51 protein-coding genes, 2 pseudogenes and 5 riboswitches (2 of these 58 cut by a window edge) are annotated in these 57381 nt (G+C 66.3%); of the genes and pseudogenes, 34 read left to right on the forward strand and 19 right to left on the reverse strand.

The genetic code is table 11. The features are described 5' to 3' along the window. The 4 genes in view from G6N25_RS09405 to G6N25_RS09420 are tightly spaced (at most 30 nt apart) and all read right to left on the reverse strand, a layout consistent with a single transcriptional unit that may run on beyond the window. A protein-coding gene (locus G6N25_RS09405; protein ID WP_083072994.1) for a thiolase family protein crosses the window boundary here: on the reverse strand, positions 1–165 show its beginning. Its footprint begins 990 nt before the window's first position; only the first 165 of its 1155 coding nucleotides appear in the window; the start codon lies at positions 163–165; its stop codon lies off the left edge, out of view. A gap of 30 nt (positions 166–195) precedes the next feature. Then, positions 196–534, reverse strand: coding sequence for a hypothetical protein (locus G6N25_RS09410; protein ID WP_083072995.1), 339 nt, complete (start codon positions 532–534; stop codon positions 196–198). Between the two features lies 1 nt (position 535). Next, entirely contained in the window at positions 536–2872 is a 2337-nt protein-coding gene (locus G6N25_RS09415; protein WP_083072996.1) for a CaiB/BaiF CoA-transferase family protein, read from the reverse strand. 2 nt (positions 2873–2874) lie between these two features. Beyond that, a complete protein-coding gene (locus G6N25_RS09420; RefSeq protein ID WP_083072997.1) occupies positions 2875–4227 on the reverse strand; it encodes an amidohydrolase family protein in 1353 nt (450 codons plus the stop codon). A 364-nt stretch (positions 4228–4591) separates the two neighbouring features. Here G6N25_RS09420 and G6N25_RS09425 point away from each other — a divergent pair, with 364 nt between their 5' ends. The 4 genes from G6N25_RS09425 to G6N25_RS09440 all read left to right on the forward strand — a co-directional run bounded on the left by G6N25_RS09425 (position 4592) and on the right by G6N25_RS09440 (position 9444). Beyond that, a complete protein-coding gene (locus G6N25_RS09425; RefSeq protein WP_083072998.1) occupies positions 4592–5569 on the forward strand; it encodes a LacI family DNA-binding transcriptional regulator in 978 nt (325 codons plus the stop codon). Between the two features lie 79 nt (positions 5570–5648). Continuing rightward, positions 5649–7103: an aldehyde dehydrogenase family protein gene (locus G6N25_RS09430; RefSeq protein WP_083072999.1), complete on the forward strand. Its 1455-nt coding sequence runs from the start codon at positions 5649–5651 to the stop codon at positions 7101–7103. A 68-nt stretch (positions 7104–7171) separates the two neighbouring features. Beyond that, entirely contained in the window at positions 7172–8275 is a 1104-nt protein-coding gene (locus tag G6N25_RS09435) for a DUF1214 domain-containing protein (protein ID WP_083073000.1), read from the forward strand. Then, positions 8272–9444 carry a sulfotransferase family protein gene (locus G6N25_RS09440; protein WP_083073001.1) on the forward strand — a complete coding sequence of 391 codons (1173 nt, stop codon included), beginning with the start codon at positions 8272–8274 and terminating at the stop codon, positions 9442–9444. The genes G6N25_RS09435 and G6N25_RS09440 overlap by 4 nt, the downstream gene beginning before the upstream one ends. A gap of 80 nt (positions 9445–9524) precedes the next feature. Here G6N25_RS09440 and G6N25_RS09445 read toward each other — a convergent pair whose 3' ends face one another. The 3 genes from G6N25_RS09445 to G6N25_RS09455 are packed head-to-tail and all read right to left on the reverse strand — an operon-like array spanning position 9525 to position 13424. After that, positions 9525–9941, reverse strand: coding sequence for a Zn-ribbon domain-containing OB-fold protein (locus tag G6N25_RS09445; protein ID WP_083073002.1), 417 nt, complete (start codon positions 9939–9941; stop codon positions 9525–9527). A 15-nt stretch (positions 9942–9956) separates the two neighbouring features. Beyond that, a complete protein-coding gene (locus tag G6N25_RS09450) occupies positions 9957–11165 on the reverse strand; it encodes a thiolase family protein (RefSeq protein WP_083073003.1) in 1209 nt (402 codons plus the stop codon). 33 nt (positions 11166–11198) lie between these two features. Beyond that, the gene (locus G6N25_RS09455) at positions 11199–13424 is read right to left on the reverse strand and encodes an acyl-CoA dehydrogenase (protein ID WP_083073004.1); all 2226 of its coding nucleotides are present in this window, start codon (positions 13422–13424) and stop codon (positions 11199–11201) included. Between the two features lie 172 nt (positions 13425–13596). Between G6N25_RS09455 and G6N25_RS09460 the strand changes: the two genes are divergently transcribed. Continuing rightward, a complete protein-coding gene (locus G6N25_RS09460) occupies positions 13597–14172 on the forward strand; it encodes a TetR/AcrR family transcriptional regulator (protein ID WP_083073005.1) in 576 nt (191 codons plus the stop codon). A gap of 63 nt (positions 14173–14235) precedes the next feature. Here the strand turns inward: G6N25_RS09460 and ettA are convergent, their stop codons facing one another. Beyond that, on the reverse strand, positions 14236–15909 hold the full coding sequence (gene ettA / locus G6N25_RS09465) for an energy-dependent translational throttle protein EttA (RefSeq protein ID WP_083073006.1): 1674 nt from the start codon (positions 15907–15909) through the stop codon (positions 14236–14238). 278 nt (positions 15910–16187) lie between these two features. On the opposite strand from ettA, the gene G6N25_RS09470 reads away from it, so the two are divergent. The 18 genes from G6N25_RS09470 (at position 16188) to G6N25_RS09555 (ending at position 34823) form a co-directional block, all read left to right on the forward strand. After that, complete coding sequence (locus G6N25_RS09470; RefSeq protein WP_083073007.1) at positions 16188–16544, forward strand: hypothetical protein; 357 nt, start codon at positions 16188–16190, stop codon at positions 16542–16544. A gap of 56 nt (positions 16545–16600) precedes the next feature. After that, on the forward strand, positions 16601–16852 hold the full coding sequence (locus G6N25_RS09475; protein ID WP_142272513.1) for a hypothetical protein: 252 nt from the start codon (positions 16601–16603) through the stop codon (positions 16850–16852). A 27-nt stretch (positions 16853–16879) separates the two neighbouring features. Beyond that, on the forward strand, positions 16880–17692 hold the full coding sequence (gene wzt / locus G6N25_RS09480; protein WP_083073009.1) for a galactan export ABC transporter ATP-binding subunit Wzt/RfbE: 813 nt from the start codon (positions 16880–16882) through the stop codon (positions 17690–17692). A gap of 64 nt (positions 17693–17756) precedes the next feature. Further along, positions 17757–18266, forward strand: a complete 510-nt coding sequence (locus G6N25_RS09485; RefSeq protein WP_083073010.1) for a MarR family winged helix-turn-helix transcriptional regulator — start codon at positions 17757–17759, stop codon at positions 18264–18266. 166 nt (positions 18267–18432) lie between these two features. Beyond that, on the forward strand, positions 18433–18807 hold the full coding sequence (locus G6N25_RS09490; protein WP_158084850.1) for a DUF732 domain-containing protein: 375 nt from the start codon (positions 18433–18435) through the stop codon (positions 18805–18807). A gap of 79 nt (positions 18808–18886) precedes the next feature. After that, positions 18887–19069, forward strand: coding sequence for a hypothetical protein (locus tag G6N25_RS09495; protein WP_142272514.1), 183 nt, complete (start codon positions 18887–18889; stop codon positions 19067–19069). Positions 19070–19275: 206 nt separating this feature from the next. Beyond that, a riboswitch (Fluoride riboswitch) is annotated at positions 19276–19336 on the forward strand. 264 nt (positions 19337–19600) lie between these two features. Further along, positions 19601–20611: a PPE family protein gene (locus G6N25_RS24160; protein ID WP_083073099.1), complete on the forward strand. Its 1011-nt coding sequence runs from the start codon at positions 19601–19603 to the stop codon at positions 20609–20611. Between the two features lie 122 nt (positions 20612–20733). Beyond that, positions 20734–21876 carry a PPE family protein gene (locus G6N25_RS09505; RefSeq protein WP_083073012.1) on the forward strand — a complete coding sequence of 381 codons (1143 nt, stop codon included), beginning with the start codon at positions 20734–20736 and terminating at the stop codon, positions 21874–21876. Positions 21877–22226: 350 nt separating this feature from the next. Beyond that, a complete protein-coding gene (locus G6N25_RS09510) occupies positions 22227–23180 on the forward strand; it encodes a respiratory chain complex I subunit 1 family protein (RefSeq protein WP_083073013.1) in 954 nt (317 codons plus the stop codon). Beyond that, positions 23177–23857 carry a hypothetical protein gene (locus G6N25_RS09515; protein ID WP_083073014.1) on the forward strand — a complete coding sequence of 227 codons (681 nt, stop codon included), beginning with the start codon at positions 23177–23179 and terminating at the stop codon, positions 23855–23857. The genes G6N25_RS09510 and G6N25_RS09515 overlap by 4 nt, the downstream gene beginning before the upstream one ends. Next, positions 23854–25338, forward strand: a complete 1485-nt coding sequence (locus G6N25_RS09520) for a proton-conducting transporter transmembrane domain-containing protein (protein ID WP_083073015.1) — start codon at positions 23854–23856, stop codon at positions 25336–25338. The genes G6N25_RS09515 and G6N25_RS09520 overlap by 4 nt, the downstream gene beginning before the upstream one ends. Then, the gene (locus G6N25_RS09525) at positions 25335–26867 is read left to right on the forward strand and encodes a hydrogenase large subunit (protein WP_083073016.1); all 1533 of its coding nucleotides are present in this window, start codon (positions 25335–25337) and stop codon (positions 26865–26867) included. The genes G6N25_RS09520 and G6N25_RS09525 overlap by 4 nt, the downstream gene beginning before the upstream one ends. A gap of 101 nt (positions 26868–26968) precedes the next feature. Further along, entirely contained in the window at positions 26969–27223 is a 255-nt protein-coding gene (locus G6N25_RS09530; protein ID WP_142272515.1) for a hypothetical protein, read from the forward strand. A gap of 151 nt (positions 27224–27374) precedes the next feature. After that, a complete protein-coding gene (locus G6N25_RS09535; protein WP_083073018.1) occupies positions 27375–28595 on the forward strand; it encodes a sodium-dependent bicarbonate transport family permease in 1221 nt (406 codons plus the stop codon). A gap of 30 nt (positions 28596–28625) precedes the next feature. Next, on the forward strand, positions 28626–29159 hold the full coding sequence (locus G6N25_RS09540; protein ID WP_083073019.1) for an NADH-quinone oxidoreductase subunit B family protein: 534 nt from the start codon (positions 28626–28628) through the stop codon (positions 29157–29159). Further along, the gene (locus tag G6N25_RS09545; protein ID WP_083073020.1) at positions 29156–31177 is read left to right on the forward strand and encodes a proton-conducting transporter transmembrane domain-containing protein; all 2022 of its coding nucleotides are present in this window, start codon (positions 29156–29158) and stop codon (positions 31175–31177) included. The genes G6N25_RS09540 and G6N25_RS09545 overlap by 4 nt, the downstream gene beginning before the upstream one ends. A 496-nt stretch (positions 31178–31673) precedes the next feature. After that, a complete protein-coding gene (locus G6N25_RS09550; protein ID WP_083073021.1) occupies positions 31674–33404 on the forward strand; it encodes a SulP family inorganic anion transporter in 1731 nt (576 codons plus the stop codon). A 180-nt stretch (positions 33405–33584) separates the two neighbouring features. Continuing rightward, positions 33585–34823, forward strand: a complete 1239-nt coding sequence (locus G6N25_RS09555) for an MFS transporter (RefSeq protein WP_083073022.1) — start codon at positions 33585–33587, stop codon at positions 34821–34823. A gap of 23 nt (positions 34824–34846) precedes the next feature. On the opposite strand, the gene G6N25_RS09560 is transcribed toward G6N25_RS09555, so the two are convergent. From G6N25_RS09560 to G6N25_RS09580, 5 genes are all read right to left on the reverse strand, one after another. Beyond that, positions 34847–36259 (reverse strand): MutS-related protein, encoded by a 1413-nt coding sequence (locus G6N25_RS09560; protein ID WP_232065736.1) that lies wholly within the window; start codon positions 36257–36259, stop codon positions 34847–34849. A 110-nt stretch (positions 36260–36369) separates the two neighbouring features. Next, on the reverse strand, positions 36370–37902 hold the full coding sequence (locus G6N25_RS09565; RefSeq protein ID WP_083073024.1) for a MutS-related protein: 1533 nt from the start codon (positions 37900–37902) through the stop codon (positions 36370–36372). 33 nt (positions 37903–37935) lie between these two features. Then, positions 37936–37996: riboswitch (Fluoride riboswitch) on the reverse strand. 46 nt (positions 37997–38042) lie between these two features. Then, positions 38043–38366 carry a DUF732 domain-containing protein gene (locus G6N25_RS09570; protein ID WP_083073025.1) on the reverse strand — a complete coding sequence of 108 codons (324 nt, stop codon included), beginning with the start codon at positions 38364–38366 and terminating at the stop codon, positions 38043–38045. 29 nt (positions 38367–38395) lie between these two features. Next, on the reverse strand, positions 38396–39793 hold the full coding sequence (locus G6N25_RS09575) for a PPE family protein (protein WP_083073026.1): 1398 nt from the start codon (positions 39791–39793) through the stop codon (positions 38396–38398). 79 nt (positions 39794–39872) lie between these two features. Next, positions 39873–41102: a PPE family protein gene (locus G6N25_RS09580; RefSeq protein ID WP_083073027.1), complete on the reverse strand. Its 1230-nt coding sequence runs from the start codon at positions 41100–41102 to the stop codon at positions 39873–39875. 213 nt (positions 41103–41315) lie between these two features. Continuing rightward, positions 41316–41377: riboswitch (Fluoride riboswitch) on the reverse strand. Positions 41378–41547: 170 nt separating this feature from the next. Between G6N25_RS09580 and G6N25_RS09585 the strand changes: the two genes are divergently transcribed. Further along, positions 41548–41886 carry a hypothetical protein gene (locus tag G6N25_RS09585; RefSeq protein ID WP_083073028.1) on the forward strand — a complete coding sequence of 113 codons (339 nt, stop codon included), beginning with the start codon at positions 41548–41550 and terminating at the stop codon, positions 41884–41886. Here G6N25_RS09585 and G6N25_RS09590 read toward each other — a convergent pair. Both G6N25_RS09590 and G6N25_RS09595 read right to left on the reverse strand, forming a co-directional pair. Then, a complete protein-coding gene (locus tag G6N25_RS09590; RefSeq protein WP_083073029.1) occupies positions 41865–42437 on the reverse strand; it encodes a histidine phosphatase family protein in 573 nt (190 codons plus the stop codon). The genes G6N25_RS09585 and G6N25_RS09590 overlap by 22 nt on opposite strands. Next, positions 42434–42871 (reverse strand): universal stress protein, encoded by a 438-nt coding sequence (locus tag G6N25_RS09595; RefSeq protein ID WP_083073030.1) that lies wholly within the window; start codon positions 42869–42871, stop codon positions 42434–42436. Before G6N25_RS09595 ends, G6N25_RS09590 begins: the two co-directional genes overlap by 4 nt. Positions 42872–42898: 27 nt before the next feature. Then, positions 42899–42973: riboswitch (Fluoride riboswitch) on the reverse strand. Between the two features lie 216 nt (positions 42974–43189). On the opposite strand from G6N25_RS09595, the gene G6N25_RS09600 reads away from it, so the two are divergent. The 8 genes from G6N25_RS09600 to G6N25_RS09635 all read left to right on the forward strand — a co-directional run bounded on the left by G6N25_RS09600 (position 43190) and on the right by G6N25_RS09635 (position 52165). Further along, complete coding sequence (locus tag G6N25_RS09600; protein ID WP_083073100.1) at positions 43190–44062, forward strand: metallophosphoesterase family protein; 873 nt, start codon at positions 43190–43192, stop codon at positions 44060–44062. After that, positions 44062–44136, forward strand: a riboswitch (Fluoride riboswitch). Its footprint overlaps the gene before it by 1 nt. A 26-nt stretch (positions 44137–44162) precedes the next feature. Beyond that, complete coding sequence (locus G6N25_RS09605) at positions 44163–44654, forward strand: NUDIX hydrolase (protein ID WP_232065738.1); 492 nt, start codon at positions 44163–44165, stop codon at positions 44652–44654. After that, positions 44654–45613: a respiratory chain complex I subunit 1 family protein gene (locus G6N25_RS09610; protein ID WP_083073032.1), complete on the forward strand. Its 960-nt coding sequence runs from the start codon at positions 44654–44656 to the stop codon at positions 45611–45613. The genes G6N25_RS09605 and G6N25_RS09610 overlap by 1 nt, the downstream gene beginning before the upstream one ends. Then, positions 45613–46296, forward strand: coding sequence for a hydrogenase (locus G6N25_RS09615; protein WP_083073033.1), 684 nt, complete (start codon positions 45613–45615; stop codon positions 46294–46296). The genes G6N25_RS09610 and G6N25_RS09615 overlap by 1 nt, the downstream gene beginning before the upstream one ends. A 3-nt stretch (positions 46297–46299) precedes the next feature. Beyond that, the gene (locus tag G6N25_RS09620; RefSeq protein ID WP_083073034.1) at positions 46300–47811 is read left to right on the forward strand and encodes a proton-conducting transporter transmembrane domain-containing protein; all 1512 of its coding nucleotides are present in this window, start codon (positions 46300–46302) and stop codon (positions 47809–47811) included. After that, entirely contained in the window at positions 47808–49337 is a 1530-nt protein-coding gene (locus G6N25_RS09625) for a hydrogenase large subunit (RefSeq protein ID WP_232065739.1), read from the forward strand. The genes G6N25_RS09620 and G6N25_RS09625 overlap by 4 nt, the downstream gene beginning before the upstream one ends. Then, positions 49338–50138: an NADH-quinone oxidoreductase subunit B family protein gene (locus G6N25_RS09630; protein WP_083073036.1), complete on the forward strand. Its 801-nt coding sequence runs from the start codon at positions 49338–49340 to the stop codon at positions 50136–50138. Further along, complete coding sequence (locus G6N25_RS09635; RefSeq protein WP_083073037.1) at positions 50132–52165, forward strand: proton-conducting transporter transmembrane domain-containing protein; 2034 nt, start codon at positions 50132–50134, stop codon at positions 52163–52165. The genes G6N25_RS09630 and G6N25_RS09635 overlap by 7 nt, the downstream gene beginning before the upstream one ends. Before the next feature lie 10 nt (positions 52166–52175). Here G6N25_RS09635 and eno read toward each other — a convergent pair whose 3' ends face one another. After that, positions 52176–53462, reverse strand: coding sequence for a phosphopyruvate hydratase (gene eno / locus G6N25_RS09640; RefSeq protein ID WP_083073038.1), 1287 nt, complete (start codon positions 53460–53462; stop codon positions 52176–52178). A 215-nt stretch (positions 53463–53677) separates the two neighbouring features. Here eno and G6N25_RS09645 point away from each other — a divergent pair, with 215 nt between their 5' ends. Then, entirely contained in the window at positions 53678–54757 is a 1080-nt protein-coding gene (locus tag G6N25_RS09645; protein WP_083073039.1) for a DUF190 domain-containing protein, read from the forward strand. 54 nt (positions 54758–54811) lie between these two features. Here the strand turns inward: G6N25_RS09645 and G6N25_RS09650 are convergent, their stop codons facing one another. The 3 genes and pseudogenes from G6N25_RS09650 to G6N25_RS09660 form a co-directional block, all read right to left on the reverse strand. Beyond that, positions 54812–55705, reverse strand: coding sequence for a fructose bisphosphate aldolase (locus G6N25_RS09650; protein WP_083073040.1), 894 nt, complete (start codon positions 55703–55705; stop codon positions 54812–54814). A gap of 44 nt (positions 55706–55749) precedes the next feature. After that, positions 55750–56018: pseudogene (locus G6N25_RS09655) on the reverse strand (cytochrome b/b6 domain-containing protein); the annotation flags it as partial. Positions 56019–56020: 2 nt separating this feature from the next. After that, a pseudogene (locus G6N25_RS09660) lies at positions 56021–56698 on the reverse strand (catalase); the annotation flags it as partial. A 224-nt stretch (positions 56699–56922) separates the two neighbouring features. On the opposite strand from G6N25_RS09660, the gene G6N25_RS09665 reads away from it, so the two are divergent. Continuing rightward, positions 56923–57381: the start of an N-acyl-D-amino-acid deacylase family protein gene (locus G6N25_RS09665; RefSeq protein ID WP_083073041.1), read on the forward strand. The gene runs 1302 nt beyond the window's last position; only the first 459 of its 1761 coding nucleotides appear in the window; it begins with the start codon at positions 56923–56925; its stop codon lies off the right edge, out of view.

The raw sequence follows: 57381 nt of genomic DNA on the forward strand, positions 1-57381 counted from the left end.
CAGCGCCCCCGCGCTCACGCCGTCCACGTCGTCGAGGCTCAGGCCGGCGTCGGCAAGCGCGCCCTGGATGGCCTGCAGCGCCAGGCCCCGCGAGGTTTCCCCGTCCAGTCGGCGTCCCTGCCGGGTGTTGTGTACCCCGACGATCGCCGCGGTGGGCTTCGTCACCCTTGCTCCGTTCTCATCGCTTGCGGAACTTCAGTTTTCGTCCGACACGACACCGAGGTAGGTGCCGACGACGTCGTAATCCCGCCCGTCCCGCTTGATGGTTCCGATCGTCGTGGCCCGCGCCGCCGTGCACACAGCGGACGCCGCGCCCGCGTCAACCACGTCGATTCGCACGTCGATCGGCCTTGCCGTCTGCGGGTCGGTGATCTCGACGACCATCGCCACCGCGCGTTCGCTCCGGTCCCACTCGACGCTGGTGATCCGGTGCCGGGCGGTCAGTTCCATCACCGCGGAGTCCTCGCGCACCAGGAAGCGGACCGGGGCACACAGCTCGCCGGCGCGCGGCGGCACGCACAGCGTGACCGCCATGTCACAGTCCCGCCGGCCGGGCGCTGGTGACCCCCAGGGCGCGCAATTCCGCCAGGTCCTGCTGGCCGCGCCCCAGGATGCCCGTGAGGACTTCGCCGGTGTGCTGGCCGTACAACGGCGGCGCCCGGCGAACCCAGCGCCTCGGCTTCCCGACGAACACGAAGGGCATCCCGGTGCACAGGAAGGAACCCGCGGCGGGATGGTCGACCGTTTCCCAGAAGCCGCGCGCGAGCAGCTGTGGATCGCTCAACAGCTCTGCCGCCGCGGTGACGCGGGCCGCGGATACCCCGGCGGCGCGCAGCGTGCCGACCGTTTCGTGCGCGGCGCGGCGCGCGGTCCAATCCGAGATCAGCTTGTCGATTTCGTCGGCCCGCTCCCGCCACCCGGACTCATCGGATCCGAGTTCGGGCCGGCCGATGAGCACCGCCAACGATGCGCGCGCGGCGCCGTCGAGCGCGGCGAGCGCGACCCATTCATCGTCGCCCCGGCAGCGGTACACGCCCTGCGGGGTCGCGCCGGGGCCGCGATTTCCCTGCCGGCGCATCTGGATCCCGTTGCGCGAGTACTCAACCAGCATTTCGGCGGCCACGTTCAGCGCCGACTCCACCATCGTGGACTCGACGTGCATGCCGGTCCCGTCCCGATCGCGGATCACCAGCGCCGCGATGGCCGCGAACGCGGCGTGCAGCCCCGCTATCGGATCGCACACACCGCGCGGAATCACCGGTGGGCCGTCGGCATGTCCCGTCATCCATGCCATCCCCGTCGCCTGCTCCATCGTCTGCGCGAAGCCGACCCGGTCGCGCCACGGGCCGTCCAGGCCAAACGCCGGCATCCGGACCATGACGGCGCGCGGGTTGGCCGCGCTCACGGCGTCCCATTGCAGCCCGAAGTTCGCCATCACCCTGGGCGAGAAGTTCTCGATCACCAGATCGCTTGCGGCAATGAGTTCCAGCGCGGTGGCCCGCCCGGCTTCCGCGCTGAGTTCGATGCTGATGCCGCGTTTGTTGTTGTTGCTGCACAAGAAGACTGGGCCCCACTCCCACCACTGGTCCCAGTCGGGTGGGCGGCCCGCGGAGAACCTCATGCCGTCGGGGCGGCGAACGCCCTCGAGTTTGATCACGTCGGCGCCGAGGGCGCCGAGGAATTGGGTGGCCACCGGGCCCGCCCAAAACGCGGTGAAGTCGGTTATCCGGATGTCGGACAGCGGAAGTGCATCGGCGTCGGCAACCCGCGGCCGGCCGGGTCGCGGCGGCCAGTGCACGCGGCCGTTGTCGGCGCCCAGCAGCGGAGGCCGGCCGGGTGGGCGCGTGGTGATGGCGTCGCTGCGATACGGCACCCGCGGCTGCAGCGCGCCGAGCCCCGATTCGACGAACACGCCCCGTTGCACGAAGTGGTCGACCTTCGGCAGCATGGCGGGAGCGCCGATGGGGGCCACCGGGATGCGAAACGCCACCGCGAGGTCGACGATCTCTTGCGTGGTCCGGGTTTCCGTCCACCGTGTGACCATGCCGAGGAACTCGTCGCGGCGCTCGGCTCGACCGGCGAACGACGCCAGGTCGGCGTCGTCGACCAGATCGGCACGATCGATCATGACGAGGAAGTCCTGGAACTGCTGCGCGGTGATGGTGCAGAAGCCCACCATGCCGTCGGCCGTAAGAACGATCGACGGCAGCTCCAGGCTGCGTTGGTGCAGAAGGGAATCCGCACCCAAGACGCTGGCCGACATGGCGGACAGGCCGCCCATCGCGATCGCCATCGCCTCGTAGGTCGAGACGTCGACGATTTCGCCGCGCCCGCCCCGGGCGGCGTGCCGGGCCGCGGCGGCCCCGACCGCGGCGGCGAACGAACCCGCCAGCCAGTCGCCGAGCCGGCCCCCCGCCTGCACCGGTTCGTCGCCCGGCCAGCCGCGGCCGGCGATCGAGCCGCACAACGCCTGCAGGATGAACTCGTTGGCGATCACCTGGTCGTCGACGTAGGGTCCCGTCGTCCCGAACGGCGTCACGGCCACGATCACCGCCGTCGGGCCCGTGTGGGCCGTGATGTCGTCGAGCGTCCAGCCGTCGGTGAGGTCGGTGAACACGACGTCGGCGTTGGCCAGCAGCGCCGCGGCCTCGTGTGGGACGGCGACGACGGACCTCTTGCCGGCCGCCAGGTAGCCGAACAGCGCCCCCGGCGGCCCGCCGGCCGACCAGCGCCGCATCGAATCGCCTTGTAGAGACTCTATTTTCACGACGTCGGCGCCCGCGTCGGCGAACATCTTGCCGCAGTATGACGCCGCGATCCCGTTCGAGAGCTCCAGCACGCGCCAGTCCGCGAACGGCGCCCGGGCTGCCACGCTCAATTGCCCAGCGTGGTGGCGCGCAACCGGGCGGATCGCCCGGAAATATCGGGAACCTCCGCGGTCACCTGTGCCTGCAGGGCGAACTGTGTCATCCGCGTCCACGCGTCGCGGTCACGCTGGCTGGCTTGGCGACCGACGTGGGTGACCACGTCCACGTCCGTGGCCTGCGCGCGCAGGTGGCCGGCCCGGGCGTGCTCCTTGGGGATGTACCGGAACGGGTCGAATGAGTATGCGGCCATGGCGTTTTCGTGGGTGATCTTGTCGATGACCGCATCGTCGAGGTGGCCCATGGTCGCCATGATGTCTTCCGGCGCGAACGGCCAGTTGCTGTCGGAGTGCGGAAAGTCGGACTCCCAGCACAGCATGTCCTCGTTGAACCAATCCATGTTGCGCACGCCGACCTTGTCGCTGATGAAGCAGGTGTAGAAGTGCCGCCTGAACACGTCGCCGGGGCCGCCGTAGCCCGGCGGGAACGTCGCGAGCGTCCAGCCCGAGTGCCGGTTGTAGACGTGCTCGGCGCGCCACAGGAAATACGGCATCCAGCCGACGTCGCCCTCGGTGAGGGAGAACTTCAGTTGCGGGAAGTCGGCCCAGAACTCGGCCCAGATCAGCTCGGTGAAGGTGAACATGCTCATCATCGACGACGCCGTCATCTGCACGCTGGGCGGGGCGTCGCTCGACACCTGCGGCGAGCGCGACGCCGAGCCGACGTGGGTGCACAGCACCGTGTTGTTCTCGCAGGCGGCCTCGAACAGCGGATACCAGTACCTGGTGTGGATGCTGGGCATTTGCAGCGCCTCCGGGTTCTCCGAGAACGTCACCGCGTGACAACCCTTGTCCGCCAGTCGCTTGACCTCCTTGGCCGCCTCGGCGACGTCGAACAGGGGCAGGATGCCGCAGGGGATGAACCGTCCCGGGTACGCCGCACACCATTCGTCGACGTGCCAGTCGTTGTAGGCCTTGATCATCACCAGGTTGACATCGCGGTCGGGGCCCTGGTTGAGGACCTGGCCCGAGAAGCCGGTGAAGTTCGGGAAGTTCAACCCCGCCAGCTGGCCGCCGGCGTTCATGTCGCGGACCCGCTCGTCGACGTTGAAGCAGCCCGGCCGCATCTCGTCGTAGCGCGAGGCGTCGATGTTGTACATCTCGCGGGGCTTGCCGGCGACGGCGTTCAGGCCCATGTTCCGCCCGCGGACCTCGCCGTAGTACCACTGCTGGATGCCGTCGGGCTCGACGACCACCCGGGGCGCGAGGTCCTTGTACCTGGCGGGGACGTGCGCGTCGAACATGTCGGCCGGCTCGGCGATGTGATCGTCCACGCTGATCAGGATCAGGTCGTCCTTGTTCATGCCGCACCCCTAGCGTGCCGAGATGATGACTAGTAGACAATGACGTCAGTCACAGTGTCAACGGTCCGGTCCGCGCCCGCTCCCGACGCGGCCGTTCGTCGTGATGATCCGCTTCCGGCCGTTAAGGCCCGCTTTGACAAAGGAAAACGGTATGGGTGGCCCAACCGCGGGCGGCAACGTCGGGAACGGGAAACGACGCCCGTCAAGCCATACGGGCTTCGTCGATGCGGACTATTAGTTCATATGTTTGGCGGGTGACCGGCCGTACCGGACGCGCGCGACCGGCCCGCGGGATGGCGGCATCGCGCGCCGCCGGCATGATCGCGTGCCACCATGAGGCATGCCCGGGCCCGGAAGGTGACGCATGAGCACGAATAAAGCTGTGCGGCCCACCACCGTCGACGTGGCCCGATTGGCCAGCGTGTCGACCGCGACGGTCAGCTACGTGCTGAACAACGCCGAGGGCCGCAGAATCTCCGCGCCGACCCGGGAGGCGGTCTACCGCGCCGCGGAGCTGCTGGGTTATCGGCCCAACCTTGCCGCGCGCAACCTCGCCCGCGGCAAGAGCGGCGTGGTTCTCTACGTGGTGCCGCATGTGGCGGTGGGCGAGATGCCCATGCAAGCCGGCAGTCGAATGACCACGGAACTCGCGCGGCAGGGTTTGCTTCAGGTGCAGATCTTCGAGACCGAGGACGATCAGCACGTCGTCGACGCGGTCGAGAATCTCGACCCGATCGCGGTCACGAGCCTGTTCCCGCTCAGCGAGGCCGCCCTCGGCGCCGTCCGGGCGGCGGGCATACCGCACATCGAGATCGGCGCCCTTCCCGCACTTGGGGATCCGCACCTCTCGGTCGGTGAGATGCGAGTCGAACACCTCGTCTCGCGCGGTCACCGGCGGATCGCGTTCGCCTACACCGGAATCGCCAAATGGCGCCCGCTGGGCGACTATTGGTTCGAAGGCGTCGCGCGCGCGGCGCGACTGCGTGACCTTCCGCCCGTCCGCGTCGGCGAGATCACGACCGACAACGCCGCGGACGTGGTGACCGGCTGGGTGCACGACGGCGTGACCGCCGTGTGCGCACAAAGCGACGAGATCGCCTGCCTCGTCCTGTACGGCATTCATCAGGCGCGGCTGCGCTGTCCGCACGACCTCGCCGTGATCGGGGTCGACGCCGGCCCGATGGGGGTGGTGAGCACGCCACCGTTGACCACGGTGCAGTTCGACCCGCGCGCGGTCGCCGACGCCGCGGTCACCGCCGTCTTCGAACGATTGGGACTCCCAACCCCACCGCCGGGTGAGGTGACCGACATTTCCCGGCTCATCGTGCGCTCTTCGACCTGACCTCGCGCCCTGGACATCCGGTGGTTACGCGCATAACCTCGGCGTGACGATCCGTGCAATGAGGCGAGGAGGGATACCCGTGTCGGTGCAGGCTGTGCTGGACGAAATCCGTGAGCGACCCGGCACCGGTGAGGTGATCGCCGTCGTCGATCCCGCCACCGAGGAGCAGGTCACCGAGTTCAAGGATTGCGGGCCGGAAGCGGTCAACGACGCGGTGGCGCGGGCGAAGGCGTCCTTCGAGTCGGGTGTCTGGCGGGATTTGCCGCCCAGCGAGCGGGCGAAGGTGTTGTGGCGGGTCGGCGAGCTGATCGACCGGAACGCCGAGGTGCTGGCCGAGCTCGAATCGCTGAACGCGGGCATGACCCCGCTGCAGGCGCAGGGCACCGTGACCGTCGGCTCCGAGTTCTTCCGCTACTACGCCGGCTGGTGCACCAAGATCGAGGGCATCGCGGCCGACGTGCACACCGGCGGTCTCACGGGCATCGACTCCCATCAGCACGCCTACACCCTCAAAGAGCCCTACGGCGTGGTGGGGCTGATATTTCCCTGGAACGGGCCGGTTTTCAATTTCTGTTGCAAGCTTGCGCCGGCGCTGGCGGCGGGCTGCAGCAGCGTCGTCAAGCCGGCCGAGGAGACCCCGCTGTCGGCGCTGGTGTTGGACGACATCCTGCACGAGGCCGGGGTGCCCGAGGGGGTGGCCAACCTGCTGTTGGGCTACGGGCACACCGCGGGGGCCGCGATCACCGCGCACCCCGACGTCGAGAAGGTCGCCTTCACCGGATCCACCGAAGTCGGCAGGGAAATCGTGCACGCGGCCGGCGCGAGCAACCTGAAGAAGGTCACGCTGGAACTCGGCGGCAAATCGCCGGTCGTCGTCTTCGACGACGCCGACCTGTCGAAGGCCGTCCCGATGGCGGCGTTCGGCACCTTCATCCACTCCGGTCAGGCGTGTGTGTGCGGGTCGCGCATCTTCGTCCAGCGTGGCATCTACGAGCAGTTCGTGGAGCAACTGGCGAACGTCGCGAACGGGCTGCCGCAGGGCGGCCCCAAGGACGATGGCAGCCTGATCGGCCCGCTGATCAGCCAGAAGCAGCTCACCCGCGTCCTGGGCTACCTCGACCAGGGCAAGACCGACGGCGTCGAGGTCGTCACCGGCGGGCACCGGCTGGACCGCAAGGGTTACTTCGTGCGCCCGACCGTGCTCACCAATGTCGCCCCCACCAGCAGGCTGTTCCAGGAGGAGATCTTCGGGCCCGTGGTCGCGGTCATCCCGTTCGACGACGAGGACGAGGCCGTCGCCCTGGCCAACGACAGCACCTACGGGCTGGCCGCGACGGCCTGGACTCGCGACCTTGGTCGCGCACACCGAATTGCCAAGCGGCTGAAGGCCGGAACCGTAGGCCTGAACTGCCAGATGCAGTTCGATCACTCCATGCCCTTCGGCGGCTATAAGCAGTCCGGCTGGGGCTACGAGTCCGGCAAGGCGGGACTCGAGACCTACCTGCAGACGAAAATCGTTTGGGCGCAACTATAGTTGCGGGCCCCGGCGGCAGTCAGGTGAATCGGTTCCCAAAACGTAAGACGTAGTCTAAGCATGAGACTATGACTCAAAATCCGGCGCCCGAGCCTTCCGATCGGTTCGCCCCCAAGGCCCGTGCCGCGTGGCAGTTCTTCCAGCAGATGATCACCGACGTCACCAAGGTCGTGACCGAGGACGCCCAATCCGAGCGGGAACTCCTCGAAGGGCTGCGGGTCATCGCCCGGGTGTCGTCGCTGTGCTCGCAAATGTCCGTCGAGGCCGACCCCGGTCGCCCGGCGTTCTTCGACATGTGCTCGGACACCAGGATGATCGGCGGACCCAATCCCGACGGCAACTACTTCCTGGCGATGATCCGCGGTGATCGGCGCTACCGGATCACCGGCACCCGCGGCGGCACCGCCTACCTCGGATTTCAGATCCTCGCCGGCACCGGCCTGACCCCGCGCCGAATGTCCAATTACGTTGGTGACGCGGACCTGGCGCTGAATTCCGGCGAATTCGCGCTGGTGCTCTCCGCCGAGGAGCCTGCCGATCTCGGTGGCGCGCAGTGGGTGCGGATTCCCGACGACGCGTCGTCGGTCGTCGTCCGCGAATACATCGGTGATCGCGGCTCCGAAGAGCCGGCCACCCTGCGGATCGAGGCACTCGACCCCGGCCCCGTGACCGCGCTGTCCGACGACGAGCTCGCCGAGCAGTTCACCGCGATGGCGTGGTCGCTGATGAAGCTCACCACGCTGCACCGCACCATCAAGCCCGAGCTGCTGGAGAGCCCGAACACGCTGCTGACGGCCGAGGCCGCCGATCTTGGCGCCGCCGACACCACCCCGGACAACCTGTACATGATGGGCACCTTCCGGCTCGATTGCGGCCAGGCGCTGGTGCTCGACATCGAGCCACCCGACACCCGGTACTGGAACGTCACGCTGGAGAGCATCTGGCACGAGTGCCTGGAGCCGCGCCGACGGCACAGTTCGGTGACCAATCGCGCGGTTCGGCCGGACGCGGACGGCCGGGTGCGCATCGCGATCTCCGCGCAGGACTTCGGGTTTGGCCATTGGCTCGACACCGGTGGCCGGCATCGCGGATTCGTCGTCGTGCGCTGGCTGGACAACCCCCGCCCGCCCGACGTCAAGGTTTCGATCCGCGAGCGTCAGGAGTCGGCGTGACGCTGCAGGAGCGGTTCAACCCGGAACGCCTCATCGCCGTGGCCTGTGAGGAAGCCGGCAGCGACGACTTCGGCGAGGAGGGCTGGCGGGACGGGCTGCGGCGTGTCACCGACGGCCTGGTCAACGATGCGCGACTATCGGCGATCGGCGTGGAGATCGCTTACCTCGACATCATCCGCGCCCTGAAGAACCGGCTCGGTGTGATCGCCTGGCGCAAGCAACATCCCGAAATCGCCGGCAAGCCAATCACTTCGCCGATCTTCATCGTCGGCCAACCGCGCACCGGTACCACGATCCTCTACGACCTCCTGGCCCAGGATCCGGACCTCCGCGCCCCGCTGACCTGGGAGGTCGACGCGCCCTGCCCGGTCCCGCAGCCCGAGGCCTATCACACCGATCCGCGCATCGCGCAAACGCAGGCCGGCATCGAACTCTCCGAACAGATCATCCCCGGATTCCTGGCCTTTCACCCGATGGGCGCCCTCGTCGGCCAGGAGTGCGTCCGCATCACCGCCAGCGAATTCACCAGCATGATCTTTTCGGTGCAGTACCGCCTGCCGAGTTACTACCGCTGGCTGCTGTACGACGCGGACCACACCGGCGCCTACCGGTTTCATCGAATCTTCCTGCAGCACCTTCAGTCTGGCGTGCCCGGGCAGTGGCTGCTCAAGTCGCCGGCACACCTGTGGCAGCTCGACAAGCTACTCGCCGAATACCCCGACGCGTTGATCGTGCAGACGCACCGCGATCCGCTCAATGTCATCTCGTCGATCGCCGCACTGACCCACCACTTGCGGAGGATGGGCAGCGACGAGTCGAACATCGCGGAGTGCGCGGCCCAGTCCTATGAAGAAATCGTCGTCGGCCTCGACCGCGGGATGACGCTGCGCGACGGTGGCGCCGTCCCGGCGGGGCGGGTGATCGACGTGCAGTTCGCGGATTTCATGAAGGACCCCTGGAGCACGATCGGGGGCATCTACCAGAAGCTGGGCCGCGAGCTACGACCCGACACCGAGGCGAAGATGCGCGACTTCCTGGCCGCCCATCCTTCGGATGGCGGACGCGGGCGCTACACCTGGTCGGACACCGGCCTGGACGCCGGCGAGGTTCGCGACCGAGTGCGTGCGTATCAGGAGCGCTACGCCGTACCGACCGAGGACCCGCGCTAACCGGCCGCACAAGGATCTCGAAATCCACGCTAGCGTGGGAAAGTTCGAGTAGACCGCACGCCCGCGTCGATCTCGACACGTCAGTCGGCGGGCTCGTAGCGCAGCATCGTGACGTCGTGTTCCGGATAGTCGAAGAACACCGGCCGCACCCGCATCCCGATCCTCAGATCGACCGGATCGACATTCACCATCTCGGTGGAAAACCTTGGCCCCTCGTCCCATTCGACGATGGCGAGCAGCTGCGGAACGGCGTCGGCGAAGTGCGGGCTGACCGGCCTGCGGGCCACGGTGTAGGAGTACAACGTCCCCATGCCCGAGATCTCGCGCCACTCCAGGTCGTCGGCCAGGGTGCGTGGCGCGCGTACCCGGGGGTAGAACACATAGCTCTGCGACGACGGTGAGTACTGGATGACGATGCGGTGCTCGGCCAGCGCATCCCAAAAGGGCGTTGTGGTGGGCGTCTTGACGGGCATCGGACGTTCGAAGTTGATAGCCATCGTGTTTTCTTTCGTTCAGTCGCCCTGGAGGATGAGCGTTGTCTGCTCGGACAGGATTCCGCCGTTGCCGGACACGAAGGCACGGTTGCAATCGGCGACCTGGGCCGCACCCGCACGGCCCATGATCTGGCGGGTGGCGTCGCAGACGTGATGCATTCCGCCCGCCAATCCCGCTTGGCCGAAGCCGAGTTGGCCGCCGGCGGTGTTGAGCGGGAAGTCGCCGCGGAAGGTCAGGTCGTGGTTCGCGACGAAATCCAGGCCCTTGCCCTTCTCGCAGAAACCCGCATCTTCCAGCGAGAGCATCACGGTGATGGTGTAGCAGTCGTAGATCGACACCATGTCCATCTGGTCTCGGGTCAGATCGGTCATGGCGAACGCGGTGTCGGCCGCGGCGGCAATGGGCGTGTTCAGCAGGTCCTCGGCGTAGGTCGGAGTCTTGAACGGCACGTGCTCACCGAAACCCCTGATCCACACCGGACGATGGCGGGCCCGTTTGGCGATGTCGGCGTTGGCGACGACGACGGCGGCGCCACCGACGCAGGGCATGACGATCTCCAGCATGTGCAGCGGGTCGGCGATGACGGGGCTGGCCAGGACGTCGTCGACGGTGAGCGGCTTGTCTTTCCAGATCGCGCCTTCGGTGTGGTTGGCGTTGACCCGCTGGTCGACCACGATCTTGGCCATCGCCCGCTCGTCGTAACCGTAGACCGCCGCGTAGCGCTGGGCCACCTGGCCATACGGTCCGTTCTGGCCCAGGTTGCCGTAGGGGATCTCGAATTCGGCTTGCGGAGAGCCGAACTGGTTGCTCGACGATCCGAAGAACATCGCGTCCACGATGGGTCTGGGCCTCTTCTTGGACGAGGGTGTGATGTATCGGGCGGGCAGTGCGCACAGGACGGCGTCGCAGATGCCGAGTTCGATGGCGGCGGCCGCCCGCCACACCATGGCCGCGGCGGTGGCTCCCCCGAGATCCACCAACTCGGCGAACCTTGCTCCTATTCCCAGGTATTCGGCGATCGTGGAGGGTACGAAAATCTGCGACTCAGCCAGGTGCGAGGCCGCGATGCCGTTGACGACGTCGCCCGGTAGCCCCGCATCCTCGAGTGCGGCGGCGGCGAGTTCCGCCCACTGTTCGAGGACGAACGGCGCGGGCGATGCCTTGTTGAGCCGTTCGGGTGCAAGCTCCACGTACCCGACGATCGCCGCCTCTCCGCGTAATCCCATGTCGTGTCCTCATTCTCGGGGTCTAGGACGTTTTCACTTGCGAGGCAGGCCGAGGATCATCTGGGCGATGATGTTCAGCTGGATCTCCCGGGTGCCGCCGCCGATCAGCTCGGCGGGCAGGTGCAGGTACGGCTGCACGACCGCGGGGTCCGAGTCGGCAACCATCGCCGTCCGCCCGGTCAACTGCAGGGTGGCCCGGAAGGTGCGCCGCAGCAGCACGTTCATCGCCACCTTGGCGATGCTCGACGCCGGGCCGGACGCCTGGCCGTCAAGCAGCCGGATGGTTTCCCGCACGCCGAGGGCCTTGATGGCGTTGGTATATGCGTCGACCTCGCCGAGCGCACGCAGTGCGTCGTCGCGATCCGGTCCGGGTTGCCCCGCGAGCGCCCGCAGCGCGGCCGCCCTGTCGAACTTGACGTAGCCGCTGATGGCCGAACGCTCCTCGGCCATGGTGGCGATCGCGAGGTTCCAACCGTCGGTCGGGTCTGAGAGCAGCATGTCGTCGGGCACGAACACGTCGTTGAGGAAGACCTCGTTGAAATGTGCGTCACCGGTGGCGGTCTTGATCGGCTGGATTTCTATCCCGGGCGATCGCATATCGAGGATGAAGTAGCCGATGCCGCGGTGCTTGCTCGCGGCGGGATCGGTGCGGGCCAGCAGCGCACCGAAGTCCGCCCGGTGCGCCGCCGACGTCCAGATCTTGTGCCCGGTGATGCTCCAGCCGCCGTCGACCTTGGTTGCCCGGGTCGCCAGCGCGGCGAGATCGGAGCCGGCTCCCGGCTCGCTGAACAGCTGGCACCAGGCGATTTCGCCACGCTGGGTCGGTGGGATCAGCTTTTCCTGCAGCGCTTTTGGCGCGGCGCGCAGCACCGACGGCAGGATCCATTCGGCGATGCCCAGCGAGGGCCGGACCAGCGCGCGTCGCTTGTCGAATTCCTCGTCGATGATGAGCTGCTGCAGCGGGCCGGCGCCGACTCCCCACGGCGGCGGCCAGTGCGGCGCGATCAGACCGGCCTCGGCGATCCATGTCCGTTGCGGCCCGGTTTCGAAGTATTCGTAGTCGCCCTGCCGACCCGGCCGGTCGTTGCGCAGATTCACAGCAGCATCGAGGATCTCGGCCACCCGCGAGCGGAACTCCGATTCCGCGTCGCCGAGATTGACCGACACGTCGCGCTGCCGGGTGCGCGTCAGCTCCCCCAGGCGCCGGGCCCAACGATTCGCCGGTCCGATTGACGCGGCCAGGCCCGTGGCCCGCCGCCAATACAGGTGCAGGTCGTGCTCCCAGGTGAAGCCGATGGCGCCGAACATCGTGAGCGAATCGAGCACCAAGTCCGGTATCGGCGAGATCGCGATCACGGCGGCGCCGGCCGCGGCGAGTCGGTGCTGGTCGAGCGATTCGTCGACGGCGCGTACCGCATCCCAGGCCGCCGCGGTCGCCAATTCGCTGTTCACCAACAGCATCGCCGCGTTGTGCTGCAATGCCTGAAAAGTCCCGATCACCTTGCCGAACTGCTCCCGGGTGCGCAGATGCGCCGTGACCACCTCGACGCACCACTGCGCGATACCCGCCGTCGTGCTGGCCACGAGTCCCAGGGCGACGCATGCCGCGCGCTCGGGGTCGATTCCGGTGAGCACATCGCGCTCGCCCATGCAGTACTCGGCAAGCCGCAGGATCCCGACGTCGGCGACGAGGTCGGTGCCGTTGACAGATTCGACTGTCGCCGCGGGGTTTCCGGTGTCTATCAGCGCCCAGACCACGTCGCCGTCCTGACCGCGGGCGCCGACGAGCATCACCCGCGCCGCGCAAGCGCCCATCGTGACGCCCGACGCGCCGGTGACCAGCCATCGCGGGCCGTCGGCGCGCGCGACAAAGTCACCGTTGTCCGGAAGGACGACCGCCGCGGGTACGCCCGAGGCGAGGTCGCGCAGCAGCGCTTCGGCCGTTGGCGCGGTGTCCGCGAGCAGCGCGACGGCTCCCGTCGTCACCGTCGGAAGCAGCGGCCCGGGTAACAGCGCCTTGCCGGCCGACTCCAGGACGCACGCGGCGTCGACCAGCCGCCCGCCCTGGCCGCCGAGGCGTTCGGGCAGGTGCACGGCGTGAAAGCCGTTGGCGACCAGCGCGTCCCACCACCCGGGAAGCCTGCCGGCCGCTAGCGCATCGAACTCGTCGCGCGTCGACGAGATCGGGGCGTGCCGGCCGGCGAACCGCCCGACGGCGTCGCTGAGATCCTGCTGCTCCGGGGTCAGTCCCAGCGTCATGGCTTGATCATGAGGGGAGCCGAGATGTGGCGAACGCGGGCTTCGGCCGCACGGACTGATATCCTTCCGTCTTACAAGACGAACCGTCTCGTCTTGTGGCAGATTACGGGGCGGGTCAGGATATGTAAAGCGCGCTCGATCCTGAGGGACTTTGAGAAGCGAGGATCACCAGATGCCAACCGATCTCGCGCCGCGGCGCCGCAGCGAGAAGTCGCGTACCGCGATCGTCACCGCCACGCGCGAACTGCTTCTCGAGCGCGGATTCGATGGTTTGACCATCGAGGCGGTCGCCGCGCGGGCAGGCGTGGGAAAGCAGACCATCTATCGCTGGTGGCCCAGCCGCCCCGCGCTCGTCGCCGACGTCATGCTCGAAGACGCCGACCGGATCCTGGCCTCGGTGAACCGCACCGACGACTTGGCCGCCGACCTCGTCGGGTGGGTGCGCAAACTCACCGCAAGCCTGATGACGGCCCGCGGCTCGGCCATGCTGCGAACCCTGACCGTCGCGGGCATGGAGCACCGGGAAACGGCCGTCAAACTACGCGCCGGCTTCAGTTCGCCGCTGCACGACAGCGTTCGGAGCCGGCTTCTCGCCGATGGCATCGACGAGGTCACCGCCGACTCGGCCGCGGATGCCATCGTCGGCGGCGTGGTATATCCGATCCTGTCTGGCGCGCAGCCCTATTCGCGGAGGCGAGCCGAACTGACCACCCGGATCATCGTCGAGGCGCTGGCCCGTCGACACTGACAACCCACCGGTTTGGGCCGGGACCGGGAGCACGAATCCGCGACGGTGTCGCCGGTCCTTCGGTCAGTCACGGGTGAGTCGGCGGTGGGTGACCCGGTGCGGGCGGGCGGCTTCGGGACCGAGCCTGGCGATCTTGTTTTGTTCGTATCCGGCGTAATTTCCCTCGAACCAATGCCATTGCGCGGGATGGCTTTCGGTGCCTTCCCAGGCCAGGATGTGGGTGGCGACGCGGTCGAGGAACCAGCGGTCGTGCGCGGTGACGACGACACAACCGGGAAATTCGATAATGGCGTTCTCCAGTGACGCAAGGGTTTCGGTGTCCAGGTCGTTGGTCGGCTCGTCCAGTAGCAGCACGTTGCCCCCCTGTTTCAGGGTGAGCGCCAAGTTGAGTCTGTTGCGTTCCCCACCGGAGAACAGGCGCGCGGGCTTCTGCTGATCGGGGCCCTTGAAGCCGAACGCGGCGATGTACGCACGCGACGGCACCTGTACCGACCCGATATGCAACACGTCGTCGCCGCCCGAGACGACCTCCCACGCGGTCCGGTCGGGATCGATGTGCGCGCGGTTCTGGTCGACGTAGGCGATGCGTACCGTCTCACCGACCCGGATCGTTCCGGTGTCGGGCTCCTCGTTGGCGGTGAGCATCTGGAACAGGGTGGTCTTACCCACACCGTTGGGTCCGATGACGCCAACGATTCCGTTGCGCGGCAAAGAAAACGACAGATCGCTGAACAGTTCGCGGTCACCGAACGCCTTGCTCACATGGTCAACCTCGATCACCAGACTGCCCAGTCGTGGGCCAGGCGGAATATGGATCTCGTCGAAGTCCAGTCGCCGGGTATTGGCCGCCTCCGCCGCCATCTCCTCGTAGCGACGCAGCCTCGCGCTGCTCTTCGCCTGGCGCGCCGTGGATCCGGAGCGAATCCATTCCAGCTCGCGCTGCAACTGCCGCAGTCGCCTGGCGTCCTTGCGGCCCTCCACCCGCAGGCGCGCGGCCTTGGTGTCCAGGTATGTGGCGTAGTTGCCCTGGTACGGGTAGGCGTGGCCCCGATCGAGCTCGAGAATCCACCCCGCGACATTGTCCAGGAAATAACGGTCGTGCGTGACCGCCACGACCGTTCCCGGATAGCCGGCCAGATGCTGCTCGAGCCATTGCACGCTTTCGGCGTCGAGATGATTGGTCGGCTCATCGAGCAGCAACAGGTCCGGTTGCTGTAACAGCAGGCGGCACAACGCTACCCGGCGCCGCTCCCCGCCGGACAGGTCCTTGACGTCGGTGTCGGGTGGTGGGCAGCGTAACGCATCCATCGCCTGCTCCAGACGAGCGTCGAGATCCCATCCATCCCGGAGGTCCAATTGTTCTTGCAGTGCCCCCATTTCGGCCATCAACTCGTCGCCGGCCGCGTCGGCCAGACGAGTGGTGATCTCGCCGTAGCGGGCGAGCAAGGCCTCCGTATCGGCGACGGCCGCACGAATATTGCCCAGCACGGTGCGAGTCTCGTCCAACGCCGGCTCCTGTGCTAGCAGCCCGACGGACACGTCCGGCGCCAGCCGCGCGTCCCCGTTCGATGGCCGCTCAAGTCCGGCCATAAGCCGCAGCAGCGTCGACTTTCCGGCGCCGTTGGGGCCAACCACTCCGATCTTGGCGCCCGGCAAAAACGACAACGTGACGTCGTCCAGGATCACCTTCTCGCCGCGCACCACACGCGCCCGGCTCAGCTGATAAATCCACTGCACAACGGCCTCGCTCTACGGATTGATGCTCGTCCGCAGGGACCATCGGCGGCCGCCCAATCATGTGGGCCGCGGTTGGGTGGCGAGTCCCACCGCCAACAACGTTTCAAGCCTAGCCGGTCACAACGCGCTTCTGCTACTGTCAAAAGCAGTCGCGATACATGGCTTCGCGGCCGGCGATGAAGCTCCGCCGCCTTTCGCGCCGTCCGGCGCTGATGGCTTCTACCCCGCACCACGCGCTGTTCGCGGACGCGTGTCTTCGTTGAAGCGAGGGAGGAGCCATGGATATTCGCAATTCCCCTGATGTCGAGGTGATCAGAGACGCCGAACGCATCCTCTATCGAGAGAAGTGGCGGGTCTGTGAGGAATGCGCCGCGCAGCGACTGGCACAGACGTCGTCGCTGAAATGGACGTGCCTGTTTCCGGGCAGCCCGGTCATCATGGTGGTCGCCGTCGACGGCGTCGTGGTGGGCCGGATCAGGCGCGACGCCGACCGATGGATAGCCACCGGGACCGGGCAGCGGGGCCCGGTCGCCGACTGTGGCACCTTCCGTGCCGCCGCCCTGGCCCTGGCATCGGAGGCCCAGCCCTGTGACATCCCTCGGCAAGACCGGCACCAGCGGGCGCGCCGCCGCTAACCTGCCCGTCATCGAAGCTGTGGCATTCAGGTTGTACGACAAGAGGATTGGGGTCGGTGATGTACGTACTGACCGTCACGAATTTCGGGGACACTTGCTCGGGCCGCTCGGACACGGTCTCGGTCTCGGTCTACGACAGCTACCAGGCCGCGCGTGCGGCGGCCGGCGGTGCCGCCGCCGTCGACGATCTGACGGTTGATACGCGGCACTGGTCGAGGGCGGGCGCGGATGTGACCGCGGCGAAAGGCGTGTTCGTCGACGGTGATGGGGTGGCGCTGTTTGGATTCCGGATCACGCATGAGTCCTGACCGGGCGCCGCTGGGCACTGTCGGGCGATGCTGATCGCGCCCTCGCCACCGGTGAGTATTCAGACACACGACGCGTGGGTCGAGTTCCCGATCTTCGACGCCAAGACACGGTCGCTGAAGAAGACATTTCTGGGCAAAGCCGGTGGCGCCGTGGGACTCACCGCCGCCAATGTGCCGGTTATCGAAGCGCTGCGCGGCATCACGCTCTCGCTGAGCATCGGCGACCGGGTCGGACTGGTCGGGCGCAACGGGGCCGGCAAGTCGACGCTGCTGCGACTGCTGTCGGGCATCTACGAACCCACCCGCGGCTCGGCAACGGTGCGAGGCCGCATCGCACCGATTTTCGATCTCGGCGTCGGCATGGACCCCGAGATCTCCGGCTACGACAACATCATCATCCGAGGATTGTTCCTCGGCGAAACCCGCCAGACCATGCGCTCCAAGGTCGATGAAATCGCGGAGTTCACCGAACTCGGCGACTACCTGTCGATGCCGCTGCGCACCTACTCCACCGGCATGCGGATGCGGCTGGCTCTCGGAGTGGTCACCAGCGTCGACCCGGAAATCCTGCTCCTCGACGAAGCGATCGGCTCCGTCGACACGGACTTCCTGCGCAAAGCGCTCACCCGCCTGCAGAAGCTGGTGGAACGCTCGGGCATCCTGGTGTTCGCCAGCCACTCCAACGACTTCCTCGCGCGGCTCTGTAAGACCGCGATCTGGATCGACCGCGGCGAAATCAAGATGACCGGCAGCGTCGAGGACGTGATAGGAACCTACGAGGGCGCGGAAGCCACCCGCCATGTGGCCCGCATCGTGACGGAGGCGGCCCCGAATGGCTAGCTTCGTCGGCGTAGCAGTCGAAGTTCGTCGTGCAGTATGTGGTGGGCTGAGGGAAGATTTCGTCATGAGCGCCACACAACGCCGTCGCGTAGCTGCCGGTGCGGGGCCCTCGGCCGGCCAGATCGACGCCGTGCTGCGGGCATCGCGGGCACTCGTAGGTATTGCCGCCGGATCGATCGCTGAGGTGGACGGAGACGTGACCGTGCCGCAATTGCGGGTCCTGGTCATGGTGGCGACGGAGGGTCCGCTGAACCTGGCGGCGGTGGCCGCCGGTCTAGGTGTCAATGCGTCGAATGCCAGCCGCATCTGTGATCGCCTGATTCGGGCTGGTTTGCTTGACCGCCGGGACTTACCGGACGACCGGCGCCACATCAGGTTGAGTCTCACCGACGCGGGGAGCCGGCTGGTCAACAAGATGATGAAACATCGGCGCACCGCGATCGCCCGGGTGCTGCGTGACATGGCCCCCGACGATCGCGAACTGCTGGCGACGGCCCTCGACCGATTTGCGACGGCGGCAGGTGAGCCACTCGGCGACGACGCGGTCATGCTGATCTGGCCTGGCGGTCGATAGTCGGTCGCCTGCCCCGGGGCGGGGCTTTCCGACAAATCTTCTCCGAGACTCCATGCCGAGTTATACTTGCGTTTACGCAAACATTGCGTAAAGGTAAACAAGTTGGGGAGGCGGCATGCGTCGCTCCATATTGTTGGGCACCCGCATGGCAGCTGCCGCTCTGTGCGTGGCTTCATCAACCGCGATCGTCGCGCCGGTGTATGCCGCTCCAAGCACTCCCGGCAAGGAGGTCGCTTATCTGCGCACACTGGAACGCTTCGGGCTCCACCTAAGTCATGATGACACTTTCGCCCAGGGAGTGGCCGTTTGTCTGGTCTCCGAGGAGTCCGGGCGGACTCGCACCGACGTCATCGCGCAGGTCATGGGGATGCATCCCGAATGGAATCGGATCGACGCCCAGCACTTCGTCGGTGCCGCCGAGGAACGGTACTGCCCCGACAAGCTGTCGCCCGGTGCGCACTATCCCGTTTGCAGCCCGGATGAGACGTCGGCCGCCCCCTTCCGGACCGCGGATCTTCGTGAGGGCGGCCCACGGCCATGAAGCGACAGATCACCCGGGGATTACGAAACCGCTGCTGGCCCAGCGGATCGCAGCGAAACGCGCCATATGAGGTGTCGCGATGAGTGAACGACTGACCGCCGAGGTCAGGCAATTGGAAAACCGGTTGCGTCAACAGCTTAACCAGCCGCATTGCGCATCTCTAAGCCTGCGTGACGGTGTGGCGATTGTCGACCTGCTCGCCAAGATAGCCGCCGAGCTGGAGATACTGGAAGGCAAGCCGGACGGGCTGCTGGCATGGTGAGCAGCGAGGAACTCATGGCGAGGGGCCCTTGAAATGCCTTATTGGACATGTGTTCTCGCCTTGCGCGAAATGACCTTGGGGACTGCCGGCGGCGTTCCGCGAATTCGGCGCGTCCCGTATCCTGCTCTTATCATGGCGTGTCACAGCAGGATTCGCCGATAACTCGGCGCAATGTGTTGCGCTGACGCCGAACTGGCCGTTAACATCCCTGACAAGGCGATGAAGCTCGCCTTAACCGCCGAACCGGCTGATGGCTTCTACCCGTGGATGAGTCGGGTAGAAGGCGGTATGCGACAGTGGCATGGAGCCCAATCACCGGTGAGGTGATCGTTGGCCGTTTGCGGCCTAAGCACACGCAGTTGCGTCATGCGTCGCGGCATGAGCCTGCCGGTGCCGGAGTTTTGGCAGACACTCCAATACGCTTGCCGCACCTTCTCAATCACGCCTTCGCGCATGAGCCGAGCGCCGAGAACACGGCCGCCGCCGCGCCGGCCACCGGCGCGGCCGTCATTTGAGGGAGGGGTGCCGGTGCTGGATTTCGGAGCGTTACCCCCGGAGATCAATTCGGGCAGAATGTATTCCGGCCCCGGGTCGGGACCAATGGTGGCGGCCGCGACGGCCTGGGACGCGCTGGCTTCAGAGCTGTCTTCGGCCGCCGCAGGGTTCGGGTCCGTGATCGCGGAACTGACTGGCGGCCAATGGCTCGGTCCGGCATCGGTGTCGATGGTGAGGGCGGCGGCGCCGTATCTGGCGTGGCTACACGACACTGCGGCCCAGGCCGACCAGGCGGCCGCGCAGGCCAAGTTAGCCGCGGCGGCCTATGAGCTCGCGTTCGTGATGACGGTGCCGCCGCCGGTGATCGCCACTAACCGCAGTCTGTTGATGGCGTTGGTCGCGACGAACTTCTTCGGGCAGAACACTCCGGCGATCGCGATGACCGAGGCGCACTACACCGAGATGTGGATCCAGGACGCCGCCGCGATGTACGGATACGCCGGATCCTCGGCCACCGCAAGCAGGTTGACCCCATTCACCCGGCCACAGTCCGCCGCCGCATCGTCGGACCCGCCGTCGGCTTCGACCGCGCTGAGCGTTGGGCTGTCGGCCACGAAGTTTGTCAACGCGGCCGTTTCAAGCAGCAGCGCCGCGACGTCGGGGCATGGCATCTTCATCGCCGATGAGCGGCTCGCGTTTCAGGCCGCACGAGATCTGGACTCGCCGCCCGGGCCCGGCGGGGTTCTCGCGTCGGCGGCGCCCTTCCGGCTGGGCGGGCCAGACATCTCAGCGGCGATGGGCCGAGCTTCGCCGGTCGGATCGTTGTCAGCCCCACCCAGCTGGGCCGCCGCCGCTCCGGAAATCCGGCCGGTCGCGCTGGCATCACCCGATTCCGGAGGCGGCGTCGCCGCCGCCTCCGGTGATGCCCCGGCGGTCCCGGGTAACGCATTTAGCCAGACGGTCCTAGGAACCCTTTCCCGGAACGGTTTCGACGCGCGTCATCCGAAGAGTCGTCCAATCATTGTGCGTTCGCCGGCGGCCGGATAGGGCAGAAGGGAAGATCTCGGTGCGCAGAATCAACTCAATTTTACGGGCCGCGGTGGCGGCCAGCTGCACCAACCGACCGACACCAACGGAAACAACTCGGACTGAGAAAGGGGCTTGTTGACATGGACTTTGGAGCGTTCCCGCCGGAAATCAACTCGGCCAGAATGTATTCCGGCCCCGGATCGGGCCCCATGCTGGCCGCCGCCGAGGCCTGGGAGATGCTCGCCAGCGAGCTGAATTCATCCGCGGCCGCCTACCGGTCGGTTGTCGCCGGCCTGACCGTTGGCGGATGGCAGGGTCCGTCGTCGATCATGATGGCGGATGCGGTCGCGCCGTACCTGGCGTGGATGCACGGCACCGCCGCAGAAGCCGAGCACACCGCCGCCCGGGCTAAAGCGGCCGCAGCCGCCTACCAATCGACCTATGCGATAACGGTGCCCCCGCCACTTATCGCGGCCAACCGCAGCCAATTGGCATCGCTCGTCGCAAGCAACTTTTTCGGGCAGAACACCCCGGCGATCGCCGCCACCGAAGCCGCTTACGACGAGATGTGGGCCCAGGATGCCGCGGCCATGTACGGCTATGCCGCCTCGTCGGCAGCCGCGACACGGCTGACGCCGTTCAGCCACCCACCGCAAACCACCAACCCCGCTGGGCCGGCGGCACAGACCGCGGCCGCGAGCCAGGCGCCGACCACAGCCGGTCCACACCTACTCACCCAGTTACCCAATGCCTTGCAGCAACTCGCGGAACCCTCCGCGGCCGCCACCGCGGCGTCCCCGCTGTCGGCCACCGACGTCTTCAACGACACGGTGAGTTCCGCGAGCGGAGCCGCCTCCATTAGCAGCTCCTCGTTTGGTGGGGCCTCGATAGCAACGACGAATCACGCAATTGCGATCAGCGCCACACGCGATGTCGCTCAGGGGATAGGACCGTTCTTCGCGGGGTCGACCGGCCCACCGCCACCCGCGGCCCCTGGAAGCCTGGGCGGGCCGGCGGTTTCGGCGGTGCTGGGCCGGGCCAGCTTGGTCGGAACGTTGTCGGTGCCTCAAACCTGGGCCGCCACGGCCACTCCGCCGGTTAACCCCGCGGCGCTCACCTTGCCAAGCCCAGCTCCCGGGGCGGCTGCCGCGGCCTCCAACGGAATGGCGCCGGGCATGTTCGGAGAGGCACTCCTGGGCACGCTGGCCGGACGCGGTGTCAGCAACGTCGCCGCCAAGCTGCGCGCCACCAGCGTCGTACCCCGCTCACCGGCAGCCGGATGACACGAGCGGGGTGGCATCGGCACCGGGCGATGAACCTTCGGGTGGCTGCATTAATCCCTTCCGCACAAGGCACATTGCGCGGATAACACCGTTTCGGAACAGCTCCGCCGGGTAGAAGCCACCGGCGCCGTCGGTCGGGTCGACGGACCCGGAACTGCGTGCTTGGCAAAATACCCACGTTCGGGTGTTCACCGCCGGGGTATCTGTGTAAAGTTCGTGTAGATGCAGTAAGCGATGAAGCTCGCTAATGCACCGTTATCCGGTTGAAGTGGCCGGTTAGATGGCGCTGATGGCTTCTACCCGTGGGTCGTCGACATTCACGACCCCTGCCGAGAGGGTAGGAGCTGGCCATGGGCTGCGCCGTGCTTTTGCAGAGCCTGCAGAGCGTGGTGGTGATCGCGCTGGCCCCGCTGTACTCCGGGGCGTTGGCACGTGCCGAGGCGATCGTTGCGTCCAAGCGGGGCCCGAGCGTCGTGCAACCTTATCGCGACCTCGCGAAATGGCTCCGCAAGTCCAGCGCGATCAGCGATCAGGCTTCATGGGTCTTCCGCGGGGCGCCGTTCGTGGCGTTCGCGTGTTACCTGACCGTGTCGGCGATCGTTCCGATCATCACGAATGAGCCTTTGCCGCTTGCCTTCCTGGCCGATCTCATCGGCGGCGCGTTTGTGCTCACACTGGCATCGTTTGTGGTCTCACTGTCGGGCCTGGACACCGCCAGCCCGCTGGGCGGTTTGGGGGCGAGTCGAGCGAGCTGGATTGGCAGCCTCGCCGAGCCGGCACTCATCCTCGTCTTCTTCACTGTCGGAGCCGTATCGGCCTCGGACAACCCCTATTTGATGAATCACGCGGTGGCGGACTCGCCGTATGTCCTGGTGATGCCCACACACCTGCTGGGTACCGTGGCGTTCTTTCTACTTGTGCTGGTGGAAAACGGCCGCATCCCGATCGATAGTCCCACGGGCTCGATCGAGATCTCGATGATCGAGGAAGGCCGCACCCTCGAGTACTCAGGCCGGTCATATGCCCTGGTCAAGTGGGGAAGCTGGATGAAGCTTTTTCTCCTGTCATCGATATTCATGAACGTGTTCGTAATGCCTTGGGGACTCGGCAGTTCGGGCAGTATCGGCGGCGGCCTGTTGGCGATCCCGGTGTTGCTGGCCAAGCTGGCGATTTGCGGCCTGGTGATCGTCATCATCGATACGTCGTTTGCGAAGTTGCGATTCTTCCGGATCGCCGAATTTCTAGGCGCCTCATTTCTTCTGGCCTTGGTCGGTATCGCAACCTCATACGTGATCGGAGCATGAGCGTGGAGAGTCTGACCGCAACCTCGGATACGGGCTTGCTGCTTGACTTGTGTAGCGTGTTGATGCTGCTGTGCGCCTTTGCGTGCCTCGGCTCGAAGCTATTCAACCGGTACCTCACCTATTACGGCGCGCAGTCATGGCTGCTCGCGCTCGCTTGCGGCGTGGTGGCCTACGACTTCGGTCGCATCGAACTGTGGGTGCTGGCCGTCATCACCTTGGCCGTCAAGGGAATTGGGATCCCAGTAGCCGCGCGACGGCTACTCATCGAGCGGTTGGAACTCAAGCGCGACGTCGCGATGTCTACGGGACTATCGACGGCAATCATCCTCGGCGGTGCGCTGACCGCCTTCTCGTACTTGGTTATTCGACCACAGCTGTTACCCAAGGGGTTGGTGGCTTCCGCGGTGGTCCCGCTGTCGACCGCGATGATCCTCCTCGGCTGTGAAGTCATGGTTGTTCGCCGCCACACGGTCGCGCAGCTGATCGGCTGGCTGCTGGTCGAGAACGGGGTGTTCCTGGGCGCCATCACGTTGGTGGCCACATTCCCGTTCATCGTTGAGGCGGGGGTGTTCCTCGACATCGTCGCCGGTGTGCTCATCATGGTGGTTTTCGTCTCGGGTCTGACTCGCCAGCTCGCCGAGGCGAGTTCGGCCGAGCTGCGGGAGTTGCGGGGATGATGACACTCGTAATCGTCTTGGCCGTGCTGCCTCTGGCGACCACACTCGCGGCGATCGCCGGCGCGAATGCACGGCTGGCCGGCTATGCCGCCGTTGCCGCGGCCTGTGGGTCGCTCGCACTGTCGATCCGGCTGGTTTTCTGGATCGGCGACCACCATGTGCTGTCGGCCCTATCGGGCTTCATCTACGTCGACGGACTGAGCGCGTTCTTTTTGTTCACCGTGGCCGTGGTGGTCTTGCTTTCCTCACTCGGTTCGGCGGCCTATCTTCGGGCGCAAGAAAGTTCGGGGCACCTGAACTCCCTCCAGGTGCGTATCTACTTCGGGTTCTTTGGTGCGTTCGCGGCGCTGATGCTGGCGTCGCTGGGCACCGGCAATCTCGGGATGCTGTTCGTGCTGATCGAGGCGAGCACGCTGGCCAGCGCCGCGCTGGTGGGCTTGGAGGCGCAGTCAAGGTCGCTGGAGGCGGCGTGGAAGTACATCATCATCTCCTCGCTCGGCGTCACCATCGCGCTCGTTGGCACCATGTTCCTTTTCTATTCGGGCACGGGCCTGCCGCTGACCGACAACCTGAGGTTGACCTGGCCCTACTTGTTCCAGCACGCATCCGAATTGGCCCACCCCGCAGTAAAGCTGGCGTTCCTGCTCGCAGTGGTCGGCTACGGCACCAAGGTGGGACTGGCGCCGATGCACACGTGGCTGCCCGACGCACACTCGGAGGCGCCGAGCCCGACCAGCGCAATGCTTTCGGCGGCGTTGCTGAACACCGGGATGTACGCGATCATCCGCTTTCTGGCCATCGCGCGCATCGGCCTCGGTACGCACTACGTACAGGTGGTGATGCTTTCGTTCGGGTTCGCATCGGTCCTTGTAGGGGCGCTATTCCTGGTTACCACAACGAATTTCAAGCGCCTGTTCGCGTATTCATCGGTCGAGCACATGGGCATCATCGCGATCGCCCTCGGATTCGGCGGGCAACTCGGGCTCTACGGCGCGATGCTGCACACGCTCAACCATGCGATCGGCAAGGCGGTGTTGTTCCTCGCCAGCGGCGACGTCGTGCTCGCGTACCGCACCCGCGAGGCGCGGAAAGTCCACGGCCTGCTCACCACCCTCCCACTCAGCGGGACGGTGCTGATGCTTGCCACCTTCTCCATCCTCGGTTCGCCCCCGTTCGGGCTGTTTCTCTCGGAATTGACCATCGTGCGTGCGGGTTTCGCGGACGGCGGCTTGTGGTTGCCATTGGCGCTATTGCTACTTCTGGTGATCGCCTTCGTCGCATTCGCACGCCGGACCATGCCGATGATCGTCGGAGAACCGAGAGAACAATCCGGGGTTCGGCAACCCTATGCGACTGGTGAGCAGCGACTGCTCGCGGCGCTGCCCATCGTCGCCGGCATCGGCGCCTCGCTGGTGCTGGGCCTGTGGATTCCCACCGGATTGCACACCATGATCCTTCGATCGATCGGAGCGCTGACGTGAGCGCGACCGACGCCGGCACCTGGCAAGCCGCGCTGCCCGATCTCACACACGTAGTCCAAGAGGATCATGTTGTTCGCGTTACCGTCCCGATTGACGGGCTGCAGGACACCGTGCAAAAGCTCACCGCCAGCGCCCGCCTCGCCGACATGTTCGCAGACCAGGAAACCGGTCCGGATTCGGTCCTCCGGTTGATGTGGGCGTTGGATACCGATGCGCATCGTTACCTCCTGACCGAAACACTCTGTGCTACGGCTGAATACCCGTCGCTGTCCGTCGTCGAACCCGCCGCGTTCATCGAGGAATGCGAGATCTACGAGCAGTATGGGCTGCGCCCGGCCGGCGCCGGCCCGCTGAACCGCCTTGCGCTTCCACCCCATGCACAAGCCGACCTCCCGCGCCTGGGCCGACCGCCGATCCGTGAACCCGCCGACGTCCGCGCCCCCCACGCGGTCGGCGGAGCAGCGTTCGAATTTCCCGTCGGACCGGTGCGCGGGGCGGGCCTGGAGTCGCTCTACTACGGCCTCGTCACCAGCGGCGAGGAAGTGGTCGACCTCTACCTGTTCAGCTGGCACAAATATCGAGGCATCGAATGGCGTCTCGGGGGAATGCATCCCCGGCAAGCGCTATTCCTGGTTGAACGGGCAGAGGGCCTGTCAGCGGTCGCGCATGCCTGGGCGTTCGCCGCTGCGGTCGAGACAGCTCTTGGCGTCGCGGTCTCGTCCGCGGCGAGCCGAATACGTGGCGCGGCGTTGGAACTCGAGCGGATCTATAACCACGTGGCCGCGATCGCGGCGTTGTGCCAATCGACGGGTCTTTCCGTCGGGCAGGCGGCCACCGAAATCGTCCTCGAACGGCTCTTGCGGTTGAACGCACGATTCTTCGGACACCGGTACCTGTTCGGTGTCATCGACATCGGAGGGGTGACTCGCGCAGTCGATTTGATAGGACTCGGCTCCGAAATCGACTCGATATGTGCCGATTTGCGGCGCGTCACCGACGCGTTGAACAGCACCAATTCCTTCCTTGATCGTTTGGAGGCCACCGGCGTCATCACCACGACCCAGGCGCGTTCGCTCGGCCTCGTCGGCCCGGTGGCGCGTGCGAGCGGCGTCGCGATCGATACGCGCCACGATCATCGGCGGGCACCGCTTGATGACCATCTCGTCCGCGTCGCGGCCGCCAACGGCGGCGACGTGCGGGCCCGATACCAAGTGTTCCTAGCCGAAATCGAGGAGTCTTCGCGGCTCATCGATGAATTCGCCTTTTCCGCCTCCCGGTTCGGTAGGCCTCCACCGCTGCTTCCGCGGCGGGCCGGATCCGGACTCGGCTGGGCAGAGTCGTCGCGGGGTGAGGCCCTGGCGTGGGTCGAGCTCGACTCCGACGGGCGGATTCGCCGATGCAGGCTGCGGCCTGCGGCCGTGCGCAATTGGCGCGCCTTCGGCGATGCGGCGCGTTCGCAGAACGTATTTACCGATATTCCGATCATCGAAGCCAGCTTCTGGCTCACCGCGGCCGGGAGGGCTGGCTGATGGCGCTGTGGTTTCTTCGCGGATTGCGCCAAGGCGTCATCACGACTCATTATCCGAGGGGCGGGCCGGAACCCTGGACACGTGATCTGCCCACTCCGCCGATGTTTGACGCATCGCTGATGGATGCCGACGTGGCTGACCGGCTGGTCGCGATCTGCCCCAGTTCCGCGCTGCGACGCGACGATCACGTGTTGGTCTACGACGTCGGCGCCTGCACCGCCTGCGGCCGCTGTCTGGCCGCGGCGCCCGATGCGCTGCGGCCCAGCGGCGTTTTCGAGCTGGCCGCCACCTTCCGCGACCAGCTGATCAAGCGCATCAGGTTGCGTGAATCGCCGACGCCGGAGGGAATCTCGTGAGGGAAGCGATGGCCATGTCGCCCGGCGACGCGCGGAGCCTCTGCGGTTACCGCGGCGGGATCCAAGCGGCTTTCGGCGGAGGGCCATGACGTGATATTCGGCTTGGCACTGAGGAATTGCTAACTTCCGGCAGCAACTATAGGAGCGATCGATGCTTTACGAGTTCTGGCAGAACTTCACCCACAACTTGTTCAAGCCGCTGCTGTTGTTCTTCTACTTCGGGTTCCTGATCCCGATCCTGAAGGTGCGCGTCGAATTCCCGTACGTGATCTACCAGGGTCTCACCATGTACCTGCTGCTGGCCATCGGCTGGCACGGCGGCGAAGAGCTCGCCGAGACCAACCCGTCGAACATCGGACGCATCGCCGGATTCATGGTGGTGGGCTTCGCCCTGAATTTCCTCATCGGTATCGTCGCCTATTTCTTCCTCAACCACATGACCGCAATGCGGCGCATCGACCGGGCGACGGTCGCCGGCTATTACGGATCGGACTCCGCGGGGACCTTTGCCACCTGCGTGGCCGTGCTCACCAGCATCGGCGTGGCCTTCGACGCCTATATGCCGGTCATGCTGGCCGTCATGGAGATTCCCGGCTGCCTGGTGGCACTGTATTTGGCGGCTCGACTGCGCACCCGGGGAATGGACGCGGCAGGGAACATGCCGGGCGAGGTCGGCTATACCGCGCCGGCAACCGCCGGGGAGGGGCCCGGTACTGCCGTGCGGCCCGCTCACGGCCAAAGCCTGGACGCCCGGCACGAGCTTGAGGTCGGGCGCGAGCGGGACATCTCCCTGGAAAGACGCGAGCATCCCGAGGAGTCTCCAGGCGGAGATGACGCGACGCGCCACACCACCAAAGCCATGCTCAGGGAGGTCTTCCTCAATCCTGGGCTCGGTCTGCTGATCGGCGCCGTCATCGTCGGCTTCATCAGTGGCCTGCAGGGCCAGAAGGTCGTTCACGACGACGACACCTTCTTCGTGTCGGCATTCCAGGGCGCGCTCTGCCTGTTCTTGCTCGAGATGGGCATGACGGCTTCCCGCAAGTTGCGGGACTTGCGATCGGCGGGCCTCGGTTTCATCTTCTTCGGCCTGCTGGCACCGAATATCTTTGCGACACTGGGGATCGTCGTCGCACACACCTATGCGTACGTCACCCATAGTGCGTTCAGGCCCGGAACTTACGTGCTGTTCGCGGTGCTGTGCGGCGCGGCGTCCTACATCGCCGTCCCGGCTGTCCAGCGGCTGGCGATCCCCGAGGCCAGCCCGAGCCTGCCCCTGGCCGCCTCACTGGGTTTGACGTTTTCCTACAACGTCACCATCGGCATTCCGCTCTATATCGAGATAGCCCGGATCGTGGGCCAGTACTTTCCGTGACGCAAACCGTAAAGGCAGGAGGGGCTTCTCATGATCGAAGCGACAGGCGCGGCACCACCGGACCCGATGACGGACGAAGACACCGGGCCGGCCGCGGAGGAGCTGCGCCACAGCGTTCGCGAGATGTTCCGGCGCAGCTTGCATATCCGCACCGTCGACACGGGCTCTTGCGCGGTGTGCGAACAGGAAATTCGGCTGCTCACCGCGCCGCACTACGATCTGCACCGCCTGGGATTCTTTTTCACCCCGGCCCCGCGTCACGCCGACATCCTCATGGTGACCGGGCCGGCCGTGCGAGCGTTCGACGTGGCGTTGCGCAAGGCCTACGACGCCATGCCCGAACCCAAGCTCGTGATGGCCGTCGGCGCGTGCGCGCTGGGCGGGGTATATCCCGAAGACCCGATCGTGCACGGTGCGCTCGACGCCGTGTTGCCCGTCGACGTGTATGTGCCCGGCTGCCCGCCCAGTCCGATGGCGCTGCTACAGGGGCTCCTGGTCGCGGTGGATCGGCTGGCCGAGAAAGTGTCCGCGCTGTCGTTCACAGACGAAGGTGGTTCGCCGTGACCGACTTGGTCCTGCTCGAAAGCGCCGCGTTGCTGTGGGTGGCCGCCGCGGTGGCTGCGTTCATTTCGATGCGTGGCTCGAAATGGATTCCGCCCGCCCTGGGCGGTGTGGGCGGCTTGGCCGCGCTCGTCGGTGGGATCGAGCTGTTGCTCGCGGACGCCGGTCCGGTGTCGAAGACGGTGGGCGGCAACGACGTAGTCGGCGCTATAACGCTTCGGCTGACGCCGCTCGCGGGCGTCTTTGTCGCGGTGCTGGGCGCCGTATCGATCGGAATCGCCTGCTATGCACCGCGATACCACGCCAGGGGGCGGGGGACGTCACTGTACCTGGCGGCCTACCATCTCGCGCTGCTGGCCACGCTCACCGTGCTGATCGCCGGGACGGTTGTCGTATTTCTCGTGGCGTGGGAGTCGATGGCCTTGTTGTGCTATCTCATGATCTTGCGCCATCAACGCCGCGACGGGGTCGCCGTGGGCGCATTCTGGTTCCTTGCGCTGTCCGAGATCGGCTTTGGATTGATTATTGCGGCCTTCGTACTTCTTGCCGCCCACGCGGGCAGCACGGATTTCGCCGTCATCGCGGCCCGGTCCGGGCGCATCTCGCACGGGACCCGCGACGCGATCTTCCTGTTGGCACTGACGGGTTTTGGATTCAAGGCCGGTCTGGTGCCGCTGCATGTGTGGCTGCCCGAAGCGCACCCCGTGGCCCCCGCCGACGGTTCCGGCTTCTTGTCCGGGATGGTGGTCAAGCTGGGCGTCTACGGCATCCTGCTGTTCACCGCCGAGCTGCTGAAAACGGGCCCGGCATGGTGGGGCCTGGTCACCATGGGGATAGGTGCCCTCACCGCGGTGCTTGGCATCCTCTACGCGCTTACCGAGCGCGATATCAAGAAGTTTCTCGCCTATTCGACGATCGAGAACGTGGGAGTTATTGCTATCGCCATTGGAGCCGGGATGACCTTCACCTCGTACGGCCAACCCATGTTGGGCGCGTTCCTGCTGCTGGCCGCGTTGTATCACGTTGCTAACCATGGGCTTTACAAGACGCTACTGTTCTTGGAGGCCGGGGTGATCGAGCATGCCACCGGCACTCGCGACATGGATCGGCTCGGCGGCCTGATTCACCGGCTGCCACGCACCGCGGTGATCAGCATGATCGGCACCCTCGGAATCGCAACGCTACCGCCGCTGAACGGATTCGTGTCGGAATGGCTGATCTTCCAGGGGCTGTTTCAGGGTTTCCGCATACCGAGCCACTTGGTAGGCATCCTGATCGTCGTGGCCGCCGCCTGTCTGGGGCTCACCGGAGGCCTGGCCGTGTGCGCCTTTGTCCGCGCGTACGGCATCCCCTTCCTGGGTATGCCACGCACCAAAGACGCCGCCGGCGCCGAGGAATCGGGGCAGCCCGTGTTCGGGGCGGGATTTTTGGCTGCGGGCTGTGTCGCGCTCGGTGTCGGCGCGCCGCTGGTGATCGCGGCGATCGGGCGTGCTGTCCACACCGTTACCGCGGTAGATCTACTGCCGCGGGTGTTGATCGATAAATTGACCATTATTCCGGCGAACACAGACTTTTCGGCGTTCTCCCCCACCTACCTTGCGGCGTTCCTGGTGCTTGTCTTGATCGTTCCGGTGGTCATCCACGCGGTCGGACGCCCCAAAGCGCCCAGCCGTCGGACACCGGTATGGGACGGTGGGATCGTTGCGTTCAAGCCCCGAATGCAGTACTCGGCCATGACATTTGCCGCACCCGTGCGGGTGACCTTCGATCGCCTCTATCAACCGACGGTCACCGTGGGGCGGGCGTCCGACGAACCGGCCGGGCGTTCCGGGCCGGTGCACTACGAAGCCGAGGTCACACCGCTGTTCCAGCGATACTTGTATCGTCCGATCGCGGGCGCCGTGCAATACTGCGCGCGTCTTGTCACTCCCATCCAATCGGGCGATGTCAACTTGTACCTGCTCTACGTATTTCTCGTCGTCCTCCTGGCTTACCTGCTCGGTGCGCTGGACGGCCGGTGATGGTGGGCCCCGGCGCTGCCCGTGGTGCCGCGTTAGATCTGATCGGCGCCACCGCCACGGCGATGTTGTGTTAAATTTGGATCCGAACGTAATAAGCGATGGGGCTCGCTCTACGCACTGTTGTCCGGTTGATCCGGCCTAGACGGTGCTAATGGCTTCTACCCGTGGGTTGTCGACGCACGCGACCCACCGTGACAGGGTAGGAGCTGGTCATGCGGACCGCTGCATTCTCGCGGATCTTGCGCCGTCTCGTGCCGGATTCCGGCGCGCGGGCTCGTTCCAAGCCTCTACGTCTTCCTCCTCGTCCTCGTTACTCCTCCGCTCGGCGCGCGGGGCCGCCGACGGCGTTGGTCGGATCGGTCCGAACCGTCTGCGCCGCAAGGAGATCGGGCGGCCACTCGCTGGGCTTGGCGATGGGGGCACGACTCGGTCGGCGCCGACGAGACGGTCGAGCGGCTGCCCCCTCGGGTTTTCTTGACACCAAAGGGGCTCACCCATGTCAGAGGATCTAACCGCTCCAATCGAAAAGCCCCGCAACGGCTTGGCCGGTCTCAGACACTGGCGCTATGACCTTCGCTCGGGTTTCACGGTGGCCATGATCTCGCTGCCGTTTTCGATGGGAATCGCGATCACCTCGGGCGCGCCGCCCATCTGCGGGATCATGTCGGCGATCATCGCCGGTTTCATCCTGCCGTTCCTGGGCGGCTCGTATGTGACGATCAGCGGCCCGGCCGCGGGACTGGCGCCGGCCCTGTTCGCCGGCATGATCACGCTGGGACACGCTCGCCTGGGCCGAGACGCCCCGAAATCCGAGTTGCTGGCGGTGGGATACCCTCTGGTCCTGGTTGCCATCGCCCTCGCGGGCGTGTTGCAAGTGGTCCTTGCCAAGTTGAAGGTGGCCCGCCTCAGCGCCATCTTCCCGGCCTCGGCCATCCACGGCATGCTGGCGGCGATCGGCCTGATGATCATCGTCAAGCAGGTCCCGCTCTTCATGGGAGTGAAGTTCGAGGCCCACGAATTCTGGGCGGTCCTCGCCGAAGTGCCTCGCCATGTCGAGTCGATGAACAACGGGGTCTTTGACCTCGGAATCGGTTGCCTGATAGCACTCTTCGTGCTGTCGGCCCTGCCCGGGCGGCTGCTGAAGATCATGCCGCCGCCGGTCTGGGTGTTCGTTGCCGGCACGGTCGTCAGCACATTCATCCTGAGGTTGGCCAAGCCCTACCTGATCGACGTGCCCGATCCGCTCAAGCACGGGGTCGTCCTACCCCAGTTCGGTGATGCGTTCACCCACGCCGCGCTGTTGCTGCCCCTGGCCTACCTGGTCGTCACCCTGCTGTTGATCGACGGGACCGAGTCCCTGGCGACGATCGCCGCCGTGGACAAAATCGACACCTTTCACCGCCGGTCCGACCCGGACCAGACCTTGCTGGCCATGGGCGTTTCCAACGGCGCCTCCAGCCTGCTCGGTGGCTTGACCATCATCCCCGGGATCGTCAAGAGCACGGCGAACATCCTGGCCGGCGGCCGGACCCAGTGGGCCAACTTCTACAACGCCTGCTTCCTATTGACGTTCCTGCTGCTCGGGCGCCGCCTGATCGACATGGTCCCGATGGCGGTCCTGGCCGCCATCCTCGTCTTCATCGGGTACAAACTGTGTAAGCCCTCGGTGTGGCTCAACGTCGCCCGGGTCGGGACGGACGAGTTCGTCATCTTCGCCACCACGGTCTTCGTGACCGTGACGACGGACCTGCTCATCGGCATCGGCGCCGGCATCGTCCTCAAGCTGCTGTTGAACCTGTGGTATGTGGGCCTGTGGCACACCCTGCGCAACGGCCCGGAATTCGCCAAGCCGAATTTTGCCGTCCGCTTCCTGAGCCTCTTCCGCAATCCGGTGTCCCAACGGGAATTGGATAACGACACCTATCACCTGTACCTGGACGGTCCGCTGGTGTGTTTCAACCTGTTCCACGTGATCCGGGAGCTGGGGCAGCTTCCGGATGGCATCAAGACGGTGTACCTGCACCTAAGCTCGCGGGTGCCCCTCATCGACCACACGACAGGCGAGGTTCTCAGCCATTTCCTGGAGGAGTTCAGCGGCCAAGACCGGAGTCCGAAGCTGGTGATCGAGGGATGGGACCACATGCGGCCCCTGTCCAAGCATGAGACAAGCACCCGCATCGGCCTGGCCAGCGTCGAGGAATTGGGAGGTGCTCAACCAACGGACTGATCCTTCTCGGGTGGAATGGTAACTGGGCCATAGCGACATGGTGATGATGAGAGGATGTGGCACCGATGGCTACCGCTGATCCACGCCCTATGGAGCACGAACGGTTGGGTGAGCATCGGTGGTTGTGTCGTTCACACAGGAGTGGCGCACCTTGCCTAACATTGTGGTTATCTCCAAGCTATGACCGCTGACGCCAGTGACGGTGATGGCGTCGACGAGGAAACCGAGCGGAAGTGGCTCACCCCCGGCGTCGGTGCCGTGGGAGCAGCGAGCTTCTTTTCAGATACCGGTCACGAGATAACGACATCGGTCCTGCCGTCGTTCCTCACCGGCACGCTGGGCGCATCGGCGGCGGCGCTCGGCGTAATCGATGGAATCAGCGACGCTTTGATCGGTGTGATGAAGCTCGTCGGTGGCCCACTTGCCAACGATCCCGATAAAAGGGGAAGAACCGCGTCGGGTGGTTATCTCGGCACGGCGTTGGCCACCGGCGCCATCGGTGCGGCCGCGACGGTGTGGCAGGCCGGGGTGCTGCGCGCTCTTGCTTGGTTGTCCCGTGGGTTACGGTCGCCGGCGCGCGACGCCCTGCTGGCCTCGCTGAGCCCGACGTCGGCGCACGGGCGGGCGTTCGGGCTCGAACGTGCCGGCGACAATGCGGGCGCGGTGCTGGGTCCCGTACTCGCCGCCGGGTTGGTGGCGTGGCTGGGTGTTCGGCCGGCGCTGTACCTGGCCGCTATCCCAGGCCTTTTCGCGGCGGTGGTGATCGTCGTGGCCGCCCGAGAGTCCCGCAAGCGAGTCCATGCCGATGGCGAATCGGTGCGCCGACGATTCGAGTTCGAAGCATTGCGTGACGCCGGCATGTTGCGGGCTTTGCTGCCGGTGGCGATGTTCGAGTTCGGCAACCTCGCAACGACGCTGTTGATCCTGCGTGCGACGCACTTGCTGAGCTCGCCACACCGCACGGCGACCGCCGCGGCCTCGCTTGCGATCCTCATCTATGCCGCGCACAACGTGGTCGCCGCGGCGGCGTCCCTGGCCGCCGGGCGGTGGTACGACCGGGCCGGGCCGCGCGCGGTATTCGCGACGGGCGCGGCCGTTTACGTCATCGCCTACGGCATTTTCGCGGCCGGTAGCCACAGCGCATTCGTCGTCGCGGTGGGCTTCGCGCTGGCTGGGGCCGGTATCGGATTTGCCGAGCCGACTCAGTCGGCCGTAATTTCCCAGCTCCTTCCAGATCCGCTGCGCGGCTCCGGGTTCGGCGTTCTGGGGGCCGTTCAGGCCGTCGGCGACCTGGTGGCGACGGTCGTGGCAGGTGTGCTCTACACCGTGGTCTCGCCCGCGGCGGCTTTCGGGTACGCGGCCGTGTGGATGGCGGTTGCGGTTGTCGCCGCGGGCATGTTGCGGCCGGCGCAACGATAGACGAGCCGCCCGCCCCGGCCGAATCAGCCGGCTCCGACGGGCTCGCAACCGTTTGGTGCGGCCGCAAATACCCGCCGAAACGAGTCCTCGCCATAGCTGGTGGGTTCGGGCTGCGCAGGTTTCAGGCGGAAAGTCCGCACACCGTCGGGGCGACGTTGGGCGCGCAGGAATAAATCGGCGGGGTCGTCTCGCGCGCTCAGACTGTGAGCAAGGTCGTACAGATGTGTCACAAAGACGACCTTGACCCCGCTTTCGACCATGGCGCGCACCACGTCTCGCGCGATCTGTGATCCTTCGCGCTCGTTGGTCGAGGCAAACGACTCATTGCACAGCAGCAGCGACGCCGAGCCGACGAACTCCGCGATCTCACTCATGCGGGCAAGCTCCTCGTCGAGCTTGCCGTGCGTAAGGCTGGCATCCTCTTCCCGCTTGAAATGCGTGAAGACGGCGTCGCGGACATTGGCGCGAAACGATGTCGCGGTCACGAACATGCCGGCTTGCATCATGACCTGTGCGGTGCCCACGCTGCGCAAGAACGTCGACTTCCCGCCCTCGTTGGCTCCAGTGATGACGATCAACGACTTCGCCTCGGCGTCAATGTCATTGCCGGTAACAGGTTTGCCACTGGTCAGGCACAGTGCCACGTCGCGCAGGTCGCGGCAGCCGAATTGTGGTGGGCCGATTGGTGTGGGGATCGGAAGACAGGTGGGCACACCGGCTTCGGTGAGCCGCTCATGAAGGTTCACACAGCCCAAATAAAAACCCAGTTCGGTCCGTAACCGCCCAAAGAACGCTTGGACGTGGTCCGCGGATTGGGTGACGGTATTCGCGATGTCGTTGATTGCACGCCCGGCCAACTCGGTGAGGGCTTGAGCGCCGGCCTCGTCCCGGGCATCGACGACAAAACCACAGGAACCGTTGCGGTTTCCGGTCAGTTTGTCCCACCAACTGCGCTGCGGCGGCTGGTGAAGCCGATAGCCCGCCCCCTTGTTGCCGAGCCCGAGCTGAGCGCTGAGTAGCACGCCCCGCGGAAGCTGCAATTCGCCGAGGTCCGCGTCGAGTTGCTCCAGGTACTCATCGCTGAGTTGGTCGTCGATCATCGCCAACAGCTGCCGAAATCCCGGCGAGCTGAATCCCTTGGCGTGCTCGTCGCAGAGGCCGCGCAGTTGTCGAAGGTTGATGGCGAGCAGTTCAAGGATCCGTACCGAGCGGCGCAGGATGGCCTCGGGGTTGCGGGACATCAATCCCCCGAGGAACACCTTGCGCCGCACCTCGACGCCGTCGACCGCGACGCCATACATCTGCCGCACCACACCACGATTGGCCAGACAATCGGACAGCACCTGCTGTCGGTAGACGATGACGTCGGGGTCGATGACGGTCAGCGGCACCACCTTTTTGGCGGTCTCGAACAAGAACTCGTCGTCAGCGGCCATCGCCCGGTAGACCCGCGGAAGCTCGAGATCCTTGTCGACGAGATCCTGCAGTTGCCAGGGCAGTCGTGGCGCCAGGTCGGGGTCGTGTTCGGGATGTAGTAGTCGAACTTTCATTGGCTGATCCTCTGCCTTAGGACGTTGTAGCTGAGGCCGTACTTGTCGGCCAACGCGGCGGCGTAGGCCAGACCGTCGGCGGGCCGGCGAGTGAACGTGAATGTCCGCCGGGTGGGATCGTCGTCCGCCACGTCGCCGACCATACTCACGCACACCGGATCCAGCGCGGACAGCTCGTCGAGGAAGCTGACATAGACTGCGACGCAGTGCAGCTGGATGATTCGTTCGAGCACCTCTCGGCCGATGAGCAGGGCATCGTTGACCGTGGTGGACGAAAAGCTCTCGTTCATGACGATGATGCTCGCATCGGTTGCGCGCGAAAGGATGTCATGGATGCGCACCAACTCGTCGTCGAGTTTGCCGTGCAACGTCGAGAGGTCCTCCTGCCGTTCGAAATGCGTGTAGATCTGGTCGGGCAACGTCAGTCTGGCGGCACCGGCAGGTATCGGGCAGCCGATTGACGCGAGGTAGGCGCATTGGCCGATGGTTCGGGCGAAGGTCGTCTTACCACCCTGGTTCGGGCCGGTGATCACGAATATTCGCTCGGATTCCGACAGATAGAAGTCGTTGGTGACGGGGCGGCTTTCGCCTTCCGCGGTGTTGATCACCAGCGCCAGGTCGAAGGCGCCCTGCACGTCCACGACGCCCGGCTCATCGGTGACGTCTGGGTAGCTGAACGCCAGTCCGGCCGCGGTGAAGCGCCTGATGAACGCGAGATAGGACAGGTAGAACCGGATTTCGTGTTCGAATCGGGCGATGGCGGGGTCGATGAACTGTTCGTGCCGGCTACAGAAGTTGTCGAGCAGCGCGAAGGACTCGGGATGGAGTTTGGCTACGCATTCGAGAATCCGCTCCTCGACGTGGTTCATGTCTTTGAAATCCGGGAGGGCGACGTGGTAGTCCTTGCTGACTTCGGTGGCGAAACGTTCGAACGTGGCGGTGACCTCGGAGCTGTAATCTGTTTGTTCGCCGAACTTCTCGACATTGACCCGAAGACCGTCGACGTGCACGCAGTAGCGGATCGCGTGCAGCTGCTCGCGGACCGCTTCGGTGTCTGCTACCAGCCGCTTGAAAACGTCGCCGTCGACGTAGCGCCTCACGTGGTCGGCGAAGTCACGCAACCCCCGAGAACGCGGTTGGACGTATGTGAGACCGTCGCCCAGCAGCGCGACCGCGTGGCAATAGGTTTCGATTGCGGCAACCAGCCAGCCCTGTTTCTGTAGCCGATGCCACGCGTTCCGGGCCACGTGAAGCCGACTTCGTACGGTGCGCATGCCGTCAACGAAATTCTGTACCGGTGCCCGTGTTTCATCGTCTTCGAGATCGCGGAATACCTGCTGGCGGTACTCGACGACCGACGGTTGCCGTTGGGGCGCGTAGAAGATACGTGCGAGATCACTCCCACCGTATCCGGCCGTCACCGCGCCGATGACCTGGTCGAGATACAGGTCGGCGAAACAGTCCGGCGGTGTGTCGGTACCGATGATGCTGCCGGCCCGGGGATCAAGGATGCTGGTAAAGCTCGCCATCTCGGATTACCCCACCTTCTACCGTGCGTCGTTGACGTGGTAGAAGCCATCAGCCGGTGTGGCAATTGGGGCGAGCTTCATCGCCTGCCTCGATGTTACCCGAATCGGTGGGGACGCGCCCGCCACCGCGCGGTTTCGGCTCAGGCTTTGGAGAGTTGCTGGGGGCAGTAGAACTTCGCGGCGAGAAGGGCGAAATTGGATGCCATCTCCATGTCCATTCCGGGATTGTGGGTTTTGACGTCGTGCACCAGCTCGAGGCCCGATTCGCCGTTGTTCAAGCACAAGCACACCGCTCGGCCGGCGCCCACGGCGGCATCGGGGTTGGAAAAGCTGAAGCCGGCCTGGCGCAAAGCGGCGAGAAAGCCTGCGTCGTCGCCGTCGAGAACCGGAGCGGGATCGGAGTAGGCCGGCGCGGCCAGCCCGATCATCGCCGAAACACCGAGTACCGTCAGTAGTGTTCTCATACCTCACTGTCTTCCAATTATGTTGCAAGCTAGGCTAATTGCGCTTCGGATGGCGTGGCCTTAAGCTTGTCGGCTTTGGACAGGTGCACCGCGTGGATGCCGGGCTTTTTCGCCAGTTGCTCGAGCAGGGCGTCAAGGCCGTCTTGATCGACAGTATGGTGCTGCACGCTTTCGGGTTTCTCCGATATCTGTGCGACCAGGCGCTTGAGCTGCTCCGGCGATTGCTTGCCTTTGAGGTCTTTGATCGGGGTGAGACGTCCGCGCGCGCCGGCTCCCACCGCGGTGGGAGCTCCCGCCCCCAGGGCGCTGCCGAGCATTCCCGCCACCGACATCGAACTGAGCAGGCTTCCCCCGCCGAGCGCGGCCGCGGACACGGCATCGGGCCCGGCGGCCGACAAGGCGGCGGCAACGGTCCTGATGGCGGGGGTGGCCGTGGCCCAGCTCGGCGGAACCGACAGTCTTCCAACCAATGTGCCGGCATTTCCCATGCTCGCCGAGACCGCGCTATAGAGCGTGCCCCGGCCGAAGCCCAACGCTCCCAGCCCGGCACCCAGCGCGTCTTTGGGCAGTGCGCCATACGCCACGGGCGGGGCGAACTTGAGCCACTGTGACACGGGAAAGTTGATCAACAGCCCGATGTCGTTGAACTGCGTGGTGAGCCCAAGCGGAACCTTGACGGCGCTATACAGGCCGGTGAACCACGCGTCCCCGTTGGGCACCGTGTTGAGCAGATCCACCCAGAAGTCGTTGTAGTCGGTGGCCAGCCCGGCCAGCAATCCCAGAATCCCGCCGGACGCGCTGGTTGAGCTGGCCGCTGTGCTCGCGGTTGACGCCGCGGTGCCGGCCGGCGTGGCGGCCGCGGAGGCCACCGCGGCCGCTTGCGTCGTTGTGCCCGCGGAGTCGGTGGTCTGTGGCGGCTCGGTGAACGGTGTCAGGTTGTTGGAGGCACTGGCCGAGGAGGCGAAGTAGGTATCCATCGCCGTAGCGTCTTGAGCCCAAAACCCGTCGTATTCGGCCTCATTGGCCGCGATCGCCGCGGTGTTTTGGCCGAAAAGATTGGTCGCCACCAGCCGGGCCACGAGGGCGCGGTTCTCCGCGATGATGGGCGGCGGCACGTGGGCGGCCAACGCCGTCTGGTAGGCGCCCGCCGCCGCGGTGGCCTGGGTGGCGGCTTCGGCGGCTTGTGCGGCGGTGCCCTGCATCCAGGCCACATAGGGTGCGACGGCGGCCGCCATGGCGAGCGATGACGGACCCATCCAGGGCCCACCGGTCAGGCTCGAGATCACCGACGAATAAGAGGACGCGGTGGACTGCAATTCGGTGGCCAGATCGTCCCAGGCCGCGGCGGCGGCCAGCATCGACCCCGATCCCGGACCGGCATACATCCGGCCCGAATTGAACTCCGGCGGAAACGCTCCGTAGAACATGCCTAAACCCCTTTTCCGGTGGCGCGCACCCGGGTGGACCGCGCCGGGCCGCCATAGGTCGTCATCGAGTTCATCGCGGTCATTCCTCGAGGGCCGGGATCACGATGATGGTGGCCGCGAGGGGTTCCGGCTCCGCGACGACGCCACCCAGCACCTTGGCCGGCGCCGCGCCACCGGAGTACATCGCACCGGCGCCCACCGCGCGTCCGGCCAGGCTCGACAGGGCCATCTGACCGAACACGCCACCCTCGCCGGCCGGGGCGGCCGCCAGGTTGGTGGGTAGCGCCGCGGCCAACGTTCGGATCGCCGGGGCGGCTTCGGTCCAGCCCTGTGGCACCGACATGCTTCCGACCAGGGCCGCTTTGCCCATCGAACCCGATACCTGCCCCGCGCCGACCGCGGAGCTCAGCATGGGCTGGGCGGCGCCGGCGCCACCGGTCAGCGGAGCCAACGCCCCCGTGATGGCTTTCGGGCCGGCCAGATAGGCCGCGGCGCCCTGCCCATTCTGGCCCCAGGCGTATGCCTGCCCGAATGACAGGAACGGGCCGCCGGGTATGGAGCTCCACCCCTGCAGGGAGTACGGCCCGGTGAGGATCGACCAGATGGTGTTCCAGTCCGTCAGTTGCGATGGCACGGGCGGCAAACCGACCGCCGTCGACGCCGCCGCGTTGGCCGTCGTGGCGTTCGTTGCACCCGGCATCGAGTCGATCGCGTGGGGCAGTTGCGCGGCTGTGTTCGAGCCGGACGAGGCCGCGGCCGATTGCGTCGCCGGGCCGGAGTCATTGGTGGTCTGCGGCGGCTCGGTGAATGGGATCAGCTGCGACGCCGTCGCCGACGACGCCGCATAGGTGTACATCGCGGCGGCGTCCTGCGCCCACATCTCGGCGTACTGGGCCTCGGTGGCCGCGATCGCCGGGGTGTTCTGACCCACGAAGTTGGTGGCGATCAACGCCATCAGCTGGGCGCGATTGGCCGCGATCACCGGCGGCGGCACCGTGGCGGCAAAGGCCGTCTCGTAGGCGCCGGCGGCCAGCCTCGCCTGCATGGCCGCCTGCTCCGCCTGAGCGCCGGTGGTGCCCATCCACGCCACATACGGCGCCGCGGCCGCCGCCATCGCGATCGACGACGGGCCCGTCCACGACCCAACCGTCAGGCCCTGCACGGTCGCCCCGTACGAGGCTGCGGCGGAACGCAACTCGGCGGCCAACTCATCCCACGCCGCCGCGGCCACCAGCATCGGCCCCGACCCCGCGCCGAGATACATCCGGCCCGAATTGACCTCCGGTGGCAGCGCGCCGAAATCCAGCATCGATTACCTCCGGTCCCTCACGTGGCCGCGACGGCGTCAGCCGCCTCGGCCGATCGTGATGGCGCGTAAACACGTTGCATGCGAACAACGTTCAATGCGAACGCCAAGGGAGATCGACAAGCGAAGTTGGCGCCCACCATCGCGCCGGACCGGAACGTCAACTTATTTGGCTGGCACGCCATCTACCCCACCCGTCTTCTACCGTGAGTTGCTCACTGGGTAGAAGCCATTAGCCAGGGGCGGCATTTGAGGCGAGCTTCATCGCCTTACTCGCACAAGTTTACCCGACGTTCAACTTGTCGCGCAAAGGGTCTGGTGAACTTGTCGTCAGCGCGCCATCATGGGAGCAAGGCGGTGGGGCTCGCCTCAATCGCGAAAGTCGCCGACAGCCCCTGGGTAACAACCAGGGAGGATTCATGCTCAGTAGAACACCGGCGGGACGCTCATGAGTTCGCCGCTGCGACCGATGGGAAACCCGGCGCAGTTCAGCGTGATGTTCTGGCTACCACCCGGCGGCACCGACAACGGAGTCTTTGCGACTTATTGGGCGGAGTTGGCCGATCTGGAGTCGGGTGACGTCGGTCCTGTGCTGGCCCTGCTCGCCGACGCCGACGTCGGCGGGTACGTGGCGACACCGGGTGGCCGACTCAACCATCGCTCCCGGGCGCCGGTCCACCGCTTGTGGGTGGATTCGCTGCAATATCATCGCGCCGAAGACGTTCTCATGGCGTATTTGAACCACAGAGACCGCCCGGGCGAGAGTCATTCGGCCACAAGGTCGTAGGCGTCCACCCTCCAGTTCCCGTCGACCAGGCTCAGCTGGTTCCAGCACGCGGTCCGCTGGCTGATGCGGTCCAGCGTCGGGTCCAGCTGCGCGAGCAGGGCGGTGTTGAATGCGTCGTGTGACACCAAAACGATTGGACCGGGCCCAAGTTCGGCGACCAGCTCGAGAAACGCTCGCCGAGCCCGCTCGGCGAGCGCCGCGTGGCTCTCGACACCAGGCGCGGAATCAACGCTGCCGTAACGGCGTTCGACATCCTCCCGATGAAGGCCGGTCATGGGTCCGTAGTCGCGGTCGGTGAGCCGCGCATCGACGGTGACCGGTGCGTCGGCCGCGGAGCCGATCGCCCGCGCGGTCGCGACCGCCCGCTGCAGCGGGCTGGATACCACCGCCTTGGGGTGTCGGGCGGCCAGCGCCTCGGCCAGCCGGGAGACTTCGGCGATACCCACTTCGTCCAGGGGCGGGTCGCTCAGGCCACGCAGTCGCCCCTCGGCGTTGAGCGCGGTGCGCCCGTGCCGGGCCAAATAGACCCGGGCCGCGCCGCCGGAGTTCACAGGCTGTCCGCGAACTCGGGAACCACGGCAACCGGTCGGGTGCTGTGGCGCAAAAGGTTTCGCGTCACCGTGCCGCTCACAATGTGGCTCAGGGCCGGGCCGATGCCGTGCTGCGGCCGGCCAACGACGATCAACCTCGCCGCGCAGTCATCCGCGGTCTTGAGGAGCGCCTTGACCGGGTCGCCGGTCAGGAGGTGATAAGCCCACTCCACATGGGTCGCGTCCAGGGCCTCCCCGACGTGTTGACGCTCGGCGCTGAGCCTTCGCTCGACGGCCTCGGCCGACCCGGTCGACGTGCCGGAAATGGCGCTGTCGGACATATCCACGACGTGCACGACGTGAACAGGCACGTTCAGGGCGCCGGCGAGCTCGGCGGCGAAGAGCACTGCGGCCCGGCTGGCCGGGTGGCGGTCATATCCGACGACCAATGACATAGCGGACTCCCTGCCCACTGCTTGTCGAGCACCACAGGAGCCATCAGCCGGGCCGGCGGTTTGGGCGGATTACCCAGGCGGAGATCCATCGCCTCGCGACCAGGTTAACCTCCCGGCCCGGGTGGGGACCAGCGTCAATGTGATTGACCCGGCTCGAAACGGCCGCGTAGCCTGGAATGCGAACAGGCGGTGGGGCTCGCATCCCGCAATCAACGGGTAGCCCGGCGGTTGCCAACGGTCCCTGGGAGTTGATCAGCGCCGATCATCGCGGCGTGCCGAGATGCGGGCCGCGGATCGGAAGTGGACCAGGAGCCGACCATGAATCGATCACCGCTGCCGTTGCGGGTACCGTCGCCCGGCCAAGTGTTCGCACATTCGGTGCTTTCCCCGCCGTCCCGCATCGCGATCGCGGGCGACTGGCATGCCGACACCGCCTACGCGGTTGCGGCGATCGAACACGCCGCCAAGCGCAACGCGACCGTGCTGCTTCACCTCGGCGACTTCGGCTACAACTTCACCGACCAGTACCTGGATTCGCTTGACGACGCGCTCGAGCGCTGCGGGATCGTCCTGGGTTTCGTCGACGGCAACCACGAGAACTTCGACCGGCTGCTCAGCTGGCCCGTCGACGCCGATGGACTCCGCCACCTACGCGACCGCGTCGTCCACCTGCCGCGAGGGTTTCGATGGCAATGGGCGCAGACCCGGTGTTTGGCCCTGGGCGGCGCCTATTCCATCGACCGATTCCTGCGCAAACCCGGACGGTCGTGGTGGGCGCAGGAATGGATCACATCGCGGCAAGCTCGTGACGCCGCGGCCGACGGACCCGCGGACGCGATGTTCTGCCACGACTGTCCCGCGGGAATCACGGTTCCCGGTGCGGCGCGCGACCGGTTCGGGTTTCCGGCACAGGAGCTACGGCGTTCCGAGCTCTACCGGGTGCGGTTGCGCTCGGTCGTCGACGCGGTTCGTCCAGCTCGACTGTGGCACGGGCACTTTCACCACCGCTACCAATCGGTGCTCCGCGGCGACGGATACCGAACCGTGGTGGATGGGTTGGGTAAGAATGGCGGCCCGATCGACAACAACATGGTGGTGGTCAACCTCGCGGAACTGGGGGTTCACCGGCTCAGCACCGGTCACCGCGCCCGGCCCGCGTCGGACTTGACCAAGCGAATAGCCGTTGGTTAACTGGCATCGGCGATGGCGCTCGCCGGAAAGCTCTGCTTTCGAACCGCCACACGGCTGATGGCACCTGCGAACGCAAGGAGTCGCAGGTGGCTTGTGTCCTTTGTCGCGCCGGTCCGGTGCTCGTGGCGGCATCGTGATGACGTCGGTAGACGATTCTTTGGTCGAATTACGTTGCGCTGTAGCGATCGTCCGCAGGGATGCGGTGCTTCTGCTGCAGCGCGATCTGGGTGACTGGGTGCTGCCCGGCGGCCGGCCCCGTCCGCACGAGAGCATGGGCTCGTGTGTGCGGCGGGAGGCCCGCGAAGAGACCGGCCTGGACATTCAACCCGTTGGCTGCGCACTGGTTCTGGAAGTCAACGACCCGCAGACCCACCGCCGTATCGTCGAATTGGTCTTCCTCGCAGACGAGTTCGATACCGCCGCACCGATAACGGGCGAGCCCGGGCGGCGGCCGACATGGGTGTGTTGGGACGATCTGAAAGACGTGGTGCTACACCCGCCCATCGCCGGTTTCCTCCGGGACCTATCGCGAGGCGGCGGTAAGCACGCCCGCTATCTGGGCAACCTGTGGCGCCCCGGGGCGGTCATCTGATGACGACTCTGCCGTTACCGGTCATCCAGGGGTTGCAGGTGATCACCGTCGCCGGCGGGGCGCCCGGACTCAGTGGCTTCATCGCCTGGTTCGAGGCCCGCCTGCAGGGCCGCCGCGGGCCACGGATCCTGCAACCGTATTTCGACCTCCGAAAGCTCTTCGGGAAGGAAACCCTGGCGCCGCATGGCGCGAGCCCGTTTTTCCGGCTGGCGCCGCTGGCTTCCTTCGCCTGCTATCTCACCGTTCCGATGCTGATACCGGTGCTCACCAGCTACGCCCTGCCACTGGGCTACATGGGCGACATCCAGGGAGGCGGGTTGATCCTGGCATTCGCGAGCTTCCTGGTCGCCGCCGCCGCCGCCGAAACCGGTGACGCCTACGCACAGCTGGCATCGAGCCGCGCCAAAACCTTCGCCGCCATCACCGAACCGGTCGTGCTGCTCGTCGTGTTCACCGTGGCGTTGATCACGACGACCGATCTGCCCTACGTCCTGGGCGCCACCGTGCGCAGCGGCCCCGATCAGATCGTGCGTCCGGCGCACCTGCTGGCCTCGGCGGCGCTGTTCCTGGTGATTCTGTACGAGACGGCCCGCATACCGGTCGAAACACACACCGGCACAACAGAGTTCGGCATGATCGAAACGGGGCGTCCCTTCGAGCATTCCGGGCCGGACCTGGCCCTGTTGCATTGGGGCGCCGCGGCCAAGCAATTCGTGCTCTATGTGATCTTGCTCGATGTCTTCGTCGCCCCGTGGGGAATGGCGTCGAGCACAGACGCGGTCGCGGTGGGATTGGCGATCGTTGCGCTGTTGGCCAAGGCCGCGCTGCTGGGCTGCGTCGTCGCCGTCATCGACAACAGCTACGCCAAGCTGCGACTGTTCAAGATCACCGAATTCGTCTCGGCCGCCTTGCTGTTGGCGATCCTGGCACTGTTCACCCTCTACTTGGGAGGCGGCTGATGATCGCGGTGGCGACCAGTGAATCCGTTCCGACCGTATACGAAGGGGTCGCGAACACGGTGGCGCTGATCGTGCTGCTGCTCGAGTTCGGGATGCTGCGCGCCGCGCTGCTGCGTGGGCAAGTGCGCCTGTACGCCGGGCAGTCGCTGGCCGTCAGCGTGCTGGCCGCCGTCGTCGCGTTCGGGCGCGACGTTCCCGAACTGTATGCGCTTGCGGTGCTTTCGCTGTTGCTGAAGGTCGTCGCAGTGCCGCTGCTGGTGGTGGGGCTGTTGCGTGAAGCAAACCAGGAGATCGCCGGCAGCGGCGCGCTCGGCGTGGCAAACGAGGTGCTGATCTCGATCGCCGTGGCGGCGTTCGGGTTCTTCTCCGTCGGCGTGCTTGGCATTCATTCCCCCGTACTTCCCACGGCCGCGCTGAGCCTGTCGGTGGCCGTGATCTTGGTGGCCTTCATCCTGATGATCGTCCGTCGCGACGTCGTCAGCCAGGCCATCGGGTTCTTCTCACTGGAAAACGGTGTCTCGCTGGCGAGCTTGGTGGTGGCCGCCGGCATGCCGCTCATCCTCGAGGTTGCGTTCCTGTTCGATCTTCTGGTTGCGGTGGTGGTTTTCGGGGTTTTGATGCGTACCCATCACCGACGAACACAGTCGCTGTCCACCCAGACGCTCGACCGGCTGCGGGGATAGCCCATGTCCGTAATGATGGTGGTACTCGTCATCATGCCGCTGGCCACCACGCTGGTCTGCCTGCGCGCCCCGCATCGCGTCGCGGCGATGGTGACCGCGCTCACCGGCATCGTCAGTTTCGTGCTGGCCGTTGCGCTGGTGCCCGCCGCCCTCGACCACACCCTCACCGCGTTGCACTACCTGCGCGCCGATTCGTTGTCGCTGATCTTTGTGCTCGGCACCACGTTCTTGTACGCCACCGTCGGAATCTATTCCGTCGGTTACCTCGCCGACGAGGAGCGCGCGGTGCGCTCGGGTCCCGCCGAGGGGCAAGCCTTGTTCGCCCGCCACAGTGCCCGATTTTATGTCGGCCTGAACGCGTTCGCGTGGTCGATGATCTGCGCGCCGCTGGTGAATGGTCTTGCCTTGTTGTGGATTGCCGTCGAAATCACGACGGTCATTTCGGCGCTGCTGGTGGCGTTGGACAACACCGAAGGCGCCACCGAGGCCGCGTGGAAGTACGTGCTGATCGCCTCGTCCGGGCTGGGGATTGGCCTGCTGGCCACCATCTTCATGTACTACGCGGGGGCCCAGGTCTTGGGACAGTCCTATGACCTGGCGTTCGACCCGCTGATCCGCGCCGCCGCCCAATCACCGCACACCCCGGTGCGCCTGGCGTTCGTGCTGGCGGTGGTGGGATACGGCACCAAGGTGGGTTTCTTTCCGGTACATACCTGGCTACCCGACGCGCACGCCGAGGCGCCGACGCCGGTGTCGGCGCTGCTGTCAGGGTCACTGCTGGCGGTCAGTTTCTATGCGATCCTGCGGTATTACCAGATCACCGTGGCGTCGCTGGGGCCACGCTTCCCCCAGACGGTGCTGCTCGTTTTCGGTGTGCTGTCGCTGCTCTTGGCCGCGCTGTATCTGCTCGAGCAGCGGGATATCAAACGGCTGCTGGCCTATTCGAGCGTCGAGCACATGGGCATACTGGCGATCGGCATGAGCTTCGGCGTGCCGATCGCCCTGTCCGGCGTCCTGTTACACGTGCTGGCCCACGCCGCCGCCAAGGGCAACGCGTTCATGGGCGCCGGGGTGCTGGTGCGCAAGTTCGGGACCAAGGAACTGGCCCGAATGGCCGACGGCATCGGTGTCCTACCGTGGTCGGGTCCGCTGTTCTTGATCGCCGTCCTGGCGTTATCGGCCATGCCGCCCTTCGGCTTGTTCCGCAGCGAATTCCAGATTGTCTCCGGCGGATTTTCCCACCCCCGCAATGCGGCGGCGGCCGCGCTCGTCTGTCTGGTCACCCTGGCTTTTCTCGGCCTGACATTGGCGACCACCCGAATCCTCTTCCGCCCCAGGCCCATCGACCTGACCGCCGCCGAGCCCTCCCAGATCCGAGGTGAGCCAAACCGCTGGATGGTGACCCCCGTCATCGCCGGGGTGCTGGTGCTGCTGGTGTTGGGACTCGCGCCGCCATCGGATCTGGTCAGCCTGCTCAACCACGGCGCCAGCGAGCTCGCGGTGGGTTCGCGGTGACTTTCGAGACCTCTTCGACCATGACCGACGCGGTCGACCTGCCGCTGGACCGCTGGCGCATGCAAGTGGTCGAACACGTCGCCCGCGGCTATCGCTTCGCCGGCGTGTACGCCTCCCACGATGCGGATACGGCACAGTTGCACGCCCTCCTGGTCGGCGGCGCCTGGGTCAGCTGCTTTCGGACGTGCCTGCCGCCGGACTCCGACGGCTCGACGTCCTACCCGGCGCTGACACCCGATGTGCCGGCGGCATTTTGGTATGAGCGGGCGCTGCACGACCTGTCCGGCGTGGTGCCCATCGGCCACCCCAGGCTCGACCCGCTGCTGTTGGCCCGCCAACCCGGGCAGCCTTCGCCGCGGCCCGGACATGTCGACCACGCCGCGCTGGAGCGGCACATCCACTCCAGCGCCACCGAGCCGCGTGGACCGGTCGACGTCGGCGGCGGCGGCGTCTTCACCTTGCCGCTTGGTCCGGTGCGATCCGGGGTGTACGAGTCCATCGAATTTCTCATCGAAACGCCCGGCGAGGACATACCCCACCTCAACATCCGACCGCACTACAAGCACCGCGGAATCGCCAAGCGGTTCGAGGCATTGCGTCTCGCCGACGGGATTCTGGTCGCCGAACGCGTGGAAGGAATTTCGTCGGTCGCGCACGCCCTGGCCTTCGCGCATGCGGCAGAGAATCTCACCGGTGCGCGCCCGCCGCGGCGGGCGCGGCTGGTTCGGGTGATCCATGCCGAACTCGAACGCATCGCCAACCATCTCGACGTGGTGACGCGCCTGTGCGACGCCGCGGGGCTCGCGGTCCCCTTCGCGCGGTTCGGCTGGCACAAAGAAAGCCTCATGCGATTGATATCCGCGCTGTGCGGCAACAGATTTGGCCGCTCGGTCGTACGCGTCGGAGGAATCGGCGCCCAACCGCGGTTGGCGCCGGCCGAGGTCTCCGCCCAACTGGCGGTGATCGTGCGCAGGATCCGTCATGACCGCGACGCGCTGATGGTGGACGCGTCGTTTCTCGACCGACTCCGGGGAACCGGGCGACTGGATCCATCGCTGGCCGCCTCACATGGCGCGCTGGGTCCGGTGGGCCGCGGGTCCGGCTGTGACGACGATGCGCGCAAACGCCCGTACGACGGCTACGCAGAACTTCCCGTTGTCGACGGCACCGTCGTCGACGATCAAGGCGACGCGCTGGCTCGGCTGCGGGTCCGCTGGGGTGAGATCGATATCGCCGCCGAACTGATCCGCCGCGCGTGCGATCGGCTGTCCCCGATCTCGGACACCGCGATCGCGGCACCGGTCGAGATGGCCGACGGTTTCGCGCTCGGCTGGTCCGAAGCCTCCCAGGGTGAGGTGCTCTACGGCCTGGAAGTCCGTGGTGGGACGATCCGGCGATGCTTTGCCCGGTCCGCCTCCCTGCACAACATGCTGCTCTTCCACGATGTGTTCGGCGGGGACATCTTTACCGACTTCCCTTTCATAGAAGCAAGCTTCGGGCTGTGTTACGCCGGGGTGGCGATGTAAATGCCGTGGGTGTTCCGGGGACTGCGCAACGGCATCATCACCAGCCGGTGGCCCAAACGCGCCGATGACTACTTCGATCAATTCCCCGCGGCGGTACGCGTGGTCGCCGGTCCCGACGCCGGCGCGCCGCCGCGCGCCGTCTCGGCGGCCCAGGCGTGCCCCACCAATGCCATCTCGATCGAGCCGCAACCACGGCTGGACCGGGGGCGTTGCATCGTGTGCGGACGCTGCGTGGAGGTGGCCCCCGAGTGGTTCGCGTGGGAAACCGGCTCCGCTACGGCGCGATTGAGCCGCGACACGCTCGTAGTCGGGGACGTCGCTGAGGACGACGAGGCGCTCGCCGAGTTGCGGGCGGCCCTGGCCAAGCGGGTGCGGCGCTTGCGGCGATCGGTGCATCTGCGCCACATCGACACCGGATCCGACGGCAGCGACGAATGGGAGATCCAGGCCCTGACGAACCCGGTCTACGACCTACACCGGTTGGGAATCTTCTTCACCGCCAGCCCTCGTCATGCCGACATCCTGCTGGTCACCGGGATAGGCGCGGCGGGAATGATCGAACCGCTGCGACGCACGCTGGACGCGATGCCGGCGCCGACGGTGGTGATCGCCGTCGGAACAGACGCGGTCAGCGGAGGATTGATCGGCGGCGGCTACACCGGCGGCGTCGGGGTATCCGGCGTGGTGCCCGTCGACGTCTGGGTGCCCGGAGCGCCGGCGTCCCCGTTCAGTATCCTGCACGGCATCCTGTTGGCGCTGGGCCGCGTCCCACTGCCCGAAGGCCGGGGCGCACCATGCTGATCGGTGGCCTGGTGCTGCTGGCCGCGGCGGCGTTGATCAGTTCGTGCGCCGGAATTCGCCGCGGCCAAGGCGCACAGGGACGTTGGGACGTTGCGGCATGGACCGCCAACGCCGCCGGTGCGGCGAGCTTGGTGATCGCCGGCGCGCTCGCGGTGTCCGGTCGCCCGCAGGGGTTCGACCTCGGCGGGTTGGCCGGCTTCGGGCCGGCCGCATTGCGCGTGGACGCGCTGTCGGGTTTGTTCCTCATCGTGTCCTTCGGAGTCGCCGTCCCGGCCCTCGTTGCCGCGGCCGCACCGGCCAACCGCCACCGTCCTCGGCTGCCCGCCGCTATCGCCGTGGCCCTGATCGCCGTCGCGATCGTCATCACCTCGGACAACCTGTTCGTTCTGCTCTTCGGCTGGGAACTGCTCACCGCGGCGTTCTACCTGATAGCGGGATACGACCGCGGCCTGCCGGGCAGGGCTCGTGGCTCAATCATCACCGTGGTGTTCGGCAAGGCCAGCGGCGCGGCGCTGTTGATGGGCGCGCTGCTGCTCGCCGCGCACACCCACACCTTCGCCTTCATCGCCGGTGGGCTCGACCCGCTCAGTGCGGCGGGCCAGACCTCGTATGCGCTGCTGCTCTTCGGCTTCGGCATCAAAGTCGGTCTGGTGCCCGCCCACATCTGGATGCCGCGTGGATATTTCGCCGCGCCGGGACCCGCCCGCGCGGTGATCGCCGGCAGCGCTGTCAACGTCGGGTTCTACGGAATGTGGCGCACGCTCAACATTTTTGGCGCCCCGCCGGTTTGGCTGGTCTGCGTGGTGCTGATCGTTGGCGGCGTCACCGCCATTTTGGGAATCGCCCATGCCGCGGTGAATCCCGATCTGGCGACGTTGATCTCGTGGTCCAGCGTGGAAAACGCCGGCCTGATCACCGCCGGTTTCGGCGTGGCGTTGGTGGGTGCCGCCGCGAGTGAACCCAAGCTGGTTGCCGCCGGGCTGGTGGCCGGCACCGCCCAGGTGATGGCGCACGCCATGGGCAAGACGTTGATGTTCGTGTCCGCGTCGACCATCGAACACGCCACCGCGACCACGGAGCTCGACCGGCTGGGCGGCATCGCGCGGCGTCTGCCCTGGGCGGGCGCAGGTTTGGTGATCGGCTCGTTGACACTCGCCGGGCTGCCGCTGACCGCGGGTTTCGCATCCGAATGGTTCACGCTCGAGTCGCTGATGCAGCAGTTCAGAGTCACGAGTCTGGCGATGCAACTGTCCACCGCCGCAACCGGAGCGCTGATTGCGCTGACGATCGGTATCGCCGGCGTGACGTTCGTGCGGGTCGTGGCGCTCACCGCGTTCGGCCCGGCCCGCATCGATGAGCCGCAACTGAATCCGGCGGCCGCACGGGTGGATCGCCAGTGGCCCTACCGATTGGGCGTGTCTGTCCTGGTGGTGAGCTGCCTGGCGGCCGCGGCCCTGGCCCCGCTGCAGGTGGGCCTGATCGCGCGTGGCCTGCGGCCGATCGTCGGGGATCAGGCCGCCGGCGCCAACGCGGAGCCGTGGGTCTTGCAGCCCGTGTTCGCGAAGTTCTCCGCACTGTCGCCGACGTGGTTGTGGATCGTGCTGCCCGCGATGGCCGCGCTGATCGCGGCGTTCGCCACGGCGTTCGCCGGCCGCAACCCATTTCGGGCGCGGGCGGTCACGCCCTGGTCATCGGCATCGCCCGGTGTCGACCGCGGCGTCGGCTACACCTCGTCCGGCTACGCCAACCCGGTTCGCAACGTTCTGGCTAACGTGCTGCTGACCCGAACCGCGCTGCTGGAGGTCGAGGACGAGCCCGCCGATCCCGAGGTTGCGGCGCGCCGCTACACCTACCGCATCGACGTCATCGACGTCGTCGAGCAATACTTCTATCGCCCCTTGACCCGTGGCGTGCTGGTCATTTCGCGAACCGCGAAGAGGCTGCAATCGGGTCGTCTCGACGCATACATGGCCTACATGCTCATCGCGGTGCTGGCCGTTCTCGCCGTGGTGATAGCCACGTCATGATCCGCATAGGTCAGACCCGCAAAGTCAGACGATGAGCGGTGGGCAACCCGAACGGCAGGTCCGGTGCTTCCGCGGCGATTTCGAGGAGCCGATTGTATTTGGCGACCCGTTCTCCGCGGGCCGGGGCGCCCGATTTGATCTGGCCACACCCCGACGCCACCGCGAGGTCCGCGATGAACGGGTCGTCGGTCTCGCCCGAACGATGCGAAATCATCGCGCCGTAGCCCGATTGCCGGCACAGGGCCAGTGCCTCCAGGGTTTCCGACACCGTTCCGATCTGGTTGACCTTGATCAGGGCGGCATTCCCGATCCCGGAGCGCACCGCGAAGGCGATCAAGTCGGGATTGGTCACGAAATTGTCGTCACCGACGAGTTGCACTCTGCCGCCGAGCCTCTCGGTCAGCTTTCGCCAGCCGAGGTTGTCGCGTTCGTCCATCCCATCTTCGATGCTCCACACCGGAAACCTCTCCACGATGCTGGTGTAGCGGTCGATCAGGTCGTCGCTGGATAACGACTGGCCGTCGACCTGATAGCGGCCATCCCGGTAGAACCCGCTTGCGGCCGGGTCCAGCGCGACCGCGATGCCGCCGCGTCCGGCGATGTAGCCGGCGTCGTCGATCGCACGCGTGAGAATCGCCAAAGCATCTTCGGGACAGCTGATCTCGGGCGCAAAGCCGCCCTCGTCCCCCAGCCCGGTCGCCAAATTGCGATCGGCCAAAGCCGAACGCAGTTGTCGATACACCTCCGCGCCCGCGCGAACGCCTTCCGGAAACGACGGCGCCCCAATCGGCGCGATCATGAATTCCTGGAAGTCGAGGCCGTTGAGGGCATGGGCGCCGCCATTGATCACATTGAAGTGCGGCACGGGCAGCCGCGGATGCACGCCAGCCGGAGTCATCCACTGCCACAACGGTTGTCCAGACTTCAGCGCGAACGCCCGGGCGGCGGCCATCGAGACACCGACGATCGCGTTGGCGCCCAACTGCGACTTGTTGGGAGTGCCGTCCAGCGCACCCAGCGCCAGGTCGATCTGCTCAAGGGCGGTAAACGGGCGACTGGTCAACAATTCCGCGATGGGACCGTTGACATGTGCCACGGCTTGGCGCACCCCCAAGCCGGCGTAGCGCTCGTCGTGGTCGCGCAACTCGACGGCCTCCCGGCTGCCGGTCGAGGCCCCGGAGGGCACGCCCGACCGCACGCGCCGACCGTCGGCCAGGGTGGCCGATACCGACAGGGTCGGCCGACCACGGGAATCGAGTACTTCTATTGCCGATATCGACGAAAATTCAACGGCCACTTAACTTCCTCCGCGTCACACCCGGCTGCACAAATGACCGGCCGAGTACTGATCTGTTCCGCAGGGACCGTTGGCCGTCAATCCGCGACGCGCAGTTGTGGCGAGCCCCACCGCCATCATGCGTTGACAATTTATAGCATACCCGGCCCGCAAATAAGCGGGGCTTGCGATAACTCTCGTGAATTCTCTTGCGCGGCAATAATAAGGAGGAAGCCGTGGACGAGGACTGCCTCAAACTCAGCGCCTATTTCGACGAGCGCCGGCGCAGCGGTGATCGCTTTCTGGCCGACGTGATGCTCGGCCTCTACGAGGAGCGCGCCGTTGCGACCAGCATCGTGCTGCGCGGCATCGGCGGCTTCGGGTCACGGCACCACCTCAGGACCGATCAGTCCCTGACCCTTTCCGAGGACCCGCCCGTTGCGATCATCGCGGTCGACACCAGAACCAAGATCGAGGCGCTGCTCGACCCGGTGCTGGCCATCAAACGGCGGGGCCTCGTCACCCTCGAGCGTGCCCGGCTGCTGCGCGACGACATCGGGCCCATGCAACTGTCGGACGAGCTGCACGAAGCCGTCAAGCTGACGATCTACGTCGGCCGCAAAGAACGCGTCTACGGCATGCCCGCCTATCTGGCGATATGCGACCTGATGTATCGCCGCCGGCTTGCCGGCGCATCGGTATTCCTCGGGGTCGACGGCACCGCCCACGGGCACCGGCAGCGCGCCCAATTCTTCGGCCGCAACGTCGACGTGCCGATGATGATCATCGCCGTCGGCTCCGGCAGCGCGATCGGCCGGGTGCTACCGGAGCTCGGCGCGCTGCTCAGAAGGCCGTTGATCACGGTCGAGCGGGTCCGCGTGTGCAAACGCGACGGAGAATTGCTGGAACGACCGCACGCCTTGCCGGGGACCGACGAGCATGGCCTGCCGCTCTGGCAGAAGCTGATGATTTACACCTCCGAATCGGCGCGCCACGGCCGCATGCCGATACATCGCGCCGTGATCCAGCGGCTTCGGCAGCACAGAACGTCCCACGGGGCGACCGTGCTGCGCGGCATCTGGGGCTTCCACGGCGATCACCAACCCCACGGCGACAAGCTGCTGTCCCTGAGCCGCCATGTCCCCGTCGTCACCATCGTCATCGACACCCCGGCCAACATCGCCGAATCCTTCGATGTGGTCGACGAACTGACGCGAGACCAGGGGTTGGTGACCAGCGAAATGGTGCCCGCCGTCGTGTCGGCCGGCGGCGATAACAGCGCGGGCGGGCCACCCATGGCCAGCCACCGCTATTAAGTGGTCTCGCCGGTAGGTTCGTCGGGCCTGCGCAGGCCGCGACGCGCGCCCGACTCAGCCGGCGACCGAGGCTTCGTAGATCGACTGGATCGCCTTGTCCAGCGTCGCGTTGAACTGCTCGTCGGACTGGTCGGCCGAAAGCCCCTCCGTCAGGGCGCGGCTGAAGCTGGCGATCACCCCCGCGTTCTTCGCCAGCAGCTCGTTGGCCTCCTCGCGGGAATACCCGCCCGACAGCGCGAGCACCCGCATCACCTTCGGGTGTTCCACCAGGGGACGGTAATGGTTGGCCTCGGTGGGCAAACTCAGCTTGAGCATCACGCGTTGCCCGTCGGGCATGTCCTCGAGTTGTTTGGTGATTTCGTCGCGCAAGATGTCCTCGGCCCGCGCCTTGTCCGGGATCGAGATGGTGACCTCGGGTTCGATGATGGGCACCAAACCGTGCGACAGCACCTGACGGGCCACCTCGAACTGCTGGGCGACCACCGCGGCGATGCCCTTCGGGTTGGCGCCGCCGATCACCGACCGTTCCTTGGTGCCGAAGACACCCTTGTGGGCGGCGCGCTCCAGCAGCTCGTCGAGGCCCGGCATCGGCTTCATCACCTGCACGTCATCGGAGGCCTCCGCCAGGCCCTTGTCGATTTTGAGGACGGGCACCACGCCCTTGGTCTCCCATAGGTAGGTGGTCGACGGCTTGCCCGCGATTTCGCGGTCCATGGTCTGCTCGAACAGGATCGCCGCCAGCACCCGGTCACCGGTGAACGCCGGCGAGGTGATGATCCGCGCGCGCATCTGGTGAATGAGGTCGAACATCTCCTCCTCGGAGGAATAGGCGTCGTCCTCGATGCCGTATAGACGCAGCGCCTTCGGCGTCGAGCCACCGCTCTGGTCGAGCGCCGCGACGAATCCCTTGCCCGACGTCATCCGGTCCGCTTGTTCCTGGTTCGGCATGGAATTCTGCACTCCTTCGTGGCACTGTCGATGACGGCGCACCGTCAAGCCAAATCGTGCCGATCATATTCGTCCGGTCGCAGCGCGAGCAGGCAGGTCCCGGCAGGCTCGTGCCGACCGAGCGCCATGCGATCAAGCAGCCGGTCGCGCAGGACCAGCGTGTGGAAGAGGACCGCGCAGACGTGGGCGGTGAACGTCGCGAAGAGCAAGAACGCCACGACGGTGTGGGCCTGCCGCAGCACCGCGTAGGCGTCGATGTCGTGCGGCGCGCGGCCGACAGCATGGCCCACCCGATCAGGGGCTGGGCGAGCAGCGGTCCTTGCCATGCGATGGCGCCGGGACAGCGGGGCCGCCGGCATCCTGCGGAACCACGGACCAGCGCACCGGAACGGTGGCGCCGGCGTCGTTGGTGAACCAAAAAGCGTTGAGACCGTAGAACGTGCTGTCCGCGAATCCCGCGCCGCGCGGTGCCCGCTTGATGATTTTCATCGCGGCGACCGTCTCGGGATGGCGATCGAGGAATGCGGCCATCGTGCGGGGGTCGGGCCTGCCCGTTTCGGGCAGCGGTTGGGACGCGAGCAACCGCTCGTAAAACCCCTGCGGGGTGCTGTCGGTGAACACCGGCAGGTTGATCATCGCGGTACGCCACTGCTGGCCGCCCGCCTGGAACAGCAGGCCCAGGCCGCGGACGGTGTCGGGCTTGTCGGCCTGATCCGGCAGCCCGCCGCCCAGCGAGAACCGGCCGACGACGGGAACGCTGCCGGGCTTGAAGACCGCCGCCCGGCAAATCGCCGCGCCCGCCCCGGTGCTGGCGAAAGACCCTGTGGCGCTGAGACCTTTGGCGTGGTTTCGCCGAAAGCCGTCGTGGCGGCCGTAAACGTGCTCGAAGCGATCGGCGAATCGGGGTGGGGTCAACGCACCGGGGCGAAGCCAGGCGCCGGCATAGGCGAACCCACCCACGTCCACCGCGGCGAAGCCGGCCACCGCGCCCATCCCAAGCAGTGCACGTCGTCGATTCAGGGGTTTGCCGTCGCACACGCTCGAACCACGTGGCGGCGCCGGAATTCGTTCAGCCACTCCCGCGGACGTGCGGCCGCCGAGTTCGGCGGATTCATTGACTCGATCTGTCGCCGGGAATATCGTCGGAGTTACGCTACGCGGCGTCGCGTAATACCGCCGGTCTGGCGTCGACAGCGCACGGCGACAAGGAGAGTCTCATGTTCGACCTGAAGATCATCGGTGGCACCGTCGTCGACGGCACGGGCGCCGCGCGCTATCGGGCTGACATCGGCATCAAGGACCAGGTGATCGTCGACGTCGTCCGTCGTGGCGCCAACGACCCGGAGATGGGTGGGGACGCCGCCGAAACCATCGATGCGACAGGGCATGTGGTGGCTCCCGGCTTCGTCGACATCCACACCCACTACGACGGCCAGGTGAGCTGGGACAGCCTCCTCGAGCCGTCCAGCGGTCACGGGGTCACCACCGTGGTCACCGGCAACTGCGGCGTCGGATTCGCGCCGGTGCGGCCCGGCACCGAAGACTGGCTGATCGAGTTGATGGAGGGTGTCGAGGACATCCCCGGCACCGCGCTCACCGAGGGCATCGCCTGGGGCTGGGAGACCTACCCGGAGTATCTCGACGCGGTCGACAAGGGGAGGTTCGCGATCGACGTG

Source organism: Mycobacterium heidelbergense (genome assembly GCF_010730745.1).
In the GTDB taxonomy this organism is placed as follows: domain Bacteria; phylum Actinomycetota; class Actinomycetes; order Mycobacteriales; family Mycobacteriaceae; genus Mycobacterium; species Mycobacterium heidelbergense.

Excerpts from the sequence above, each read along its gene's own strand:
- G6N25_RS09410 (WP_083072995.1), bottom strand. The coding sequence starts at position 534 with ATGGCGGTCACGCTGTGCGTGCCGCCGCGCGCCGGCGAGCTGTGTGCC.
- G6N25_RS09420 (WP_083072997.1), bottom strand. The coding sequence starts at position 4,227 with ATGAACAAGGACGACCTGATCCTGATCAGCGTGGACGATCACATCGCC.
- G6N25_RS09425 (WP_083072998.1), top strand. The coding sequence starts at position 4,592 with ATGAGCACGAATAAAGCTGTGCGGCCCACCACCGTCGACGTGGCCCGA.
- G6N25_RS09435 (WP_083073000.1), top strand. The coding sequence starts at position 7,172 with ATGACTCAAAATCCGGCGCCCGAGCCTTCCGATCGGTTCGCCCCCAAG.
- G6N25_RS09445 (WP_083073002.1), bottom strand. The coding sequence starts at position 9,941 with ATGGCTATCAACTTCGAACGTCCGATGCCCGTCAAGACGCCCACCACA.
- G6N25_RS09450 (WP_083073003.1), bottom strand. The coding sequence starts at position 11,165 with ATGGGATTACGCGGAGAGGCGGCGATCGTCGGGTACGTGGAGCTTGCA.
- G6N25_RS09455 (WP_083073004.1), bottom strand. The coding sequence starts at position 13,424 with ATGACGCTGGGACTGACCCCGGAGCAGCAGGATCTCAGCGACGCCGTC.
- G6N25_RS09460 (WP_083073005.1), top strand. The coding sequence starts at position 13,597 with ATGCCAACCGATCTCGCGCCGCGGCGCCGCAGCGAGAAGTCGCGTACC.
- G6N25_RS09470 (WP_083073007.1), top strand. The coding sequence starts at position 16,188 with ATGGATATTCGCAATTCCCCTGATGTCGAGGTGATCAGAGACGCCGAA.
- wzt (WP_083073009.1), top strand. The coding sequence starts at position 16,880 with ATGCTGATCGCGCCCTCGCCACCGGTGAGTATTCAGACACACGACGCG.
- G6N25_RS09485 (WP_083073010.1), top strand. The coding sequence starts at position 17,757 with ATGAGCGCCACACAACGCCGTCGCGTAGCTGCCGGTGCGGGGCCCTCG.
- G6N25_RS09495 (WP_142272514.1), top strand. The coding sequence starts at position 18,887 with ATGAGTGAACGACTGACCGCCGAGGTCAGGCAATTGGAAAACCGGTTG.
- G6N25_RS09505 (WP_083073012.1), top strand. The coding sequence starts at position 20,734 with ATGGACTTTGGAGCGTTCCCGCCGGAAATCAACTCGGCCAGAATGTAT.
- G6N25_RS09510 (WP_083073013.1), top strand. The coding sequence starts at position 22,227 with ATGGGCTGCGCCGTGCTTTTGCAGAGCCTGCAGAGCGTGGTGGTGATC.
- G6N25_RS09515 (WP_083073014.1), top strand. The coding sequence starts at position 23,177 with ATGAGCGTGGAGAGTCTGACCGCAACCTCGGATACGGGCTTGCTGCTT.
- G6N25_RS09520 (WP_083073015.1), top strand. The coding sequence starts at position 23,854 with ATGATGACACTCGTAATCGTCTTGGCCGTGCTGCCTCTGGCGACCACA.
- G6N25_RS09530 (WP_142272515.1), top strand. The coding sequence starts at position 26,969 with ATGTTTGACGCATCGCTGATGGATGCCGACGTGGCTGACCGGCTGGTC.
- G6N25_RS09535 (WP_083073018.1), top strand. The coding sequence starts at position 27,375 with ATGCTTTACGAGTTCTGGCAGAACTTCACCCACAACTTGTTCAAGCCG.
- G6N25_RS09540 (WP_083073019.1), top strand. The coding sequence starts at position 28,626 with ATGATCGAAGCGACAGGCGCGGCACCACCGGACCCGATGACGGACGAA.
- G6N25_RS09550 (WP_083073021.1), top strand. The coding sequence starts at position 31,674 with ATGTCAGAGGATCTAACCGCTCCAATCGAAAAGCCCCGCAACGGCTTG.
- G6N25_RS09555 (WP_083073022.1), top strand. The coding sequence starts at position 33,585 with ATGACCGCTGACGCCAGTGACGGTGATGGCGTCGACGAGGAAACCGAG.
- G6N25_RS09560 (WP_232065736.1), bottom strand. The coding sequence starts at position 36,259 with ATGGCCGCTGACGACGAGTTCTTGTTCGAGACCGCCAAAAAGGTGGTG.
- G6N25_RS09565 (WP_083073024.1), bottom strand. The coding sequence starts at position 37,902 with ATGGCGAGCTTTACCAGCATCCTTGATCCCCGGGCCGGCAGCATCATC.
- G6N25_RS09570 (WP_083073025.1), bottom strand. The coding sequence starts at position 38,366 with ATGAGAACACTACTGACGGTACTCGGTGTTTCGGCGATGATCGGGCTG.
- G6N25_RS09575 (WP_083073026.1), bottom strand. The coding sequence starts at position 39,793 with ATGTTCTACGGAGCGTTTCCGCCGGAGTTCAATTCGGGCCGGATGTAT.
- G6N25_RS09580 (WP_083073027.1), bottom strand. The coding sequence starts at position 41,102 with ATGCTGGATTTCGGCGCGCTGCCACCGGAGGTCAATTCGGGCCGGATG.
- G6N25_RS09585 (WP_083073028.1), top strand. The coding sequence starts at position 41,548 with ATGAGTTCGCCGCTGCGACCGATGGGAAACCCGGCGCAGTTCAGCGTG.
- G6N25_RS09595 (WP_083073030.1), bottom strand. The coding sequence starts at position 42,871 with ATGTCATTGGTCGTCGGATATGACCGCCACCCGGCCAGCCGGGCCGCA.
- G6N25_RS09600 (WP_083073100.1), top strand. The coding sequence starts at position 43,190 with ATGAATCGATCACCGCTGCCGTTGCGGGTACCGTCGCCCGGCCAAGTG.
- G6N25_RS09610 (WP_083073032.1), top strand. The coding sequence starts at position 44,654 with ATGACGACTCTGCCGTTACCGGTCATCCAGGGGTTGCAGGTGATCACC.
- G6N25_RS09615 (WP_083073033.1), top strand. The coding sequence starts at position 45,613 with ATGATCGCGGTGGCGACCAGTGAATCCGTTCCGACCGTATACGAAGGG.
- G6N25_RS09620 (WP_083073034.1), top strand. The coding sequence starts at position 46,300 with ATGTCCGTAATGATGGTGGTACTCGTCATCATGCCGCTGGCCACCACG.
- G6N25_RS09630 (WP_083073036.1), top strand. The coding sequence starts at position 49,338 with ATGCCGTGGGTGTTCCGGGGACTGCGCAACGGCATCATCACCAGCCGG.
- G6N25_RS09635 (WP_083073037.1), top strand. The coding sequence starts at position 50,132 with ATGCTGATCGGTGGCCTGGTGCTGCTGGCCGCGGCGGCGTTGATCAGT.
- G6N25_RS09650 (WP_083073040.1), bottom strand. The coding sequence starts at position 55,705 with ATGCCGAACCAGGAACAAGCGGACCGGATGACGTCGGGCAAGGGATTC.